This is a genomic window from Streptomyces sp. CA-111067, assembly GCF_050956065.1.
GTDB lineage: Bacteria > Actinomycetota > Actinomycetes > Streptomycetales > Streptomycetaceae > Actinacidiphila.
Genome location: NZ_CP192103.1, coordinates 5,717,669 through 5,773,725 on the forward strand (window position 1 = coordinate 5,717,669; position 56,057 = coordinate 5,773,725).

A 56,057-nucleotide genomic window follows, 5' to 3' on the forward strand; every position below is an offset into this window, starting at 1 on the left:
CTCGTCGCCGGCGGCGAGCAGCGCGGCGACGGTCGGATACGGCCGGTGCGCGGCCATCCGGCGGGCCCAGCGGTGGCTCCCGCAGCAGGCGCGCAGCGCGTCCTCGGCAGCCGACGAGGCGGCCTGGTTGAGCAGATGCAGCCCCTCGGGCGGGGCGTCGCTGGACAGCGGCGGGCTCCTGAAGGCGCGGGCGGCGGGACGGCGGGTCCGGTGGGACGGCGGATCAGCTGACCAGGGGGATCAGCGATCGTCGGGGACGGCGGATCATCAGCGGTGCTGTCACTTTAGAGGCCGGGAATCAGGATCCGGTTGCCCGCTGCGCGAAGATCACCCGTACGGGAGGTTTGAAGCGCGCCCTTGACGAACGGCGGGCCCGGGAACGGGCGTTTCCCGCCGGGCGTGTCGCGGCGGGGGAGTGACGACGGCCGGGGGCCGCCTCCCCCCACAGGAGCGTCCCCGGCCGCCGACTTGTACGGCGTATCCCAACTCAAAAGTGTCACCGCTCCCAATGAGGCAGGATTGGCCGTGTGTTCGACGGGGTGGGGGCAGACGTGGATCTGGAGAACGCGGTCAGCGCGGCACAACGGGGTGACGAGCGGGCCTTCCGGGACGTGTACCGGGCGGTGCAGCCGCAGCTGCTGAACTACGTCCGCAGCCTGGTCGGCCCGGTCGACGCGGAGGACGTCGCCTCCGAGGCGTGGCTGCAGATATCCCGCGACCTGCCCAACTACCGCGGCGGCAGCGGCTCGATCCGCGGCTGGGCGGCCAGGATCGCCCGCAACCGGGCGCTCGACCACATCAGGGCGCGCAGCCGAAGGCCGGTGTCGGGGGCGGGAGTCGACGAGCTGGTCCAGCTCCCCGACCGGGCCGACACCGCGGGCGAGGCGCTCGACGCGGTCGCCACCGACCGGGCACTGGCCGCGATAGCGGCGCTGCCGCGCGAGCAGGCGGAGGCGGTGCTGCTGCGAGTGGTGATGGGCCTGGACTCCACGAGCGCGGCGCGGGTGCTGGGGAAGCGCGCCGGTTCTGTGCGGATGGCCACCCACCGCGGACTGCGCCGGCTGGCCGAACTGCTGGAACTGGAGGAGGCGGCGGCCCAGGACGCGGGCGGGGGAATGGGCGGCCGGTCCGGTGGGGATGCTGACGGGGATGTTGACGCGGTGGCACCTGGTGATGGGAGGGTGCGGCACGCCGATGTGACGTTTTCCGCGGCCGAGGCGCTGTGAGGAAGTGACATGACCGACAACCGACGCCCCGCCCCCGGGACGCCCCGGAACCCGCTCCGGATCCCCGCCCCGCCCGCGGCCGACTGGCTCGACGAGCACACGGCGGAACTGCTGCTGACCCTCACCGCCGCCACCCACCGCCCCTGGCGCCCCCTGCCCCCCGCCGGCCCCCCGACGAACGCGGAGACCGGCGCCGTGACGCGCTCGGCCTTGCCACCCGGCAGCCGGCCGCCCGCGAAGGCGGGCACGGGGGCGGACGAGACCGGGCCGGTTGCGCGGCCCCGCGGTGCGGTTGGTCCCAGCGCGTGGCCCGGCGACGAGTCCGGGTCCCGTGACGGTGCCGGGTCCGGGGCTGGGTCCCGCGACGCGGCTGGGCTCGCGGCCTGGTCCGGCGGCGCGGCCGACTCCGGGGCTGATGCCCGCGGTGCGGTTGGGCCCGGTGCCTGGGCATCCGACGGTGCCGGGTTCGCGGGCTGGGCTCGCGACGCGGGCGGCTTCGGTACCCGGCCCCGTGACGAGGCCGGGGCGGATGTCGTGCCTGTGCTTGCGCCCGGGGCCACGGTGGGGGCCGTGTTGCGGCTCGCGGCGTTGCTTGCCGCTGCTCGGGAAGGGCGTCGGCCGTTGGATCCGGGGCGGGAGGAGGCCGCGCTTGCTGCGTTTCGGGTGGCGGTTGCCGCGCCTCGGCGGGGGCGGGTGCCGCGGTGGCTGCGGCGGGTGCGGGCGGACGGGGCCGCGGTGCGGCCCGGGCGGGTCGCGGCGGTCGCGGCCGCGGTGTCCGTGCTCGCCATGGGCGGGGTCGCGATGGCGATGGCCACCACCGGGCGGCTGCTCCCGCCGGGGCAGGGCGCCGGCGGCGGACCGGTGAACCGGCCGCCCGCCGCCGTCTCCTCCGGCAAGGCCACCTCGGCGCCGCCGCGCCGGCCGGCGACCCCGGCACCTCCGGCGGCCGGCCCGCTGCCGTCGGCCCCGTACCGCGACGGCTGCCGGGCGCAGTCGCGTACCCCGTACTGCGTCCGCGCCTCCCGCGAGGCCACCCCGCACGCCGGGCAGCGGCAGCGGCACCCCGGATCGTGGCCGTACCGGGCGACCGGCCGCCCCAACCCGCCGGGCGCGCCAGGACCGACGGGCCCGACCGGCCCGGGCCGGCTTACCCCGGTCGGCCCCCCGGGCCAGACCGGCCGGTCCGCGCACGCCGGGCCGCGGCCCGGCCGCGCCCCGCACGCGTCCCACCCGCCCGCCGCGAGCAACGGCCAGGCGTCGCACGGCCGTTGGTCGGATGACAGCTCGGGTGACACTTACGCCCGGTGAGCCGCTTAACGAAGTGGGCCGACTGGTCATCGGCCCCTGTGGACTCCGGTTCTCCCCGTATCGGGGTCCGCGCGCAGAGCGCGGCCGGGCGTCATCCCCCTGCCCGGCCGCGCTCGTCACGTCCCACCGGGCGACGGCCGTCTCCGGAACGTCCTGGACGGGCGCGGGAAGGACACCGCAGCCGCAGGCCGCCCGGCCGCCGACGGGACCGTGTGCGGGGTGAGCCGACTGCCGGAGGCGGCGCACCCGCGCGACTCGCGCACGGAACGCCCCCCGCGGAAGGGCGGCCCCGCGCGGAAGCGCCACCCGCGCGGAAGCGCGCCCCGCGGCACCGCCCCGCGCGCAGCGGCCCTCACCAGTAGACGACGACCTTGTCGCCGACCTTGACCTGGTCGAACAGCGCGGCAAGCGCCGCCTTGTCGCGGACGTTGACGCAGCCGTGCGAGGCGCCCGCGTAGCCGCGGGCGGCGAAGTCGGACGAGTAGTGGACGGCCTCGCCGCCGCTGAAGAACATCGCGTAGGGCATCGGCGAGTTGTAGAGCGTCGAGACCCAGTCACGGTGCTTGGACTGCACGTGGAACAGGCCCTCGCGGGTCGGCGTGTACTGCGCGCCGAACCGGACGTCCATCGTCGCCTTCACCTTGCCGTCCACCACCCACGACAGCGTGCGGCTGGTCTTGCTGATGCACATCGCGTGGCCGGTCAGGCAGCGCGGGTCCAGCTTGCCGGCCGGCTGCGCCGTCGCCACCGGGTAGAGCTCCTTGTGGGTGGGCTGGTGGGTCGCCGAGCGGACCTTGGCCCAGGTGGCCGCGCTGACGCTGCCGGTCTCGGCGAGCCCGTGCCGCTCCTGGAAGTCGCTCACCGCGTGCTGCGTCACCGTGCCGTAGTAGCCGGTGGGGCTCTGCCCGAACAGGTGCAACTGGCCCAGCCGGGCCTGGAGTTCGCGGACCTGCGCGCTGGTGTTGCCGAGCGTCATCACGGCCGGGGCGGCCGGCGGCCTGGTGGTCGGGGCCGCGGTCGTCGGCGGCGTGGTGGGCCGCGCGCTGGTGGTCGGCGGGGTGGTGGCGGGCGCGGCCGGGGTGGTCGGCGCGGTGCTGCCGGGAGTGGTCGCCGGCGCGGTCGTCGCCGGAGCCGTCGTGCCGGAACTGCCGGTGCCGCTCGTGCTGCCCGTGCCGGACGGCGTGCCGCCGCTGTCCGCCTTGTCCTGCTGCGGCCCGCACCCGCTCAGCACGGCGACGCCCAGCGCCGCCACGACGGCCGCCGCCGTCACAGCCATCGGAGATCTCCCGCGTCCTGCTCTTCCGCCTCGCATTGCCGTCCCCCGTCAGTCGTCCCTGCCAGGACCCGGTGCGGGTCCCTGTCCACCCCAAGACACTGATTCCCGCCCGCGCGGTTGCGCGAACCCCGGCTCACACTCGGCAACACTGTGAGGAACGTCCCAGCCCGCCGGGCTGCACCGCACGCACGGCCGCCGCTACAGTCCGTGGCGGAACAGGGATGGCCAACGGAGACCACCACCAGCACAGCGGAGGCGTGAAGCATGACGCGCGAGTCGGAATCCGGTCTGCCGATCGAGCCGGTCTACGGGCCCGCGGCGCTGGACGGCTGGGACCCGGCGGCCGAGCTGGGCGAGCCCGGCGCGTTCCCGTACACGCGCGGGGTGTACCCGTCGATGTACACCGGCCGGCCCTGGACGATGCGGCAGTACGCCGGGTTCGGCACCGCGACCGAGTCCAACGCCCGCTACCAGCAGCTCATCGCCAACGGCACGATGGGCCTGTCCGTGGCGTTCGACCTGCCCACCCAGATGGGCCACGACTCCGACGCGGCGATCTCCGGCGGCGAGGTCGGCAAGGTCGGGGTGGCGATCGACTCGATCGAGGACATGCGGGTGCTGTTCGGCGGCATCCCGCTGGACAAGGTCTCCACCTCGATGACGATCAACGCGCCCGCCGCGCTGCTGCTGCTGCTCTACCAACTCGTCGGCGAGGAGCAGGGCGTGCCCGCCGACCAGCTCACCGGCACCATCCAGAACGACGTGCTGAAGGAGTACATCGCCCGCGGTACGTACATCTTCCCGCCGCAGCCGAGCCTGCGGCTGATCGCGGACATCTTCGCGTACTGCCGCACCGAGATCCCGAAGTGGAACACCATCTCGATCTCCGGCTACCACATGGCCGAGGCCGGGGCCTCGCCCGCGCAGGAGATCGCCTTCACGCTGGCCGACGGCATCGAGTACGTACGCACCGCGCTGGCCGCCGGGATGGACGTGGACGACTTCGCGCCGCGGCTGTCGTTCTTCTTCGTGTCGCGCACCACGATCCTGGAGGAGGTCGCCAAGTTCCGTGCCGCGCGCCGGATCTGGGCCCGGGTGATGCGGGAGGAGTTCGGCGCGAAGAACCCCAAGTCGCTGATGCTGCGCTTCCACACCCAGACCGCCGGGGTCCAACTCACCGCGCAGCAGCCCGAGGTGAACCTCGTACGGGTCGCCGTGCAGGGCCTCGCCGCGGTGCTCGGCGGCACGCAGTCGCTGCACACCAACTCCTTCGACGAGGCCATCGCGCTGCCCACCGACAAGTCGGCCCGGCTGGCGCTGCGCACCCAGCAGGTGCTGGCCTACGAGACCGATGTCACCGCCACCGTCGACCCGTTCGCCGGCAGCTACGTGGTGGAGAAGATGACCGACGACGTCGAGGCGGCGGCGCTCGACCTGATGGCGAAGGTCGAGGACCTGGGCGGCGCGGTCGCGGCGATCGAGCACGGCTTCCAGAAGTCGGAGATCGAGCGGAACGCGTACCGGATCGCGCTGGAGACCGACGCGGGGGAGCGGGTGGTGGTCGGCGTCAACCGCTACAAGCTCGACGAGGAGGAGCCGTACGAGCCGCTGCGGGTCGACCCGGCGATCGAGGCGCAGCAGGCGCGGCGCTTGGCCGAGCTGCGGGCCCGCCGCGACCAGGGCGCGGTCGACCAGGCGCTCGCGGAGCTGCGGAAGGCGGCGCAGGGCACGGACAACGTGCTGTACCCGATGAAGGACGCGCTGCGCGCGAGCGCCACGATCGGCGAGGTCTGCAACGCGCTGCGGGAGATCTGGGGGACCTACGTCCCCACCGACGCCTTCTGAACCGCGGACGTGCGCCAGGTCACATGCAGGGTCGCACGCCGGGTTACGGGCCAGGTCACATCAGGTGCAGCTGGACGATCAGCATCGCCACCACCACAGTGAGCGTCCAGCCGAGTACGTGCTCCAGCAGCTGCTTGCGGTCCCTGGGGCCGCCGGTCCCGGTACGGGGGGCGGCCTCGGTGCGGTGCGCGGCGGTGTCGCTCACGGTGTCGTCCTCACGTGACGGAAGGCTGAACGGTCGGCCCCCCGGCCCGACCCACGATGCGGCAGCGCTCCCGCCCCCGTAAAGGGGCAAACCACCCAAGGTGAGCGATGTCACCCCCCTTTTTTTCGGCTCCTCGCCTCGGCCGCTTTAAGCCACTGCCGACGTTCCTCTTCGACGGTCGCTCGTTCCTCGCTCCCTGCTCATCGTCTCTTTCAGCAGCGGCGCGGCCTTCGCCTCGAAGCCGGATCAGAGTGCGGGCACGGTGCGCGTCGCGTACGTGAGGACCTGCTCGCCCAGCAGGCCCTGCAACGTGTCGAGCAGGTCGAGCGCGGCCTGCGCGATCGACTCCGGGCGCTCGCCGGCCCGGGAGCGTTCGAGCACCTCGCGGAACAGCTGCTCCTGCGCCCAGCCGAGCTGCGCCGCCACCAGCCGGGGCAGCCGGTCGCCGGGGGCCGCGCCGGTCTCGGCGGCGAGGGTGGCCGCCAGCGCGTCCACCATCTCGCGGCCTATGGAGTCCAGCCGCACCGCGAGCGTCGGCTCGGCGCGGACCATCTCCAGGAACCGGCCGAAGCCCTCGGTCAGCCCGGTCATCCGGTCGCCGTGCCCCAACTCGCCGCGCAGCGCCCCCAGTACGGCCGCCGCCGCGGATTCGCCGGGCAGCCGGTCGCGGACCATCTCCACCATCCGCTGCGCGGACGCCTCTTGCGGGTAGAAGACCAGGTCTTCCTTCGAAGGGAAGTACGTGTAAACGGTGTTGACCGACACCTCGGCGGTGCGGGCCACTTCGGCGATCGTCACCCGGGCGAAGCCCCGGTCCAGGAAGAGGCCGGTGGCGACCTCCGCGATGTGCCGCCGGGCCTGGCGTCTCTTCTCGTCCCGCAGGCCGACGGCAAGGATCTCCTCCGCGCGGGTGGGCACGCGCAGCCGGCTGTGGGTGATGTCGCTCACGCGCCCATCGTAGGGCAACGCGATGCCCCGGCCGATTTCGGCCGGGGCATCGCCAGGACTCACCAGGAGCCGGTCGCGGCCGGCCTCAGACCCGTACCGGGACCCGGGACAGCAGCCGCTTCAGCCGTGGCGCGAACGGCTTCTCGATCAGCCGGTTCATCAGCCAGGCGAGTACCAGCATCATCAGCACCGTCACCACGAACACCCCGCCCGCGGGCAGGCTGGTGTGGTGGTGCAGCTTGTCGATCGCGACCCAGCCCAGGTGCTCGTGCACCAGGTAGAAGGGGTACGTGAGGGCGCCCGCGGTCGTCAGCCAGCCCCAGTTGATCCGGCTGATCCACGGCACCAGGGTCACCGCGGCGACCGCGATGAAGCCCAGCGCCACGATCGCGATCACGATGGTCGGCGAACGGTGGTGGAAGACGTGCATCTTGGCCGGCGCGACCAGGTCCTGCACCGCGTACCGCTGGCCGAGCAGGAAGCCGACCAGCACCACGCCCCAGGACATGGCGTCGTGGCCGAAGCGGTAGACCAGGTACAGGCCCATGCCGCCGACGAAGAACGGCGCGTAGTTGGGCATCAGCACCAGTTCCAGGAACGCCTGCTTGGAGGAGCCGGCGTAGAGCGCGCCGGCCGTCCACAGCGCGCAGAACACCAGCACCCGCTGCTTGGTCGCGCCCGGCCACACCACGAACAGCGCGAACAGCAGGTAGAACCGCATCTCGGCCCACAGCGTCCAGCACACCCCGAGCACCCGGTCGGCGCCGGCCGGCATCTGCAGCATGGTGAAGTTGGTGACGAAGTCGGTCTGCGAGACGGTCTTGTAGCCGGCGGCCGCGAAGACCGCGGTCACCAGGATGATCGCCGCCCAGTACGCGGGGTAGAGCCGGGTCACCCGGGAGATCGTGAAGTCCTTCAGCGAGCGGCCCCAGCCGCTCAGCGAGATCACGAAGCCGCTGATGATGAAGAAGATCTGCACGCCCAGCGGACCGTAGGAGAACGGCCCGGCCAGGTCGGGGAAGATGTGCTTCGGCGTCTGCCCCCAGGCGTGGGTGATGTCCCCGTCACGGCCGGCGTAGTGGTACATGCAGACCATCAGCGCGGCGATCAGCCGCAGGCCGTCCAGCGCCCGCAGCCGGCGGCGCGGCTGGCCGCTGCTCGGGGCCGGCGGCGGGGTGACCGCCTCGGGCAGCGGCATGGAGCCGGCGTTGTCCTGCGCCGTCGGCATGACCGGTGCTGCGGCGGCGGAACCATCCGGCCCACCCGGCGACTCGCCGATGGGCGCGGGGAGATGCAGACTCATCCCAGTGCGGCTTTCTTGAAGGCGCGGGCGCGACGGGCAACCCGGCGGACGGTTCGGTTGCGCGGTACGAACGCCAGCTTGGCGGGGATGGCACCCGGCAGTCCGAGTGAGGTGAGCCGGCGGCGCTTGAAGTAGGGCCAGGTCTTCGGGCTCAGCTCGTGGGTCAGCCAGGCCACGGTCTCCTCGCGGAGCTCAGGGTAGACCTTGGCCTGCATGCAGTACCCCACCGCGTGCAGCAGCGGGGTGAGTTCGGCCGTCACCCGCTGCGGCGACGGCGGCTGCCAGTCGCGTACCGCGGCGCCGTCGGCGAGGTCGGGGAGCAGCGCGTGCACGATGGTCACCGGCACCCGGTTGCTGTTCTGGTACGGCGAGAGCCGCTCCAGCAGCAGGCCGGTGCCGGCCCGGGCGACCGGGATGCCGTACAGCGCGGAGGCGGTGAGCAGCGCGGTGGAGAAGCAGCCGGCCACCAGCGCGGGCCGGGCCTTCTGGTAGATCACCTCGGCGAGCACCGGAGTGTTCAGTACGGTCAGCCGCACGCCGAGCCGCCGCGCCTCGGCCTGGAGGGGTTCGGTCCAGTAGGCCGGGGCGGTCGGGTGCGGCTTGAAGATCAGTTCCTTGTGGCCGAGGGCGGCGGCGCCGCGTACCAGCGACAGGTGCAGCTCCTCCTCCTCGGCGGCGGTGAGGATGCCGAGCGCCGACAGGTACTGGCCGAGCAGCAGCGCGGCGCCCTGCGGCAGGTCGGCAACGCTGTCACCCGCGGCGTCGGCGGACGCGTCGGCCAGTTCCGCCAGGACCTTGGTGAACTCCTCGGTCGGCACCACCTCCGACGGCACGCCGTACTCGGTGAGCAGCAGCGGGACCAGACCGGAGACCAGGTCCAGGTGCAGCAGCCGGTCGATCCTGGTGTCCACCAGGGTGCCCAGCTTGTTGCGGGTGGGGCCGTAGGACATCAGGCCGTCGGCGTAGACGGTGATCGGCGCTCCGGTGAACATCGCCGCGATGGCGAGGGCCGGTTCGACCTGGATGGATTCGAGCACCAGCTCCACCCGGTCGTCGCCGAGGCCCCACAGCAGCCGCAGGTAGCGCTCCCAGATCGGCACCTCGTCGGCCCGCGGCGCCCAGCCGCTGGGGTGCAGCGGGCTGATCGTCTCGTTCCACGACACCATGTCGTCGAAGCGCGAACGCAGCGCGGAGAAGCCGGGGGCCTCGTCCAGCGGCGGGGTGATCTCCGGGACCGCGGCGTTGTTGCTGACCACCAGGATCCGGCGGTCGGCGTGCGGGAAGGAGCCGGCGTCCACGGCGGCGGCCAGCGTCGCGGCGCCGTACAGCGTGGACGCGACGAAGAGTTGGGTGCGCGCCATCAGGCGACCGCCGTTCCGTCGTTGTCGGTCGCGTCGTCGAGATCGTCGTCGATGCCTGACTCGGCGACCGCGCGGGCGCTGCCCGGCAGCGGCGGCGCGGCGGCGACGACGGGTGCCGGGGCGGCCTCGGTGCCGTCGGCGCGGGCCGGCATCCGCCAGCGCAGCCGGCGGATCCGGGCGCTGCGCTCCAAGTCCATGGTGTCCAGGGCCTCGTTGAGGACGTCCTGCGGCAGCTGGCGCAGCGCGGTGGCGCTCATCGACTTCAGCCGGCGGGCCACCGCGGGCTCGAACCGGTCGATGTTCTTCAGGTGGTGGGCGATGATCGCGCAGTAGGTGCGGACCGCCTTGGGCAGGTAGCGGTCGGCCTCGCGGTCGGTCTTGACCCCGGCGATGACCTCGTCGAAGGCGCGGATGAAGTCCAGTTGGCGGACGTCGCCGATCTGGGTGAGCGAGGTGGCCACCCCGCGCCGGTAGAAGATGCCCATCAGTCCGACGACGGCGAAGGACGACGCCTCGCGGTGCAGCCGCCAGATCCACGGCCGGTCCTCGGCGGTGCGCAGCCCGTGGGTGAAGTGCAGTACCCCGGAGTCCACCAGCCGGCGGTGGTAGACCCCGGCCCAGGCGTACGGGTAGTCCACCGAGGTGGACCGGTCGGCCGGGACGATCGCGTCACGCGGGTTCAGCGGCACCCCGCGGCGGCCGTGCGGCACCCGGATGATGTTGCGGGTCCGCCCGGTGCACTGGACGTGGTCGACCCGGACGAAGTCGGTGTCCAACTCCTCGATGGCGGACACCAGACGGGGCAGGTAGCCCGGCTCGTACCAGTCGTCGCCGTCGAGGAACGTGAGGTATCTGCCGCGAGCTGCGTCGATGCCCGTGTTGCGGGCGGTCGCCAGTCCGCCGTTCTGCTCGTGCCGGACGATGCGCGCTCCGGGCAGCGAGTCGAGACCCTGCTCCAGGAGGCGCGGAGTCTGATCGGTGGACGAGTCGTCCACCAACACGAACTCGAAGTCCGACCGGGCGTTGGTGCGGAGGCTGTGCAGAGTGTCGGGTACGAACTGCTGCACATTGAAAAACGGCACGATAACGGAGAGCTTGACCACTTGCCGTACCTTAGGGGGCCGTCCGTCCTTTCGCCATGCGCTCAGCTTACAACTGGGTAAACGAGCCAGGAAGAAGGACGTCTTCGCGCCTCTCCTGTGACAAGAAACACAGCCGTAACGGATCTTGAAGGATGGTCGTTTTGGGCGGCATACAACCAAGTGGCGGCATTTTGTTTACCCCAGGTTGGCCTGAAGTTAGTACGGCTCACCCGGCGGCTTTCTATCGTCTACACCGTGCCAAAACGTAAGCCCGGCCCCTTGCGGGTCACAGTGATCGCCGACTCGGACACCCGGTGGAAGTGGGGCGCGCTGACCGCGCGCCGGATCGACCCGGACTGCCGGCTCGACGCCCGCCTGCTGCGCGGCCGGGCCACCCCCACTCCGCGCCAGCTGGCCGAACTCGGTATCCCCGCCGACTCCATGGAGGAGGCCACCGCCGCGGAGATCCTCTCCTCGGTCAACACCGACACCTGCGACGTGGTGGTCGTCTCCTGCGTCGGCGGCACCGTGCAGGCGATGCTGCACGGGCTGTCCAGGGCCTGGGAGCACGACGCCGAGCGCCCGGTGGTCGTCACCGGCTACGTCGGGGTGGTCTACGAGAAGCTGGCCGACGGCCTGCTGCTGCGGGCCGGCGCCGACGTCGTGCTGGCCAACAGCGGTGACGACGCCCGCCGGTTCGCGGAGGTGTTCTCCGGCGTCGGGCACCCGACCGGCAGCATCGTGGAGACGGCGCTGCCCTTCCTCGGCGGCGACCCGTACCAGCCGGACGACCAGCGGCCGTTCACCGTCACCTTCGCCGTGCAGCCGTCGGTGCCCGAGAGCCGCAAGGACCGGCTGCACGTGCTGCGCAGGACCGTCGACCACGCCCGCCGGCACCCCGAGCGCGAGGTGCTGGTCAAGCTGCGAAGCAAGCCCGGCGAGCACACCACGCACATCGAGGAGAACCCGTACCAGAAGCTGGTCGCCTCGCTCGATCCGCCGGACAACGTCAAGCTCGTCTACGGCAACATGGCCGAGGTGCTCGACCGCACCGACCTGCTGGTCACGGTCAGCTCCACGGCGGCGCTCGAATCGCTGCACCGCGGCATCCCGACCGCGATCCTCACCGACATGGGCATCCGCGAGGCGCTGGGCAACCACCACTTCCTCGGCTCCGGCTGCTACGCGTCCTGGGACGAACTGGACGACGGGCACCTGCCGATGGCCGATCCGGACTGGACCGCCTCGCACGGCGTGGCCGGCAGCGAGCCCTACGCGGCGCTGCGGGCCCGGGTCCGGGAACTGCTCGACCGCACCGAGCTGCCCGCGCTCGCGCCCTATTACACTGTTCGAACCGCCCCCGGATATCTGCCCGGAGTCCTGGCCCGCCACGGTCTCGACCCCAAGGGGGAACCGATCGGCGGCTTCGCTCCCCGCGAACCCGGCCCGGTCCGGAAGGCGGTTCGCGACCTCGTACGGAACTCCGCCCGCACCGCATACCGCCAGGGCGTCCAGCGTGTAGCCCCCGCCATCAGGCGCTGGGGCCAGCTGTGACATCAGGGCCGGCTGCTCCGGCGGAAGACAAGGCACCGCCAAAGCCGCCGGTGCCCGCACTGACAGGAGCCACCACATGACCGAGACGGCCGCAAGAGCCGCCGCCACCGAGACCCAGCCACGCGTGCTCGCCGTCATCCCGGCGCGCGGCGGTTCCAAGGGCGTGCCCGGCAAGAACCTGGCGCCGGTCGGCGGGGTGCCGCTGGTCGCCAGGGCGGTACGGGCCTGCGAGGGCGCCCGCCGGGTGACCGCGGTCGTGGTCTCCACCGACGACCCGTCGATCGCCGAGGTCGCCAGGTCGGCCGGCGCCGAAGTGGTGCTGCGCCCGGTCGCGATCGCCGGCGACACCGCGACCAGCGAGGCCGCGGTGCTGCACGCGATGGACGCGCACGAGGCGATGACCGGCGAGAGCGCCGAGGTGGTGCTGCTGGTGCAGTGCACCAGCCCGTTCATCACCAGCGAGGAGATCGACGGCGTGGTCGCCGCGATCACCGAGGACGGCGCCGACACCGCGCACACCGTCACCCCGTTCCACGGCTTCGTCTGGCGCGCCGACGCCACCGCCGCGGGCGGCGGTTACGGCGTGAATCATGACAAGTCCACCCGGCCGCGCCGCCAGGACCGGCCGCAGGACCTGCTGGAGACCGGCGCCGCCTACGGCTTCCGCGCCGACGGCTTCCGGGCCGCCATGCACCGGTTCTTCGGCCGCACCGCGCTGGTGCACACCGACCCCGCGCGGGTGCTGGAGATCGACGAGCCCGCCGATCTGCACCGGGCCCGCGCGCTGGCGCCGCTGCTGGACGCGGCCGCCGCCACCCCCACCCGCGACGACATCGACGCGGTGGTACTCGACTTCGACGGCACCCAGACCGACGACCGGGTGCAGATCGACTCCGACGGACACGAGTTCGTCACCGTGCACCGCGGTGACGGACTCGGCATCGCGGCACTGCGCCGTGCCGGACTCCCCGTCCTCATCCTGTCCACCGAGACCAACACGGTCGTTGCCGCACGAGCCCGTAAGCTTCAGGTTCCCGTGCTGCACGGCATCGACCGCAAGGACCTCGCGCTCAAGCAGTGGTGCGAGGAGAACGGCATCGCGCCGGAGCGGGTGCTCTACGCGGGCAACGACGTCAACGACCTGCCGTGCTTCGGCCTGGTCGGCTGGCCCGTCGCCGTTGCCGGAGCTCATGACGTCGTACGGGCCGCCGCCCGTGCGGTCACCACGTCCCACGGCGGCCACGGGGCGATCCGCGAGATCGCCGCCTGGCTGCTCGGTCCCACGCTCGCCCGTTGAGCACTCCCCCCGAATCAGTCCCGAACCATTAAGGAACACCCCCGTGACGACTTCTCTCCCCGCCAACCTCCGTCCCGTCGGCTCCCGGCACATCGGTAACGGACAGCCCGTCTACGTCACCGGCGAGATCGGCATCAACCACAACGGCGAGCTGGAGAACGCGTTCGCTCTGATCGACGCGGCCGTGGCCGCGGGCTGCGACGCGGTCAAGTTCCAGAAGCGCACCCCGGAGATCTGCACCCCGCGCGACCAGTGGGACATCGAGCGCGACACCCCCTGGGGCCGGATGACGTACATCGACTACCGGCACCGCGTGGAGTTCGACGAGGACGGCTACCGCGCCATCGACGAGTACTGCCGCAAGCGCGGCATCGACTGGTTCGCCTCCCCGTGGGACGTCCCGTCGGTGGAGTTCCTGGAGAAGTTCAACGTCCCGGTGTACAAGGTCGCCTCGGCCAGCCTCACCGACGACGAGCTGCTGCAGGCGCTGCGCGCCACCGGCCGCACCGTGGTGCTGTCCACCGGCATGTCGACCATGAAGCAGATCCGGCACGCGGTCGAGGTGCTCGGCAGCGACAACATCGTGATGTGCCACGCCACTTCGACCTACCCGGCGAAGAACGAAGAGCTCAACCTGCGGATGATCAACACCCTGCAGTCCGAGTTCCCGAACGTGCCGATCGGCTACTCCGGCCACGAGGTCGGCCTGCAGACCACGCTCGCCGCGGTCGCGCTCGGCGCCGTCTTCGTGGAGCGGCACATCACCCTCGACCGCGCGATGTGGGGCTCCGACCAGGCCGCGTCCGTGGAGTCGCAGGGCCTGGAGCGCCTGGTGCGCGACATCCGGATCATCGAGGCCGCGCTCGGCGACGGCGTCAAGAAGGTCTACGACGGCGAGCTCGGCCCGATGAAGAAGCTCCGCCGGGTGCCCGGTGTGATCGCCGAGGCCGAGGCCGCCGAGGCGGCGCAGGCCGGTTCCGAAGCCGCGTCGGTCTGACACCGGCGGGCGGCGGAGATCAACCGGGCATGACGAGGACAGGGAAGAGGGGAACCGGAGTGACCGGTAAGCCCGCGCTCGTGACAGGTCCGCACCCCGTTTCGGGGAAGGGCACCGTCGCGCTCGTCGAGTCACCCGTCCAGCTCCTCAACGTCCTGGAGTGGGCGCATGTGCGCCCGCCGGAGATTCCCGCCGCCCGTGACAACCACGGCGGTACGGACGACGGTTCCACCACCGGGGCGGCCCAGCCGCTCACGGTGGTGGTGCTGTCGCCGACCGACCCCACCAGCCGCGGCCAGCTCCGCCGGATGGCCGAACTCGCCCGCGACGAGGGCGTGCTGATCCGCTGGTGCGACGCGCGCGAGCGGCGCGGCGGCCTGCTGCGCACCGCCGTCTCGCTGGCGCCGCTGCTGGTGCGGGTACGGCACCTGGTGATCGGCGACCCGTTCTCCCGGTTCGTGCAGGTGCTGCTGCCGCTGTGCCGGGCCAAGGAGCTCACGGTGGTGGACGACGGCACCGCCACCATGGAGTTCACCGAGATCCTGACCCGCGGCGGCCGGCTGGTGCGCTGGCACCGCAGCGGGCGCCGCCGGACCCCGGCGGACGCGGCCTTCGGGCTGTTCGCGTCGGCCGCCCGCCGCCGGCTCACCCCGCACAGGCGCCGCCGGATCGAGCTGTTCAGCGCGATGCCGGCCACCCCGCCGGCCGGGATGGCGCTGCGCACCAACCGGTTCGCCTGGACCCGCAGCCGGTTCGGGCCGCCCACCGTGCTGGCCGGCACCGACCTGATCGGCACCTCGCTGGTGGAGACCGGCGTGGTCGACCCCGACCGCTACCTGACCGTGGTCAGCGAGCTGGCCAGGCAGCACGGCGCCACCCGGTACTTCGCGCACCGCAGGGAGGCCGAGGCCAAGCTGCACCTGCTGGCCACCACGACCGGCCTGGAGATCGTCCGCCCCGACCTGCCGCTCGAACTCGTCGCCCGTCGCGGCCCGACCGGCAAGACCGTGCTGTCCTTCCCCTCCACGGTGGTGCACACCCTGCCGCTGGCGCTGGCCGGCACCGGGATCGGCATCGTGGTGGTGGACATCGACCCGCAGTGGCTGACCGCCGCGGCCAGCCCGCGCGCGCACACCTTCCTCACCGGCATCACCGACACTGCCCGCGACCTGCACGGACTGTCCACTCCGGAGGCGGAGTCGCCGAGTCCGGCCTGACGGCCGCCCAGTTGTCAGGACCGCGCGCCGAACCGAGCGCGCGGTCCCGTTCGTTCCCCGGCTACGCGGCCGTCACCGGGTGATCATGTTCATGGGGTTGGGTGCGGGGATGGCGGGCAGTTTAAGCGGACCGGCGCGAGTGGCCGTCGTCACGAGCGGTGCTCTGGACGGCGACTCCCGCGCGCTCCGGGTGGCCGTCGCCGCCGGACGGGCCGGCTACCAGGTGACGTTGATCGGCCGGCCGCCGGCCGAGGTGGTGCTGCCCGGCGTGGACATCCACCCGGTGAGCGTGCCCGACGTGCTCGGCGGACACCGGCTCAGGAGGCCCCGTCCGGGCCTGAGATGGCCGCTCGCCTACCGCAGCGCCACCGCCCATGACCACCGCACCGTGCAACTGGCCGCCCGGCGCGCGCTGCTGGTCACCCGCGGCGCCGAACTCGCCCTGGTGCACCGCCCGTTGCCGCTGCGCGCGCTGGCCCGCTGCGGCTACGCGCTGGCCTGGGCCCGGCACGGGACCAGGACCGGCTGGACCCGGGCGCGGGCCGCGCAGTACCAGGCCGCGGTCCGCCGCCGGCGCAGCCCCGGCGGCCGGATCGACAACCTCAGCACGGCACTTGCCCGGCTGCTGCTCGGCCGCCGCGCCTGGCGCCGGCTCGACCCCGGGCTGCTGGACGAGGAGGTGGTCTACGGCCCGGTGCTCGACGCGGTCAGGCCGCACCTCATCCACGCCCTGGGCCACCGGGCGCTCGGCGTGGCGATCAGGGCGGCGCTGCGCGCCGAGGGCGACGGCCACCGGATCGAGGTGGTGTGGGACGCGCCGCCGCGCACCCCGGCGGGTTCCCGCCGGGAGGCGGTGGCCGCCGAGGCGCACGAGCGGACCTTCGCCCGCGAGGCCGACGGCGTCGTCACCGTCGGCAAGCGGCTGGCCAGGGAGCTGCGGGCCAGGCACCGGCTGGCCGCGACCCCGGCGGTGGTGCGCAACGCGCCGCCGCTGACCGACCCGGCGGGCCCCGCGCACCCCGACGGGGTACGGGCCCGCTGCCGGCTGGCCGCCGACGTGCCGCTGCTGGTGCACACCGGGCCGGTCACCGCCGACCGCGGCCCGGCCACCGTGATCGAGGCGCTGCCCAAGCTCTACGACCTGCACGCGGCCTTCGTGGTGCCCGACCCGGCCGATCCGCGGGTGGCCGAACTGCGGCAGCGGGCCGCGGAGTTGGGCGTGCAGGGCAGGCTGCACGTGCTGGGGTACGTACCGGTCGGCGAGATCCCGGCGTTCCTGGCTTCGGCCGACATCGGGGTGCTGCCGGTGCACCAACTGCCGCACCACCAGACCGTGCTGGCCACCCGTTACTTCGAATTCGCGCACGCCAGGCTGCCGGTGGTGGTCAGCGACGTGCGGGCGATGGCCGCGGCCACCCTGGAGCTCGGCAACGGCGAGGTGTTCAGGGCCGCCGACACCGCCGACTTCGTCCGCGCGGTCGGCGCGGTGCTCACCAACCCGCGGCGCTACCGCAAGGCTTACGACCGGGTGGAGGTGCTGCGCGAGCGGTCCTGGGAGAAGGAGTCGCTGCCGCTGCTCGACCTGTACGCGCGGCTCCTCGGCCCGCGCCCGGCCGTGATCCTCGCGGGCCCCTCGGACGCGGCGGCCGCTGCCTCGCCGCAGACGGCTCGTTGAACCGTACAACCACCTGAATCGCACAGCCGTCCGCCACCTGCCCAAAAGGGCAGACTTACCCGTACAGCCCCGGGGGTATGCGCCGATCGGGCGACATCTTGTTGCCTCATCGCACCTTATTTTTTCGATCACGCCGGAGGAGCCGGTCATGGGGCCTACCCTGACTGAGGTGAACGACTCACCCGCAGCGCCGTCCGGCACGCTGCCCCCCTCGCTGTCCGTGGAACTGCGCGCCGAGCTGACCGCCTTCCGCCGCGATCTGCACCGCCACCCGGAGACGGCCCGCAAGGAGTTCCGCACCACCGAGCAGGTCAAGGCCCGCCTGGAACAGGCCGGCCTCACCCCCCGGGTGCTGCCCGGCGGCACCGGCCTGGTCTGCGACATCGGCGCCGACGACCCGGCCCGCGGCCGGCTGGCGCTGCGCGCCGACCTGGACGCGCTGCCGGTGCCCGACACCAAGACCGTGGAGTACCGCTCCACCGTGCCCGGCACCGCGCACGCCTGCGGCCACGACGTGCACACCACCGTCGTGCTCGGCACCGGCCTGGTGCTGGCGGAGCTCGACCGGGCCGGCCGGCTGCCGCGCCCGGTGCGGCTGCTCTTCCAGGCCGCCGAGGAGGTCATGCCCGGCGGCGCGCTCGACGCGATCAAGGCCGGGGTGCTGGACGGGGTGGAACGTATCCTCGCCGTGCACTGCGACCCCAAGGTCGAGGTCGGCAGGATCGGGCTCCGGCAGGGCCCGATCACCTCGGCCGCCGACCGGCTGCTGCTCACCCTGGACGGCCCCGGCGGCCACAGCGCCCGCCCGCACCTGACCACCGACCTGGTGATGGCCACCGCCAAGCTGGCCTCGGAACTGCCGCTGGTGCTGACCCGGCGGGCCGACCCGCGCTCCGGGCTGAGCCTGGTGTGGGGCAGGATCCAGTCGGGCCACGCGGCCAACGTGATCCCGCAGCACGCCGAACTGGAGGGCACCGTCCGCTGCCTGGACCTGGCGTCCTGGCACGACGCCCCCGACCTGGTGCACGAGGTGATCGACCAGGTCGCCGCGATGTACCGGGCCAAGTGTGAGATCACCTACCAGCGCGGGGTGCCGCCGGTGGTCAACGAGGCCGTCTCCGTCGAGCTGCTGCGGGACGCGATGGCCGGCTGCTTCGGGCTGCACGCGGTGGAGGACACCGAACAGAGCCTGGGCGGCGAGGACTTCTCCTGGTACCTGGAGAAGGTCCCCGGTGCGCTCGCCCGGCTCGGCGTCCGTCCGGAGGGCGACACCGCCAAGCGGGATCTGCACCAGGGCGACTTCGACGTGGACGAGGGCGCGATCGGGGTCGGCGTGGAGCTCTTCACGGCGGCTGTGCTGCTGTCCTGACACCCGGTGAACCCCCGGCTACGGGGGTTTCACCTGGCGGAAATGCGTCGATCCGATAACAGGTCTTCATTCGGTCTTTACCTGACATCTACGCGCGTTAAGCTCCGGGCTTAGCCAGCGCCGGTCGGGGCGCTCCAAGTTGAAGGGGACCCTCTTGCGCCGGGTATCCAAGATCGCTGCCGCGGGCGTGGTGTCCGCGGCTCTCGCGCTGACCGCGACCGCGTGCGGCAGCAGCAGTTCCTCCGGCGGCGGCAAGGACAAGGGCATCGGCATGGCCTTTGACGTCGGCGGCCGTGGTGACCACTCCTTCAACGACTCCGCCGCCCGCGGCATGGACAAGGCGAAGACCGAGTTCAAGATCGGCTCCAAGGAGCAGACCGCCGCCAACGGCGAGACCGAGTCCGACCGTGAGACCCGGCTCGACCAGCTCGCCGGCGCCGGCTACAACCCGGTCGTCGCCGTCGGCTACACCTACGGCGACGCCGTCACCAAGATAGCCAAGAAGTACCCGAAGACCACCTTCGGCATCGTCGACTCCGTGGTGGCCGCGCCCAACGTGGACAGCATGACGTTCGCCACCGAGCAGAGCTCGTACCTCGCCGGTGTCGCGGCGGCGCTGAAGACCAAGACCAACAAGGTCGGCTTCATCGGCGGTGTGCACAACACCCTGATCGGCACCTTCCAGGCCGGCTTCGACCAGGGCGTGAAGGCGACCAACCCGTCCATCCAGGTCACCGACCAGTATCTGTACGACACCGACCCGCGCGGCTTCAACGACCCGGCGGCCGCCACCGGCAAGGCCAAGGGCATGCTGGACAAGGGCGTCGACGTGATCTACACCGCCGCCGGCCTGTCCGGTGACGGCTCGATCCAGACCGTCGGCGGCAAGCCCGGCACCTGGGCGATCGGTGTGGACTCCGACCAGCACGAGGACCCGGCGCTCGCCAAGTACAAGAACCAGATCCTCACCTCGGCCGTGAAGAACGTCGACGTCGCCGTCTACGACCTGATCAAGTCCGTCCACGACGGCAAGGCCAAGACCGGCACCAACGCCTACAACCTGGCCAACAACGGTGTCTCGCTGGCCACCTCGGGCGGCTTCCTGACCGACATCCAGGCCAAGATCGACGAGGCCAAGCAGAAGATCGTCTCGGGTTCGATCAAGGTCAGCTCCACTCCGTGACCCGTGCCGCGCGCCGGGTCGGCCCGGCGCGCGGACGCAGGTGACATCCAGGCTCGGCGGGGGAACGCTTCGGCAGCCCCGCCGGGCCTTCATCACTGTGCGGATCGGAGTGTGCGGATCGTGTCGCGGCGTCTGTGGATTGTCCGGCACTACGCGCGTAGCGACCGGTTCTCGCGATACGTTCACCCCCACCGCCCGAGGCTTTCCCCTTCAGGAGAGTGCGCCATCAACGCGTCCACGAGTCCACCCGCCACGCCGCCCGCCGATGCCTCCGGCGCGCCGCCCGCCGTCGAACTGCGCGGTATCACCAAGCGGTTCCCCGGCGTCGTCGCCAACCACGACATCGACATCACCGTGCGCAGCGGCACCGTGCACGCCCTGGTGGGCGAGAACGGCGCCGGCAAGTCCACCCTGATGAAGATCCTCTACGGCATGCAGCACCCCGACGAGGGCACCATCGCGGTGGCCGGCAAGGTCGTCTCGCTCGGCGACCCCGGGGACGCCATCGCACTCGGCATCGGCATGGTGCACCAGCACTTCATGCTCGCCGACAACCTCACCGTGCTGGAGAACGTCGTCCTGGGCAGCGAGAAGCTGTACGGGATCGGCAACCGCGCGCGGGCGAGGATCACCGAGATATCCGACGCCTACGGGCTCGGCATCCGGCTCGGCGCGCTCGTGGAGGACCTCGGCGTCGCCGACCGGCAGCGGGTGGAGATCCTCAAGGTCCTCTACCGCGGCGCCCGGATCCTGATCCTGGACGAGCCGACGGCCGTCCTGGTCCCGCAGGAGGTCGAGGCGCTGTTCGAGAACCTGCGGGAGCTGAAGTCCGAGGGCATCACCGTCATCTTCATCTCGCACAAGCTCGGCGAGGTGCTGTCGGTGGCCGACGAGATCACCGTGATCAGGCGCGGCACCACCGTGGGCAGCGCCGACCCCAAGCACACCACCACCAAGCAGCTCGCCGAGCTGATGGTCGGCAGCGAACTGCCCTCGCCCGAGACCCGCGAGTCCACCGTCACCGACGAGCCGATGCTCACCGTGCACGGCCTGCGGCTGGCCGAGACCGACCCCGACGGGGTCGAGCGGATCGTGCTCGACGACATCGGCTTCACCATCCACAAAGGTGAGGTGCTCGGCATCGCCGGCGTCGAGGGCAACGGCCAGGCCGAACTCGTCGAGGCCATCATGGGCATGCGGATACCCGACGGCGGCGCCCTGGAGCTGGACGGCGACGACATCACGCAGGCGCCGACCCGCAAGCGCCGCGAGGACGGGATCGGCTACATCCCCGAGGACCGGCACCGGCACGGGCTGCTGCTGGAAGCCCCGCTGTGGGAGAACCGGATCCTCGGCCACGTCACCGAGCGCCCCAACAGCAAGGGCTTCCTGATCGACGCCGGCGCCGCCCGCCGCGACACCGAGCGGATCGTCGCCGAGTACGACGTGCGCACCCCCGGCATCGAGGTCACCGCGGCCTCGCTGTCCGGCGGCAACCAGCAGAAGCTGATCGTCGGCCGCGAGATGAGCCACCTGCCCAAGCTGCTGATCGCCGCGCACCCCACCCGCGGGGTGGACGTCGGCGCGCAGGCGCAGATCTGGGACCAGATCCGCGCCGCCCGCCGCGAGGGCCTGGCCGTGCTGCTGATCTCCGCCGACCTGGACGAGCTGATCGGTCTGTCGGACACGCTGCGGGTGATGTACCGCGGCCGGCTGGTCGCGGACGCCGACCCGGCCACCATCACCCCTGAGGAACTCGGCTCGGCCATGACCGGCGCCGCCAGCGGCCATCTGGAACACGGACCGGCGAGCGCGGGGGAGAAGGACGCATGAGGAAGTTCGACAAGGACCGGGCGATCCTGGGCGTCGCCGCCCCCGTGCTGGCCGTCGTCGGTGCGCTGGTGGTCACCGCCCTGGTGCTGCTGGCCACCGGCAAGGAGCCGTTCCACGCCTTCAACGTGATGGTGGACTACGGCAGCAAGAGCGACAGCCAGGTCTACATCCTCAACAAGGCGACCACGTACTACCTCGCGGGCCTCGCGGTGGCGGTCGGCTTCCGGATGAACCTGTTCAACATCGGTGTGGACGGCCAGTACCGGCTGGCGGCCTTCTTCGCCGCCGCGGTCGGCGGCGCGCTGTCGCTGCCCGGCGTCATCCAGATCCCGATCATCATCCTCACCTCGATGGTGGTCGGCGCGGCCTGGGCGGCCATCGCCGGTGTGCTGAAGGTGACCCGCGGGGTCAGCGAGGTGATCTCCACGATCATGCTGAACTCGCTGGCCGGCATCGTGATCGGCTACTTCCTGCGGGACGGCAAGCTCGGCCACACCGACAAGGACGCCAACATGGTGTCCACCACCCCGCTGCCGTCCTCCAGCCACCTGTTCAACTTCCACCCGGCGAACACCGACCCGATCGTCGGCTTCATCGTCTTCGCCGTGCTGGCCGGCGTCATCTACTGGTTCGTGCTGTCCCGCACCCGGTTCGGCTTCGACCTGCGGGCGGTCGGCCGCTCGGAGTCCGCCGCCGAGGCCAGCGGCGTCAGCGTCAAGAAGATGGTCGTCACCAGCATGCTGATCTCCGGCGCCATGGCCGGCCTGGTCGGCATGCCCACCCTGCTCAACCAGTCCTACGAGTACGGCACCGACTTCCCGACCGGCATCGGCTTCACCGGCATCGCGGTCGCCCTGCTCGGCCGCAACAACCCGATCGGCATCGGGGTCGGCGCGGTGCTCTGGGCGTTCCTCGAACGCGCCTCCAGCGGCCTGGAGTTCGAGGGCTACGACCAGGAGATCGTCGGCGTGATCCAGGGCGTCATCGTGCTGGCCGTCGTCATCGCCTACGAACTCGTCCGCCGCTACGGCCTCACCCGGCAGCAGCGGCAGGTCGGCGCGGAACTCGCCGCGGCGGCCGGACCGCCGCCACCCGGCGGCCCTGGCGGCTCCGACGGCCGTGACGGCAACGACGACAAGCAGGAGGTGACGGCATGACTGCCACCCAGACCCAGACCCCGCCGCCGGCCGCACCCAAGCTGGCCGGCGGCCGGGCCGGGCGCATCCGGCTCAGCTTCCCGGTGATCCTGCTGATCGTCGCCGCGGCCCTGATCGTGATCTCCGCGGTCCGCGCCATCACCGGCGCCGAGGACGTCACCTCGTCCGGGCAGATAGCCGGCGCGCTGGCCGGCGCCGTGCCGATCGGCCTCGCGGGCCTGGCCGGCCTGTGGTCGGAGCGGGCCGGCGTGGTCAACATCGGCCTTGAGGGCATGATGATCCTCGGCACGTTCTTCGGCGCGTGGGCCGGCTGGCAGACCAACCCGTGGCTCGGCGTGCTGGCCGGCGTGCTCGGCGGCGCGGCCGGCGGCCTGGTGCACGCGATCGTCACCGTCACCTTCGGCGTGGACCACATCATCGCCGGTGTCGCCATGAACATCCTTGCCACCGGCGTCACCGCCTACCTCGCCAAGCGCTGGTTCAACGTCGGCGAGGCCGCGCAGAAGGGCGGCAGCCCCAAGCAGTCGCCACCGATGGGCGACATCAAGAACTTCACCGTGCCCGGGCTCTCGCACTGGCTGGCCACCCTGGAGAAGCACCACTGGTTCCTGGTCTCCGACCTGGCCGGTGTGATCGGCGGCCTGGTCACCAGCATCTCCGCGCTCACCCTGCTCGCCGTGGTGCTGTTCGTCGCGACCTTCTTCGTGCTGTGGCGCAGCGCGTTCGGCCTGCGGCTGCGGTCCTGCGGAGAGAACCCCGTTGCCGCCGAGTCGTTGGGTGTCAACGTGTACCTCTACAAATACCTCGCGGTGATCATCTCCGGCGGCCTGGCCGGCCTCGGCGGTGTCTTCCTCGCCATCGGCACCCACTTCTACCTGGCGGGACAGACCGGCGGACGCGGCTACATCGGCCTGGCCGCGATGATCTTCGGCAACTGGCGGCCCGGCGGACTCGCCATGGGCGCCGGCCTGTTCGGCTACGCGGACAGCCTGCAACTGCGCAACGGCGCGCCGTCCGTGCACGCCCTGCTGCTGCTTCTCGCGCTGCTGCTGCTGGCGATGGGCGCCTGGAAGTTCTACCGCGGCGCCCGGATCGGCGCGGCCGTCTCGACCGGCTTCGCCGTCCTGCTCGCGCTCTGGTACGCGTTCACCGACTCGGTGCCGGACCAGGTCGTGCAGGCCACGCCGTACGTCGCCACGCTGCTGGTGATGGGGCTGTCCGCGCAGCGGCTGCGGATGCCGAAGGCGGACGGGATGCCGTACCGGAAGGGTGAGGGCGGGTGAGCGGGGTGCCTTCCGCTGTGGGCGTGTTGTCCGCCGACGTGGACTGGGAAGCGCTGCGGACCGCCGCCAAGGAGGTCATGGAACGGGCCTACGCCCCGTACTCCGGCTTCCCGGTCGGCGCGGCGGCGCTGGTACGGGACGCGGCCGGCTCCGGTGCACTGCGGACGGTCGTCGGCTGCAACGTGGAGAACGCGGCCTACGGGGTCGCGCTCTGCGCCGAATGCGGCCTGGTCTCCGCGCTGCACGCCACCGGCGGCGGCCGGCTCGTCGCCTTCACCTGCTGCGACCGCGACGGCGCCCGGCTGATGCCGTGCGGCCGGTGCCGGCAGCTGCTGTGGGAGAACGGCGGCCCCGACCTGCTGGTGGACACCGGGCGGGGAGTGCGGCCGATGTCGGAGATCCTGCCGGACGCCTTCGGGGCGGAGGACCTGGACCGCTAGGTCCGGGCGCCGCTGATGTTTGCTGATCACCATCGCTGATGCTGGGGAAATCCATGGACGTCATTTCCGTCATCCGTACCAAGCGCGACCGGGGCCGGCTCAGCGATGAGCAGATCGACTGGGTGATCGACGCGTACACCCGCGGCGCGGTCGCCGACGAGCAGATGTCGGCGCTCGCCATGGCCATCCTGCTCAACGGCATGGACCGGGCCGAGATCGCCCGCTGGACCGCCGCGATGATCGCCTCCGGCGAGCGGATGGACTTCTCCGGCCTGTCCCGGCCGACCGCCGACAAGCACTCCACCGGCGGCGTCGGCGACAAGATCACCCTGCCGCTCGCCCCGGTGGTCGCCGCGTGCGGCGCGGCAGTCCCGCAGCTGTCCGGCCGCGGCCTCGGCCACACCGGCGGCACCCTGGACAAACTGGAGTCCATCCCCGGCTGGCGCGCCTCGCTCAGCAACGACGAGATGCTCGCCGTGCTCGGCGACGCGGGCGCGGTGGTCTGCGCGGCGGGCGACGGGCTCGCGCCGGCCGACAAGAAGCTCTACGCGCTGCGGGACGTCACGGCGACGGTCGAGTCGATCCCGCTGATCGCCTCCTCGATCATGTCGAAGAAGATCGCCGAGGGCACGGGATCGCTCGTGCTCGACGTGAAGGTGGGCTCCGGGGCGTTCATGAAGTCCCTGGAGGACGCGCGGGAGTTGGCCGCCACGATGGTCGGCCTCGGCGGGGACCACGGCGTCCGGACGGTCGCGCTCCTCACCGACATGTCCGTCCCGCTCGGCCTGACGGCCGGCAACGCGCTCGAAGTCCGCGAGTCGGTGGAGGTACTGGCCGGCGGCGGCCCGGCCGACGTCATCGAGCTGACGCTCGCGCTCGCGCGGGAGATGCTCGACGCGGCGGGCCTGCCGGACGCGGACCCGGCGAAGGCGCTCGCGGACGGCTCCGCGATGGACGTGTGGCGGCGGATGATCCGGGCGCAGGGCGGCGACCCCGCGGCTTCGCTTCCCGTGGCACGGGAGCGGCACGTTGTGGCTGCGCCGGCTTCCGGGGTGTTGACGTCGCTGGACGCGTACGGGGTGGGGGTCGCGGCGTGGCGGCTCGGCGCCGGGCGGGCGCGCAAGGAGGACGCGGTGCAGGCGGGGGCGGGGGTTGAGCTGCACGCGAAGCCTGGGGACGCGGTGGCGGCGGGGGAGCCGTTGCTGACGCTGCACACGGACGAGGCGTCGCTTTTCCCTTACGCGGAGGAGGCGTTGGCGGGGGCGTTCACGATCGCCCCGCCGGGCACGGCGTTTGCGGCGAAGCCGCTTCTGTTGGACCGCATCGCGTAGGCGGCCCGGCGCGGTGGCCCGGCCGCCGGGTGGGGAGGCGGTGGTTCGCTCCCGGTGCACCCGGGAGGTGGTGCCGTTCGTTTTCCCGGCTGGGCGCCGTGCCTGCCGGTGTTTCCCACCGCCCCGCCCGTGCAGGTGCGTCCTTGGGTGCACGTCTTGTGGTGGGTGGGGTCGGTGCCGGTCCGGGGCACGTCCTCGGATTCCCTCCGCGCGGGCTTGTTTTTCGGGTGCACCGCCGTTTGTCGGAAATCCTGCGGGCGCACCCCGGCCCGTCCCCTCCCGGGCCGGACGGCGGCTTCACGGCCGCTGGGGGTGATCGGCGCGTCAGGTGGGTGGTCGCTGAACTTCGCCGGCGGCGACTCAGTCGCTGCTCGTCCGGATCTGCGCCCCGTGCTCGTTGCGCTCGTACGTGCGCCGGACGTTCTTCTCGATCTTGCGAGTGACCTCCGCGTCGAGGTCCAGTCCGCAGCCTAGTGGGAATCGCGGGCCGTCTGCCGATGGGCGAGATCACCACCCACCCGCCGGTCTGCCTGCCCTGCGCCCACCACTCGCGGACGCGGTGATGTCGAGAAGGCGTGTGCGGCTCCGTCCCCGGAGTGAAGCGGTCAGAATGGGCCGCACCGGCACGAGGAGAAAGACCCCATGGCCAAGTACCTGCTCCTGAAGCACTACCGCGGCGCGCCCGACGCGGTCAACAACGTCCCCATGGCGCAGTGGACGCCCGACGAGATCTCCGCGCATGTGGCGTACATGAACGACTTCGCCGGGCGGCTGGAGGAGACCGGGGAGTTCGTCGAGAGCCAGGCGCTGTCGCCTGAGGGGATGTTCGTCCGGTATGACGGGGAGGGGCGGCCGCCGGTCACCGACGGGCCGTTCGCCGAGACGAAGGACGTGATCGCCGGCTGGATGGTGATCGACGTGGACAGCCGCGAGCGGGCCGTGGAGCTGGCGGGGGAGCTGTCGGCCGCGCCCGGGGCGGGCGGGAAGCCGATTCACGAGTGGCTGGAGTTGCGGCCGTTCCTGGGCACGTGCCACACCGACACGGAGTGAACGAGGTTCTGCTGCGCAGTCTGACTCCGGCCGTGCTGGGCGTCCTCGTCCGCCGCGGAGCGGATTTCGCGGCGGCCGAGGATGCCGTCCAGGAGGCGCTGGTCGAGGCGGTCCGGGTGTGGCCGGGGGAGGAGCCGCGGGATCCGAAGGCGTGGCTCGTCACCGTGGCCTGGCGGCGGTTCCTGGACGCGGCCAGGGCGGACACGTCCAGGCGGCGGCGGGAGGAGCGGGTGGAGGAGGAGCCGCCGCCGGGGGAGGCTCCCGCGATCGACGACACGCTGCAGCTGTACTTCCTGTGCGCGCACCCGTCGTTGACGCCGTCGTCGGCGGTCGCGCTGACGTTGCGGGCGGTCGGCGGGCTGACGACGAAGCAGATCGCCCGCGCCTACCTGGTGCCCGAGACGACGATGGGCCAGCGGATCAGCCGCGCCAAGCGGACGGTCTCCGACGTGCGGTTCGACCAGCCCGGGGACGTCGCGACCGTGCTGCGGGTGCTCTACCTGGTCTTCAACGAGGGCTACTCCGGCGACGTCGACCTCGCCGCCGAGGCGATCAGGCTCACCCGGCAGCTCGCGGCCGCGATCGACCACCCCGAGGTGGCCGGCCTGCTGGCCCTGATGCTGCTCCACCACGCCCGGCGCGCCGCCAGGACGACGTCCGACGGCAGCCTGGTGACGCTCGCCGAGCAGGACCGCGGCCGGTGGGACACCACGCTGATCGCCGAGGGCGTGCGGATCCTCCAGACGGCGCTGTCCCGCGACCGCCTCGGCGAGTTCCAGGCCCAGGCGGCCATCGCGGCCCTGCACGCGGACGCGCCGGCCGCCGAGGAGACCGACTGGGTGCAGATCGTCGAGTGGTACGACGAGCTGACCCAGCTGACCGACAACCCCCTGGTCCGCCTCAACCGCGCGGTGGCCGTCGCCGAGGCCGACGGCCCCCAGGCCGGCCTGGCCGCCCTGTCAGCCCTGGACGGCTCCCTCCCCCGCTACACCGCGGTCGCCGCCTACCTCCAGGAACGCGCCGGCGACCTGACCACGGCCGCCCGCCTCTACGCCGAGGCCGCCCAGAAAGCCCCCGACCTCCCCGAACACGTCCACCTCACCCGCCAGGCCGCCCGCCTCAACACCCGTTCCCGCGGCTAGAACCCGTCCGGCCGGCCAACGTCGTCGTGCCCTCGCTACGAGGAGCGAAGTATGGGCTCGATCTCCGCGAGGCTTGCCTGCAGCAGGCGGGCTCCCCGGGCAACACGATCGTCGGCGTCGCCCGACATCTCCTCGCAGAGTCGCAGCGCCTCGTCCAGATCGTCCGAGAAGACGCTGAAGACATCGACGGTCGCGGTGTGGATCCAATCGGCGTGGTTGTCGTCGGCGACGGCCAGCGCGGACGCGACGGTCGTCAGTCCGGCCTTGTCCTTTCGCCGGAGCAATGCCTCGGCGGTTTGCCGCGTGACGAAGGTGTCGTCCGGATCCAGCACGAGCTTCAGTAGCAGCTCGGCGGCCTCCTGCATCTCGGCGAACGCTGCCAGGCCATGACCGGCATCCGCCCGGTCACCCCAGTCGTCGCTTCGCCCGAGATCGCCCAGCGCGATGACGACCGCCCGCCGCAAGCCTTCGTCCACGAATTCGCCCGCCCCCAAGATCCCGGTCAAATTACCACCGAGGCGCCCCACCAGTGATCGACCGGGCCCCCGGCCCCTCAGGCCGTCGTCAGGGACGTCAGGGCTCGGTTCATCGCGGCGGTGAACTCTTCCGGTGCCAGTGGCAGGCGGGATTTGACGTCGCGGCTCCACTGGTCGGCGAGGACCTCGGCGGCGGCCGCCTCGACGCCGTCGAGGGCCGCGTCGGCCAGGGCCGGCGGGGCGATCTTGGCCACGGGCCAGCCCGCGGCCATGTCGGTGTCGGCCAGGCCGAGGTGGACCGCTGTCACGAGGGTGCCCTGTTCGGCGAGCTCCAGGCGGACGCCGTTGGTCATGGCCCACGCGGCGGCCTTGGTCAGGTGGTAGGCGCCCGCGCCCCTGGCGCCGAACCACGACATGGCGGAGAGGACGTTCACGATCGCGCCGCCGCCGCTCCCGGCGAGCGCCGGCGCGAACGCGCGGATCATCTCCAGGTGGCCGAACATGTTGGTCTCCAGCTCGTGCCGCACCGCGTCCAGCGAGCCGGTCACCAGGTCGGTGCCCGTCTGGATCCCCGCGTTGTTGACGAGCAGCGAGACGTCCGGGGCGGCCTCGGCGGCGGCCCGCACGGATGCGGGGTCGGCGATGTCGAGGGGCAGCACCTCGACGCCGGGCAGGTCCACGCTCTCGGGTCGGCGGGCCGTCGCGTAAACCTTGCGGGCGCCCCGTTCGAGCAGGCGCTGGGCGAAGGCGCGGCCCAGGCCGCGGTTGGCCCCGGTGACCAGGGCGACTGAATCGTTGATGTCCATGCCCGGTACGCTAAAACCTGACGCTGACGTCAGAGGCAAGTGCTGGTCGGCAGGACCGGGGTGAGAACCGGGGTGAGAGGAGTCACCATGACCGTCACGGAGGCCGCACCCGAGCGGCTGGTCCGCATCGGCGAGGTGGCGCGGGGCGCCGGTGTCTCGGTGCGGGCCGTGCGCTACTACGAGCAGCAGGGACTGCTCAGCGCGGAGCGCAGCCCGTCCGGCCAGCGCCTCTACCGGCAGGACGCCGTCACTCTGGTGCGCTTCTTCCAGCAGATGTTCGCCGCCGGCCTGACCAGCCGGAGGATCACCGAACTCCTTCCGTGCTGGGACTCCGGGCACACCGACGCCGGGCAACGAGCCATGCTGCGCGCCGAGCGCGACCGCATCCAGGCCAAGGTCGACGACCTCCAGGCCGCCCTGGACCGGCTCGACGAGGTCATCGCGATCACGGACACGCACCCGTAGATGCGGCCGGTCCGGACGGGCGCAGCAGCGATCCACGGCGGGCAACCGGGCCGGGGCCGGGGGGAGACGGGGGTGTGTGATGATCCCCGTATGGCATCCATACGACCGTGGCCGGTCGCCCTCACCACCGCTGCTCTTCTCGCCGTTGCCGGGTGCTCGTCCGGCGGCAGCGGCGGCGGCCACGCGACGGCCACCCCCGGCGCGTCCACACCGTCCGCGACGGCCTCGGGGAATGCGGGGGACGCGGGGGACGGCGGGTCCGGGAAGGCGACTCCGGGCGGTGGCACCGCCAAGCAGACTCTGCCCGGGACGGTGCCGACGGGCTCCACCGCCCCGCAGCCCAAGTCCCCGGTCAAGCCGGGCGACTCGCTCAAGAACGGCGGCTCCGGCGGGACCCCGCCGCGCTACGGCGGGCCCGCCGCGGACAGTGCCCTCACCGAGGACAACAGCCCGTGCCCGAACTCCGGTTACCGCCTCACCGGCGTGGGGGACGCGGCGGCCGGCCTGCGGGTCGTCACCGTCTACCTGACGAACTGCGGCAGCAAGTCGCTGACCCTGGAAGGCTACCCGTCCGTCCGCCTCCAGGACGAGGACCACAACCGGATCGCGAAGGTGGCCGTCCACCACGGAGTCGACGTCACGACGGCCGTGGACGACCCGGCGCCCCGGAAGATCACCGTGGCTCCCGGCTCCCGGGCGCTGACCACCCTGGTGTGGCGGAACCTCGTCACGGACGGCACGGTCGAGGCGACCACCGGCACGTACGTGGAGATGAGTCCGGCCGCGGGCCGGCCGCCGCAGTTGGTGCAGGAGACCGTGGACCTCGGCACCACCGGCAAGCTCGACGTGACGGCCTGGCGCCTGCCCTGACCGCACCGGACCGGCCCGGTTCGCCGTCGGCCGTCGTCAGCCCAGGTTTGCCGACCCGGCCGGCCACCGGGCCGCCGTCAGCCCGCCGCCGCCTTCACCACCGCGTCGATCCGGTCCCGCACCTCCCGCAGCCCGGCCAGGTTGTCCGCCACCTGCTGCCGCTGTATCGATGACTCCACCTCGAACCAGACCGCGACCAGACCGGTCTTCGCCTTGCAGTCCACGTCGGCGACCGCCGCGGCGATCGCCGCCTTGCCGGCCGGCCGCCCGTCCGAATCCGGGGCGAGCCGGGAGGCGTTCAGCGGGTTGTCGATGGTGTAGCCGTCGGCCTTCATGCACCCCGACCATGCGGTGATCGCCGCCCGCACCCGTGGCTCGGCCTGGGACCTGTCGAGGCTCGCCGCGTCCAGCCGGCCCGGCAGACCGGTGTCGATCCGGTCGGCGCCGATCGCGCCGTTCGCCTCGGTGGCACACCCGCCGGCCGGCACCGCCCTGCCGTGGTAGGCGGCCACCTTGGCCGCGCCGGGACGCGTCGAGACCTGACCGGTGAGCACGGCCTCGGCCGCGGCCGACAGCTTCGGCTGCTGCGGCGGCGTCCGGTTCTCGTCGCCCAGGTCGTAGCCGAGCTTCGCGGCCTGGGCGCGGTCCATCAGGCCGTACCGGCGTCCCATGTTGGAGTCGTCGTTGTTGGGCGGCGGATCCCAACCGGGGGGCGCCGGTGTGTAGTTGATGCCGTAGCGGGCCATGCAGCGGGTCTCCAGCCGGTCGACGGCCTGCTCGATGGCCACCGAGTCCGGGTACGTCTCCATGTATGCCTCAAGCGGCAGCACCATGCCCTTGGACAGCCCGGTGGTGGGGACCTTCGCCGGCCACCCGGCCCGGCCGGCGGCCGGACCGTCCGTTCCGGGTGCCGCACCCGGGCCGCCGGCCCCGGACGTGGTGGAGTCCGGGGCCGACGAGGAACACCCGGCGAGCAGGGTGGCCGACAGTGCCAGCGCGGCGATGGCGCTCAGGCGCCGGCGCCTGCCGCCGGCGGGCACGGAGTGGCTGAGTGGCACGGTGGCCCTTTCTTCTCGCGGGGCGGCCGTCACGCCTCAGGCGATGTGCTGGGACGCGTTGTTGTTCTTGAGCGTGGAGTCGAGGTTGACGTCGTGCGAGCAGGTGTTCTTCGTGAACGTCTGCGAATGCCCCAGGTATTTTGAATTGAAGTAGACCCGGTAGTTGTCGAGGGCGCCGCAGGTGCCCACCGCGGCAGCGTTGTTCTTCACGGCCTGGCCGGAACCGTTCCCGAAGTTCTTCTGGAAGATGTAGTGCCAGTGGTAGTTGTTCCCCTCGGAGACCGAGGTGTCGTAGTCGTAGTTGCTGACATTTCCGTTGAAGGTCGCCGTGCTTCCCGACGCGTCCGGGTAGCCGGGAATGATCGAGTTGTAGAAGAGCGTCAGCCCGTTTATCGACCCGTTGGAACAGCCGCTCGGGTGTACCGCGCAGTTGTCGGAGACGTCGATCGTGATGGTGGCCATCGGCTTGATGTCAGCCGCGTTGGCGGGGGCGCTGGACAGGAGCGCCGCCCCGGCGGCGCCGGCCGCTGCGACGAACACTCCGGTTCGTGAAAGACAAGTGCGGACAGGCATGTAGGTGACTCCCTTTTCGGCAGGGCACGAACCTTGGTGTTCGTGATTTTCGAGAACCTGGCCAAATCTGCCCCAGATCCTCACGGCGGCAATACGGCATGATAGGCACGGGTGAGTTTTCCGGGGAATCATGAACTTTGAAGTTCGTATGAACCTCAGAATTGACGAACCTCCATGTTCCTTGTTCTCGGCTCGCCGATGGCGGGCCCATATGTGCACAGACAGGGGGAATCAGTGCCGAAATCTCGGCTGAGAAAGACCTCCGGCGTTCTTGCCGTCCTCGCGGTGGGCGCGGCCGTGCTCCAGGCCCCGTCCGCGTGGGCGGCGGCCCGGACCTCGGACGCACCGGCCAAGCAGACGCAGGCGCCGGCCACGGCGAACGCGTCCGGGGCCGCCGGCCCCGGAGCATCCGTGCCGGCCGCCCATCGCGACGCCCTGCTGGGGACGGGCTGGCAGAAGTCCGCCGACCGCGCGGTCACCACCGACGGCGACGCGACCGGCTTCCACGTCATGACCGCCACCAAGGCCAGCGGGTACCAGTGGAAGACCGCCGCCACCCTGTCGGAACCGGGGGTGGACACCGACCAGTGGATCGGGCAGTTGTGCGTCACCGGCTCCGGCGACCGGGCCGTCGTCGTCTACGCCCCGCGCCAACTGGTCAACGACACCGTCGCGTTCGAGCGCGGCGCGCTGGCCGCCGTGGTGGACCTGCGGACCGGCGCGGTCACCAAGCTGCCGCAGCAGGTCTCGATCGCCTACCACGACCCGGGGTGCGGCACCGGCGAGACGGCGGTGCTCTCCCGGCTGGAGACCGACGGCGCCACCCCGGTGACCAGGCTGTTCACCGTGGACGCCGCCAAGGGCACGATGACGGCGGCCACCAGCACGCCCGGCCAGGTCACCGCCGCGGTGCCCGACGGCTCGGGCATCGCCGCCGCCAAGGGCAACAAGGTGGTCTCGGTCGGCGCCAAGGGCGCGGTCAAGGTGCTCGCCGCGGCGACCGCCTCACCCGCGCGGCTGTCGGTCGACGCCCAGGGCGGCATCGGCTGGGAGGTCACCAGCGGTGACACCACCGAGTTCCACCGGACGGTGAACGGGCACGACACCGTGCTCGGACACACCGCGGCCGGCCGGGCGCAGCTGCACGACCAGGGCGGCCGGGTCTACGTCGTCGGGCCGGACGCGGCGAAGGCGGCGGCCACGCTGCCGGCCGGCTGGCAGCGGCTCGCGGTGCCCACCGCGGACGCCGACATCTCCACCCGCGGCGAGCTCGCCGTCACCAGCGCCACCAACAAGAAGGAGGCCGCCGGGGCGAACACCGCCGTGCACCAGGCGGACGTCGCCGACCCGGTGGACATCCAGTCCCGCAGCATGACGGTCCCGGCGACGGCGCGGCAGCAGCCGCGGGTGGACTTCCACCTCCTGCCGCAGGCGCTGCGCCCGGCCGACGGCAGCAAGGCCAGCCCGGCGCTGTACGTGCCCGCCGCCGCGACGCCAGGCGCCGTCAAGAAGGCCACCGCCAAGACCGCCGGGACCGCGAAGACCGCCGGGACCGCCAAGACCGCCGGGGCCGCGAAGTCCGGTTCGTCCGGTACGGCGGCGAGCCCCGCGGCGGACCCGGACCCGTCCACCACCACCTGGGACCCGGACCGCGCCTGCGCGGTGCCGCGCAACGACCCGACGGTGCAGACCCTGCAGCCGACTCCGGCCATGGCGGAGTGGGCCGTCGACCTCGCGGTCAAGGGCAGCCTCACCGTCAACCGCCCCGCCAACTGGAACGGCGACGGGCTGCCCGCGTACACCCCGCAGGGCCTGTTCCCGTCACACGCGCTGACCGGCGGCGGGCAGGTGCCGGCGCAGGTGCTGCTCGGCGTGCTCGCGCAGGAGTCCAACATGTGGCAGGCGTCCAACCACGCGGTGGACGGCCAGGCCGGCAACTTCGAACAGGGCGGCTTCTACGGCCCGATCGGCAGTACGACGGTCAACTGGGCCGCTGCCGACTGCGGTTACGGCATGGCGCAGGTCACCACCGGCATGGCGAAGATCATCGGTCCCGGGATCTACAACTCCACCCAGCAGAAGGCCATCGCGATCGACTACGCGGCGAACGCCGCCGCCGGCCTGGAGATCCTCCAGGACAAGTGGAACCAGCTGGCCGCCGCCGGCATGAAGGTCAACGACGGCAACCCGAAGTACCTGGAGAACTGGTGGTTCGCCCTGTGGGCGTACAACTCCGGTTATCACGACCAGGGTTCCGACCCCACCGGCGCGTACGGCCTCGGCTGGGCCAACAACCCGGTCAACCCTGACTACCCCGCCGACCGTTCGCACTTCCTGCAGAACACCTACGACGACGCCAAGACCCCCAACCACTGGTCGTACCCCGAGCGGGTGATGGGCTGGGCCTCGCACGCCCTGCTGCGCTACGACTACGTGAACAAGGCGTACATCAACTCCTACCGCACCGCCAACTACCCGACCGGCTACGGCGACAGCGCCGAGCCGCCGCACGACGTCTTCTGCACGGTGGCCGGCGACCAGTGCGACACCACCAAGCCGCACCAGCCCGGCCAGTACCCGACCGAGCCGGCTGGCGCCTGCCAGCGGGACGACCTCGAATGCTGGTGGCACACCTCGGCCTCCTGGGCCGAGTGCTCGCTGATGTGCGGCACCGAGAACATCCACTACGCGCCCGGCACCGCCGAGCCCACCCCGCCGTCGATCTACCCACCGCACTGCTACACCGCCAATCAGCTGCCCGCGGGGACGGTGATCGTCGACGACGTGCCGACCAGCGTGCTCGGCCCCAACTCCTGCGGGCTGTACGACTATCAAACCCATGGAGCGCTGACCTTCACGTTCGGCTCGTCCACCGGCACCACCACCACCTACCCGAGCAAGATCGACTTCCACCAGATCGGCGCCGGCCTCGGCGGCCACACCTGGTTCGCGCACACCCGTCCCTCCTGGGACACCTCCGACAAGATCACCGGCACCTGGACGCCGACGGCGATGAGCGGCTACGTCCGGATCTTCGTCCACCTGCCGGGCGCGGGCGCGCAGACCCAGCAGGCGCACTACACCGTCCACACCAGCGACGGCGACCAGAGCCGTTACATCCCCACCAACACCAGCGGCAACCTGTGGGTGAACCTCGGGGTCTTCCACTCCACGACCACCCCCACCCTGTCGCTGGACAACATCTCCTCGGACGGCACCGGCGACGACGACATCGCCTGGGACGCGGCGGCCTTCCAGCCGATGTCGGCAAAGCCGGCCAACTACGTGGTGACGATGGGCGATTCGTACACCTCCGGCGAGGGAGCCGGCGCCTACGAGGGCCAGAGCGACAACAACTACGGCAACTCCAACTGGGACGCCTGCCACCGCAGCGCCAACTCCTGGTCCCGCAAGACCAAGCTGCCCGGACAGTCCTCCACCATCGGCGCCCTCGCGGACGCCGACAGCAACGCGCTGGACTACCACTCCATCGCCTGCTCAGGGGCCTACGCGTACAAGGGGATGGCCCTCGGTGACCCCGGCACGTGGGGCTACGACGGCCAGTTCCACGAGAAGTCGCAGCTGGACTCCGGCTTCGTCAACAACGACACCACCCTGGTACTGCTGACGGCAGGGGGCAACGACGCGAGCTTCTCCGACACGATCAAGTCGTGTTCCGTGGCGCCCGGTACCAGTTGCCCGTCGGAGGCGACTATGGAGACGAACGTGACCACGGGCGTCGGCCATGTGAAATCGCTGCTGGGGCAGATCCACAGCAAGGCGCCGCACGCCAAGATCGTGCTGATGAGCTACCCGGAGATCTTCTCCCCGAACGCGGGCAGTTGTCTGGACGTGATCCCGTCCGGCACTCAGGTGACGCTCAACGAGGTCGCGGTCTACATGCAGAACGCGGAGAGCGACATGGTCATCGGCTTGCAGAACGCCACGAAGCCGGTGCCGGTCACCTTCCTCCCGGTGGACGACGCGTTCTCCGGCAAACGTGTCTGCGGCAACCCGGAGGACATCAACAACGTCGTCACCGGACAGCGGAGCCCCGGCGACTTCGACTGTAGCCTGCAAGGCGCTCCCACCTACTGCATCAGCCGGGAGAGCTACCACCCCAAGAGCGCCGGCACCCAGCTCTACGCCGACGTGCTGACCGCCGCGCTGCCGTCCATCCTCTGACCGGCCCCGCCCGTCCGTCCGCCGCCGGCCCCTGGCCGGCCTGAACACCGGGGTTGATCATGGCCACCGCCGAAGCGCCCAGCGAGAAGATCGCCAAGGGCTGCTTCGTCGTGGCGGTGGCCGTGATCGCCCTGTTCTTTCTCGCGCGGTGCGCGATCGGGCATCACACCGGGCAGCGCGACGACCGCGAGAGGGACCGGGCGCACGCCCGATCCGTGGCGCTGGCCCGTACGTTCGCCGCGGACCTGGCCGCGGCGAAGGGCCCGACGCCGGCCGCGCGGGCCGCGACGGCGGCCGGGCACCACAAGGAGATCGCCGTCCGGGCGGTCGACGGCCAGGCCGTCACCATCGAGATCGGCATGCAGTACGGCAACTCGCTCGACGGCGGCGACCTCAGCACGTGCTTCCGGGTGCTGCCGCCTGCCGCCGACCCGGCCGAGGTGACCTGCCCCAAGTAGTGCGGGGCGAGGGCCCGTTCAGCGGCGCAGCGAGCGTCCGAACCCCGCTGCCAGCGGCATCCGCAGGCCCAGCGGCGGCGGCGCCGCCAGCGCGTCCTGCACCGGGCGCGCGTAGGGGCGGTCGAGCAGCGAGCCCAGGACGAAGTCCGCGGTGAGGGCGAAGACTTCGGCGCGGTGCTGGTGCAGCCCGTGCCCGTCGGTGTGCACCTCGAACCGGCACACCTCGCGGTTGACCTTCTTGGCCCGCTCGGCGAGATCGTAGGACAGCTCGGGGTCGGTGGTCTCGTCGTCCGTGCCGTGCACGACCATCACCCGGCGGCCGATCAGCTGCTTCACCGGCTCCGGTTCCGGCCCGGGCGGCAGCCAGGGCGCCAGCGCGACCACCGAGCAGACCGCCGGGTGGGCCGCCGCGTGCAGCGCGGCGCGGGCGCCCATGTCGAGGCCGACCAGGCAGACCGGCACGTCGCCGTACCGCCGTACCGCCTCGCCGACCGCCCACTCCGCGTCCTCCGCCGGGTGCGCGTGGCCGCCGTTCCAGCCGCGGAAGCGGTAGTGCACCACATGCGCGGCCACCCCGTCCGCCGCGCCCTCGCGCACCAGGTGGCGGGCCAGCGGCCACATCACGGCCGCGGCCATCGGGGAGCGCCGCCGGGTGCTCAGCGCGTCGCCGCCGGGGAGCGCGAGGACGACGGCGCGCACGGTGGCGGCCGGGCCGTCGTCCCGGTCGCGCTGCCGCGGCACCGGTACCAGCCCAGGAGCCACCGGACGTCCCAGCCGGGCACCACGTGCTGGTAAAGCCTGCGAAGCCATGGCGCAACGATGGCAGACGCAGGGGTGTGCGCTGTATGGCCGTGCGGAAAAATTTTGCTCGTTCCCGTTGATCTACGCGCGTAGGGACTATCGTTCGAGCATGCAGAACGCCAATCCGAGCATTCCGAACCAGGACCAGATCCGCCGCGCCCCCAAGGTGCTGCTGCACGACCACCTCGACGGCGGGCTGCGCCCCGGCACCATCGTGGACATCGCGCGCGCCACCGGCTACGACGGGCTGCCCGAGACCGACCCCGCCAAGCTCGGCGAGTGGTTCAGGGCCGCGGCCGACTCCGGTTCGCTGGAACGCTATCTGGAGACCTTCGCGCACACCTGCGCCGTGATGCAGACGGAGGAAGCGCTGACCAGGGTGGCCGCCGAGTGCGCCGAGGACCTGGCCGCCGACGGCGTCGTCTACGCCGAGATCCGCTACGCGCCCGAGCAGCACCTGGAGGGCGGGCTGACCCTGGAGCAGGTGGTCGAGGCCGTCAACGAGGGCTTCCGGCAGGGGGAACGGCGGGCCAGGGAGGACGGGAACCGGATCAGGGTCGGCGCGCTGCTCACCGCGATGCGGCACGCGGCCCGCTCCCAGGAGATCGCCGAACTCGCCAACCGCTACCGGGACCTGGGCGTGGTCGGCTTCGACATCGCCGGCGCGGAGGCCGGCTACCCGCCCACCCGGCACCTGGACGCCTTCGAGTACCTCCAGCGGGAGAACAACCACTTCACCATCCACGCCGGTGAGGCCTTCGGGCTGCCGTCGATCTGGCAGGCGCTCCAGTGGTGCGGGGCCGACCGGCTCGGGCACGGGGTGCGGATCATCGACGACATCCAGACGGACGAGGACGGCGGCTCGGTCAAGCTCGGGCGGCTGGCGGCGTACGTACGGGACAAGCGGGTGCCGCTGGAGATGTGCCCGACGTCCAACCTCCAGACCGGGGCGGCCACGTCGTACCGGGAGCACCCGATCGGGCTGCTGCGGCGGCTGCACTTCCGGGTCACGGTGAACACCGACAACCGGCTGATGTCCGGGACCAGCATGAGCGCGGAGTTCGAGCACCTGGTCGAGGCGTTCGACTACACGCTGGACGACATGCAGTGGTTCACCGTCAACGCGATGAAGTCCGCGTTCATCCCTTTCGATGAACGTCTCGCCATGATCAACGAAGTGATCAAGCCGGGGTACGCGGAGCTGAAGGCCGAGTGGCTCTTCGAGCGGACGGCCGCCGCACCGCCTGTGGCCAGCGGTTCCGCGGCGGACGGGGGCTGAGCGGCGGGCCGGCCGCGGCGGGCCGGCGGGCGAGGACACGGGTGCGGCGGGCCGCTTGCACGGTCGGTGATGAACTGATTACGTTCCGAAGTCATGCAGACCCGAACCAAGAAGACACTCGCGACCACCGCACTCGGCCTGGCCTTCGCCGCGGCCGCGGCCGGCACGGCCTCGGCCGCCGAGTCGGCGCTTCCGCTGCCGGCGCTCGGCCCTGCCACCGCCAACACGATGATCGGGGGGCTGCCGGTGGGCACGGCGGGCAAGCTGCTGCCCGGCACGACGGACAGCGCTCAGGGTGCGCAGCAGGCGCTCAGCAACGGGACGTCGGCGCTGCCCGCCGGAGCCGGCAAGCTGCTGCCGTCCGGCAACGAGGTCGGCCCGGTCAACAGCCTCCTGGGCGGCCTCCCCGTAGGCGGCTGACCCGCCTGCGAAGCCCCACCCGCCCCACCGGGCCGCGCCCCCTCCTCCCCGGGGACGCGGCCCGGCCGCGTGACGGCATCGAGCTTGCCCGCCCCCGGCCCGCCCCCGTTTACGGGCCCGCTCCAACTGGTCGCGCGGTTCCTCCCCCAGCTAACGCTGGGAGGTGCCCCCAGCGCCCCTGTTGAGGCCGGGGGTATGTCGCGTCCCTGCGGCGCCCGCCGCTGATGAGGTGCATCCCCGCGCCCCCGGGTGGCGTCCGGACGCCTATCCGACGTCGGGCTCGCTGCGGAGCCCGTTGAAGACCGTCGCGATGAGGCGATGCCCCTGGGCTGCTCCGTCCTCGTTGTCTGCCACGCGCCACAGGAAACTCATCAGCATGATGACGTCGGCCGGCTGGTGGCCCCGAGCGACGGTGCCCTCGGCAATGCAGGCGTCGAGCAACGTGGCCACCGCCTCTGACGTCGGTCCCCAGGCCGCCGCCACCGCCTCCTGCGCCGCCGCGGAGTGGAGGGCGTCGCCCAGCCCGTGCTTGACGCGGATGTAGGCCGACAACGTCTCGAACCACTCGATGAAGGCCGCCCTCGCGGACGTATGGCGGCCGAGGGCCTCGTCGACAGTGGCGGTCAGGCGATCGATGTCGTGCTGGTACGCGGCGAGGATGAGGTCTTCCCGGGTGGGGAAGTGCCGGTACAGCGTGCCGATTCCCACGTCGGCCGCCTTGGCGACATCGCTCAGTGGCACGAGCGGATTCTGTGCGAACAGCTCGTGGGCCGCCTCGATGATCGCCACGCGATTGCGCGCGGCCGCCTTGCGCTGCGTGCCGTAGGTGGCAGGGGTGTCGCTGCTCATGCCTCGATGATGCCCCCGTTTGACTCGCGGAGGATGCTCCGCTAGTTTCTCCACCATGCGGAGGATGCTCCGCATGATCGGACGTCACGAAGGAACCGACCTCATGCAGTACGTCAAGCTCGGCACGACCGGCCTGGATGTCTCGCCCATCGCCATCGGCGCCATGACCTACGGCGAGCCCGATCGCGGCCATCCCGTCTGGTCCAAGGGCGAGGAGGAGGCCCGCCCGCTCATCCAGCACGCGCTGGAGGCCGGCATCAACTTCTTCGACACCGCGAACATGTACTCCAACGGGTCCAGCGAGGAGATCCTCGGCCGGGCGCTCAAGGACTTCGCGGACCGCGACGCCGTGGTGATCGCGACCAAGCTGCGCCACCCGATGCGGCTCGGCCCGAACGGCCAGGGCCTCTCCCGCAAGGCGATCATGACCGAGGTCGACCACTCGCTCCGCCGGCTCGGCACCGACTACGTCGACCTGTACCAGATCCACCGCAACGACCACTCGACCCCGTGGGAGGAAACGCTCGAAGCGCTCCACGACCTCGTGAAGGCCGGCAAGGTGCGCTACCTCGGCGCATCCTCGATGCACGCGTGGGAGTTCGCCAAGGCGCTCAGGCTCCAGGAGACCAACGGCTGGACGCGATTCGTGTCCATGCAGGACCACTACAACCTGCTCGCCCGCGAGGAGGAGCGCGAGATGATCCCGCTCGCCCTCGACAACGGCGTCGGCACGATCATCTGGAGCCCGCTGGCCCGCGGCCGGCTCGCGCGCGCCTGGGAGGTAGCGAGGTCGACCACCCGCTCCGCCACCGACGGCGCCTACGCCGACACGCTCTACTCCCCGGCCGAGGAGGCATCCAACAGGGCGATCATCGATGCCGTCGGGCAGGTCGCCGACGCCCACGGCGTCAGCCGCGCCCAGATCTCGCTGGCCTGGCTGCGCCACCAGCCGGTCGTCACCGCCCCGCTCGTCGGCGCCGGGTCGACTCAGCAGATCGACGAGGCCGTGGCCTCGCTCGACGTCGAGCTGACCGACGACGAGGTGCGCGCGCTCGAAGCGCCCTACACACCCCGCGCCGACTGGCAGGGCGTCTCCGACGAAGCCGAGATGGAAGCCGTCCGCCGGCGCGTCCCCGGTATGGCCCTCTGACCGTCACCTGCTACGGCCGCTTCAGGACGGTTCCTGGTGCGCGTGCGCCCTCCGTCACGGCAGGGGGACCACCCGGGGTGGGTCGTCGCGTTGGGAGAGTGCGGGTCTCGGCGTCGGGACCGGAGCCGGGGCCGGGGCGGGAGCCGGGGCCGGGGTGGGGGATTGCTCGCGGGAGCGGAGGTAGCGGCGGGCGGCCGGGACTATCAGGAGGTGGGCCAGGGCTACGCCTGCCGTGTTCAGGAGCAGCGCGTCCACGTCGAAGAGCTGGCCGGGGACCATGGTCTGGGTGAACTCGACGGAGATCGAGACCATCAGCCCGGCGAAAACGGTCCGTACGAACGACGTCACCCCCGCCGTCCGCACCCGCCCGCCGGCCATCGGCAGCAGCACCCCGAGCGGTGCGAGCAGCCCGAGCCCCTCGGCGATCCGCCGCACCGCGTCGACCGGCCCGGCCGCCAGATCCGCCCTGATCGTGTCGAACGGCCGCAGGTTCGGCGCGGGCACCCACGCCACGGAGTGCGGTCGCAGCAGCAGCCAGCAGACAAACGCCAGATACGCGGCGGTGAGCAGCAGCCCGGCCGCGCGCACCCTGTACATGGAGCCTTCGTGCTGCACGATGTCGAAGACGCGCCCTGGCTACCGGCCGGTTCCCGCCACCGGATGTGACGCGGATCGCGATCCCCCGCGGACGTTTACCGGGCCGCCCCGGGTGGTAATCGCGCCCGCCAAACCCGTGCAAACCGTCAGTGCAGCGGCGCCCCCGCCGTGTCCGCCGCGTCCGACCGGGACCGCAGATCCTGCGTGCAGGTGTAGCCGCGCAGCGTGTCGTGCGGGCCGTTGCCGCCGAGGATCACCGTGTCGCCGGGCGCCGCGTTGTTGGCCACCAGCGTGCAGACGATCTGCGCGAGCGCGAACGACGGCAGGTCGGCGGGCTTCTCGTTGAGCCGCAGCGCGCCGGCCGGGTCGCCGCGCCGCTGTCCCTCGACGACCAGGCTGCCCGGCACCTCCGTGACGAATCGGGCCCGCGACTCGGCGGCCGGCAGCGGACGCTGCAACTGCGCCATCAGCTCGGCGACGAGTTCCAGCCGGTCCACCGGCCCGGGCCGCAGCGGCACGTTCCGCGGCACCGGCGCGGCCTGCATGCTGCACACCAGGTAGATCTTGAGTACGGCGGTGTCCGGTCGCAGGTCGCCGGTCGCCTCGGGCAGCGCGCACGACGCACGGGACGGGGCCGGCCCGGCGTCCACCGGCACGGTGGTGGTGCGGATGCCGCAGCCGGCCAGCGCGAGCGCGAGCGCGAGCGCCAGCAGCGGTACGGCGGCGGGCAGCATCCGGGCGCGGGCAGGCGCGTTCGACGGCCCCGTCGGCCTGGTCCGTCTCATCGGCCCTCACCGGGGACGTCGTCGGCGGGGTCCTCGCGCGGCCGGATCGGCAGCCGCAGCGTGAAGACGGCGCCGCCGCCGGGCGCGTTGGCCGCGGTGATGTCGCCGCCGTGGATGTGCGCGTTCTCCATCGCGATGGACAGGCCCAGGCCGCTGCCCTCGGAGCGGGCCCGGGAGGCGTCCGCCTTGTAGAACCGGTCGAAGACGTGCGGCAGCACGTCCTCGGGGATGCCGGGGCCGTGGTCGGCGACCTCGATCACCACCTCGCCGTCCTCCTGGCCGCCCTCGGTGCGCAGCGAGACCCGCACCGGGGAGCCGCCGTGCTTGAGCGCGTTGCCGATCAGGTTCGCCATGATCACATCGAGCCGGCGCGGGTCGAGGGTGGCGAGCAGCCCGCGCGGCGCGTCCAGCTCCACCGAGTCCAGCCAGGCCCGGGCGTCCATGCAGGCCATCACCATGTCGGCGACATCGACCTCGTCCACCCGCAGCTTCGCGGTCCCGGCGTCGAACCGGGTGACCTCCATCAGCGTCTCCACCAGTTCGTTCAGCCGTCGTGTCTCGCTGACCACCAGCCGTACCGCCGGTGCGATCATCGGGTCGAGCGACTCGGCCTCGTCCTCCAGCACGTCGGTGACCGCGGTGATCGCGGTCAGCGGCGTGCGCAGCTCGTGCGACATGTCCGCCACGAAGCGGCGGCTGGCCGCCTCCCGGTTGCTCAGCTCCGCCACCCGGGTCTCCAGCGACTCCGCCGCGTTGTTGAACGTCCGTGACATCTCGGCCAGTTCGTCGGTGCCCGACACCTTCAGCCGGGTGTCGAGGTGCCCCTCGCCCAGCCGCTGCGCGGCCTCGCCGAGCCGCCGCACCGGCCGCAGCACCGTCGCGCCGGCCGCCTGCGCGAGCAGCGCGGAGCCGACCAGCGCGAGCAGCGTGGCGATGCCGAGCGACCAGCCCAGCGAGTTGAGGTCCTTGCGCTCGGCGTCCAGCGACTTGAGCATGTAGCCGGTCGGCCCGGACCCGTTGATCCGCGCGCCCGCCACCAGGTAGGGGCGGCCCTGCAACGAGATCCGCTCCCAGTGCAGGTGGTACTGCTTGTCGGTGCTGTGCGGGGTGTTGACCGCGTGCTGCAACGACAGCGGCACGTCGGCCATCGTGAACAGGCGGCTGTCGGACGTGGCCGCGCACTGCTCGCTGTCCTGCGTGGTGTCGATCAGCACCACCTGGTACGTGTCGGGGCCGCCGATCCTGGTCGCCGCGGAGTCCAGCGAGTCGCAGGTCGGCGAGACCGGCAGCGAGGCCGCGTCGCGCTGCATCGAGTCGCGGAAGTCGGCGAGCGCGCTGTTCTGCGCGCGGGTCAGCACCGCGTCCCGGTTCAGCCAGTAGGCGATTCCGGACACCGACACGGCGGCGGTCAGCGCCACCGCGGCGAACACCGCGACCAGCCGCAGCCGCAGGCTCGTCCAGCGCAGCATCCCGGACGCCCAGCCGCCCAGGCCCCGGCGGGCGGGGGGAGCGGCCTGGTCTGCCGCGGGCCCGGCGTCCACCGTGGAGCCGGCACTCACTGAGGCGTGTCCAGGCGGTAGCCGACCCCGCGGACGGTACGGATCAGGGTCGGCGACGACGGCACGTCCTCGATCTTGGCCCGCAGCCGCTGCACGCACGCGTCCACCAGCCGGGAGTCGCCGAGGTAGTCGTGCTCCCAGACCAGCCGCAGCAGCTGCTGCCTGGACAGCGCCTGCCCCGGCCGCCGGCTCAGTTCCAGCAGCAGCCGCAGCTCGGTCGGCGTGAGCTGCAGATCCTCACCGTCCTTGGTGACCGTCATCGCGTTCCGGTCGATCACGATCGCGCCGAAGGCGGCCGAGTCGGTGCTGTCCCGCTCGCCGCGGCGCAGCACCGCCCTGATCCGGGCGTCCAGCACCCGGGGCTGCACCGGTTTGATCACATAGTCGTCGGCGCCCGACTCCAGGCCGACCACCACGTCGATGTCGTCGCTGCGGGCGGTCAGCAGGATGATCGGCAGCTGGTCGGTGCGCCGGATCCGGCGGCACACCTCGAAACCGTCGATCCCGGGCAGCATCACGTCCAGAACGATCAGGTCAGGGCGCTGCTCCTTGAGCAGCTTGAGGCCGTCCTCGCCGGTCGCCGCCGCCACCACACGGTGGCCCTGGCGGGACAGGCCGAGTTCGAGACCCGTACGAATGGCGTCGTCATCCTCGATAAGCAACAGGAAAGGCACGCCGGTCATTGTTGCCTACCCCGGGGGGCCTGATGAAGTGCGGTAACGTCCCCGGCTCTGTTGCGGGCCTGTGACACTCGGCGGACAGCGCCATGAAACTGGCCCGGCAGGCTGGTGCCCACAGCGAGAGGGACCGCTGACCGGACGAACTCCTACCGGTTGCGACGCCGAAGACCACGCTGAAGGTTCCATCGACGGGGGCGCGAGATGAACGCACTGCACAGCACCACCACCGCCGTTGCGCACACGCCGCGGCACACCGTCACCCGTGCCACCGAGATGTCCGGCGTCGCGAGCGCACGGGGGTACGTTCGCGGCGCCGGACGCGGCAACGGCGCGGGGGGCGCCGCCGTGCACCCGACGAACCTGGCGACGGTGCCGCGGCAGCGGCCGGCGTACATAGCGCCGGTGGGGCCGGTGCAGCCGGCGGCGGCTCTGGCGCCGGTGAAGCCGGTCGCCCCGGTCACTCCGGTCACTCCGGTCACTCCGGTCACTCCGGTCGCCCCGGTTCGGTCCGCGGTTCCGTCCGCGGAGGGGACGCCGGCCGGTTCGCCCGCCGGCGCCGCGGACGCCGAGGCGGCCTTCACCGCGTACGTCCAGGAGCGCCGCGCCTCGCTCTACGCGACCGCGTACCACCTGACCGGCGACCGCTACGCGGCCGAGGACCTGCTGCAGAGCGCGCTGTTCTCCACCTACCGTGCCTGGGACCGGATCAGCGACAAGGCGGCCGTCGGCGGCTACCTGCGGCGCACCATGACCAACCTGCACATCAGCGCCTGGCGCCGCCGCAAGCTCAACGAGTACCCGACCGAGGAGCTGCCCGAGACCGTCGGTGACACCGACGAGATGGGCGGCACCGAACTGCGCGCCGTCCTGTGGCAGGCCCTGGCCCGGCTGCCCGAGCAGCAGCGCACGATGCTGGTACTCCGCTACTACGAGGGCCGCACCGACCCGGAGATCGCCGACATCCTCGGCATCAGCGTCGGCACGGTGAAGAGCAGCATCTGGCGCTCGCTGCGCCGCATGCGCGACGACGAGGCACTGAGCTTCGGGCGCGACGAGGAGTCCGCGTTCGGCGAGCTGGTCGCCTGACGGACGGGTCGCGGCCCGGCGGGCCGCGCCACACAACGCCGGACGGGGGCCGGTCGGGGGGAGCACGGGGGATCCGGGGGGATCGGGGGGAACGGGGGATCGGGGGGAACGCACGGGGGATGGGGGAGACGGGGCCGGACGGTGAGGGGGAAGCCGTTCGGCCTCGCCGCATGTCCGGGCCCCGGCCCCGTTGTGCTGCGTATGGACGTCTCGCACGGACCTTTCGTACGGACGTCTCGTGTGGTCAGTGGGTGCCGGTACGGACCGGCCTCCCGCGCAGCACCGCGACCAGCCCGGCGGCGGACACCAGCGCCCAGACGCCTTCCAGCAGCAGGAACCCCCACTGCTGCTCCAGCACGGCCTCGACCGACAGCACGGCGGACCCGACGACGTTCAGCACCAGGTACGTGCGCGACTTCGGTCCCAGCCGGCCCCGCTGGACGGCCGCGAAAGCGGCGAGCACCAGCAGCGAACCGATGACCTGCACGGACTGACCCACGACAACTCCTCCTCAGCAGGAGCGTCGTCTTGGCAGACCGGGTACGGCGCACATCTCGTCCGGGGCCGGGGCATCACGCACACGGCCTGTGATCGACGGTAGCACGCCCGGTTTGTCGGTTGTGTGCCGATCGCGTCCCGGCGGGGGCCGGGTCTGAACGGGATCAGGCCCGGACGGGCATCAGGCCCGGACCGGCATCATGCCTCGACGGGGACGGCGGCGTCGGCCGGTTCGGTGCAGGCGGTGATCCGGGCGGCGGCCTCGGGGCCGGCGCAGGGATGGCAGCCCAGGGCGCTCTGCCGGGCGACGATCGCGCGTTCGGCGCGCATCAGGTGCCAGCCGCGGCGGATCAGGAAGCCGACCGACTTGCGGCCTTCGCGCAGGTCGCGGAGCAGCCGGCGGCGGGCGGTGGTGCTCGGGCGGCCGCGCAGGCACAGGGCGTCGGCGAGCAGGCCGAGCTCGCGGCAGCCGGCGACGATCTCGGCGGCGAAGATGCCCTCGGCGACGAACACCGGGGCGCCGCCGAGGTCCAGCCGGGCGACGCCGGTCGCGGCGCTGGCGGCGATGTCGTAGACGGGCAGGTCGGCGGCGCCCTCCGCGCACAGCGCGGCGACGGCGGCGACGGCCGCGGCGGAGTTCCAGGAGGCGGGGGAGTCCCAGTCGGTGCCGCCGCCGGCCAGCGCGGGCAGCGACGGGTCGTCGCCGTCCTTGTAGAAGTCGTCGAGGGCGAGCACCGGCAGCCCGGTACGGGCGGCGAGCGAGGACTTGCCGGACCCGGAGGGGCCGGACAGCAGGATCACGCGGGCACGGCGGGATGAACTCACGGAAGACGATTCTCCCGCATCCGCGCACGCGGGACGACCCGTGGGACGGGTCTTGGTGTGACAACTACGGTGAGCGGTCGTTGTAGTACGGAGAGACACGATGGGCGACGGGTTCGCATCTCCGCCGACCCCCGGCCCGCAACAGCAACGACCCCGACCGATGTACACCCCGACCAGAAGGACCAGGTGTGGCCATGCCCTCGCTCCGTTCCGCGCTCGTCCTGACCCTGACCGCCGCGGCGGCCACCGCCGTCCCGGCCGGCGCGGCGATGGCAGCGCCCGCCCCGCTCCCCACCCAGGCGGTGACGGACGCGCTGCCGACCGGCTCGGTAACCGGCGCCCTGCCCACCCAGATGGTGACCGGCACCCTCACCGGCGCCACGGCGGCGGGCATCGCCCCCGTCACCCACCTGACCCTCGACCCCCTCTCCAACACGGGCGTCGACCCCCTGGACAACGCGATCGGCGGCCAGATCGCCGACTTCAAGCCCCTCTCGACCTCAGCCGCCACCGACCCGGTGACCCACGGCGCCTCCCTCTCCACCCTCCCGCTCGTGGGCCCGGCGACGGGTCTGCTCCCGGGCTGAGAGCCGGGCGCTCGGCCGGCGCCCCGAAGGGGGCGCGGGTCAGGGGGCCGGGCGGCGGTTGTAGCTGTCCAGGGTGGCCTTGTTGGTCGAGGCGTCCTGGAAGACCAGTTCCCACGGGCCGGTGTTGACGTCCATCTGGGTGCCGAAGCCGACCCATTTGCCGGTCAGCCGGCGTCCGGTGGGTTCGGCGAGGAGCTGGATGGCGCCGTGGTAGCGGGCGCCCCGGTAATGGCCGTCCTCTGCCGTTTGTTCGACCCAGGTTCCGGTGATGACGTTGCCGTCCACAGTCGGGTCCATGGTCAGCGGTGAGTCCGAGGAGCCGGGCAGGCTGCGTACGGTCAGCCGGTTGGCGTGCTGCAGGACCACCGCGTAGTGCAGGCCGGTGAACATCTGTCGGCACCGCCCGCCGCACCGCGCCGGGCGACAGCGGTGTCGATGGCGTCCAGATACGTGTCCATCGCCGCGTCCTCCACGGGCGACGCGGCGACCGGCGCATCCGTGGCCGCTGTCCCGGCGGCCCGGCTCACCTGATCGATTACCGCGAAGCGGGCCTCAACGCGCTCGATTCGCGCCACCTCTAATCGGTTCTGGCTCATCCGACGAGCGTAAGACCAGGTATGCCTCCCGGAGCGCCCTCTCCGGACTACTGTCGATGTCATGATCTCGGCCGATGACGACCCGGCCACCCGCCGGCTGGCCGGGCTGGCACGTACCGAGAACGTCGGCGCGCTGCGGGACGCGCTGCCCGGCGCGTTGCCGTGGAGCACGTTCCTGTCCGCCGACGACCTGGAGACGTTCCTGAACGAGCTGGTCGCCGCGGCCCGAGACACGGTGGCGCTTGACGATCGCGCGCCGATCGCCGTCCTCCTCACCCAGTGGCGCCACACCGCAGAGGTGTACGCGGACCCGCGCCTGCTTGCCCTCGTAACCGGTGGGACGGAGGGCGAGGAGCCCGGGTGATGTGCGGCAGCGTGATGTGAGGCAGCCCAGGACCGGCCGGGGGTCGGGCCAGGCCGCACCACTCGCGGCGAGCGGCCCCCGTCGGCCTCGCCCGGGCGGCCGTTTCGCGAAAAAAGCGGGGACCCCGGGTGGGCGGGTTGCTACGCGCGTAGATATGGTGGTGTGGTGACCATGCTCTCCGCCGTACCCGCATACGACCCCGCCGCCGCCGGCCGGCTCACCGCCCTCGCGGACGTCACCGCCTCCGACAGCGCCCTGCGCCGCTTCCTGCACGGCCTGCCGGGCGTCGACGCGGTCGGCCTCGAAGCCCGCGCCGCCTCCCTGGGCACCAGGTCGATCAAGACGACCTCCAAGGCGTACGCCATCGACCTCGCGATCTCGATGATCGACCTCACCACGCTCGAAGGCGCGGACACCCCGGGCAAGGTCCGGGCGCTGTGCGCCAAGGGCATGCACCCGGATCCGACCGACCCCCGCACCCCCCGGGTCGCCGCGATCTGCGTGTACTCCGACATGGCCGCCGTCGCCAAGGAGGCCCTCGGCGACTCCGGCATCCACGTCGCCTCCGTGGCCACCGCCTTCCCCTCCGGCCGCGCCGCGCTGAAGGTGAAGCTCGCCGACACCGCGGAAGCGGTCGCCGCCGGCGCCGACGAGATCGACATGGTGATCGACCGGGGCGCGTTCCTGTCCGGCCGCTACCTGGACGTCTTCCAGGAGATCCAGGCGGTCAAGCAGGCGTGCGCCCGCCCGGACGGCACCGTCGCCCACCTCAAGGTGATCTTCGAGAACGGCGAGCTGTCGACGTACGACAACATCCGCCGCTGCTCCTGGCTGGCGATGCTGGCCGGCGCGGACTTCATCAAGACCTCGACCGGCAAGGTCGCTGTCAACGCCACCCCGCCGAACACCCTGCTGATGCTGGAGGCGGTCCGCGACTTCCGCGCCGCCGTCGGCGTCCAGGTCGGCGTGAAGCCGGCCGGCGGCATCCGCACGTCGAAGGACGCGATCAAGTACCTGGTGATGGTCAACGAGACGCTCGGCGACGACTGGCTGTCCCCGGACTGGTTCCGCTTCGGCGCCTCCAGCCTGCTCAACGATCTGCTGATGCAGCGTCAGAAGCTCAGCACCGGCCGGTACTCCGGCCCCGACTACGTGACGGTGGACTGATCACGATGGCAGCTTTCGACTACGCCCCCGCGCCGGAATCCCGCGCGATCGTCGATCTCGCCCCGTCCTACGGGCTGTTCATCGACGGCGAGTTCACCGACGCCGCGGACGGCACCTCGTTCAAGTCGGTCTCGCCGTCGAGCGAGGAGGTGCTCGCGGAGGTCGCGCGGGCCGGCGCCGAGGACGTCGACCGCGCGGTGAAGGCCGCCCGCAGGGCGTTCGGCACCTGGTCCGCGCTGCCCGGCGCGGAGCGCGGCAAGTACCTGTTCCGGATCGCCCGGATCCTGCAGGAGCGGTCCCGCGAGCTGGCCGTCCTGGAGTCGCTGGACAACGGCAAGCCGATCCGCGAGACCCGGGACGTCGATCTCCCGCTGGTGGCCGCGCACTTCTTCTACTACGCCGGCTGGGCCGACAAGCTCTCCTACGCCGGCTACGGGCCCGATCCGCGTCCGCTGGGCGTGGCCGCCCAGGTCATCCCGTGGAACTTCCCGCTGCTGATGCTCAGTTGGAAGATCGCGCCGGCGCTGGCGGCGGGCAACACCGTCGTCCTGAAGCCGGCCGAGACCACCCCGCTGTCCGCGCTGTTCTTCGCCGACGTGTGCCGGCAGGCCGGCCTGCCGCGCGGTGTGGTCAACATCCTGACCGGGTACGGCGACGCGGGCGCCGCGCTGGTGGCGCACGAGGACGTGGACAAGGTCGCGTTCACCGGTTCGACGGAGGTCGGCCGGGCCATCGCCCGAACGGTGGCCGGCACCCGTAAGAAGGTGACGCTCGAACTCGGCGGCAAGGCCGCGAACATCGTCTTCGACGACGCGCCGATCGACCAGGCGGTCGAGGGCATCGTCAACGGCATCTTCTTCAACCAGGGCCATGTCTGCTGCGCGGGCTCGCGGTTGCTGGTGCAGGAGTCGGTGCAGGAGGAGGTGCTCGACGCGCTGAAGCGGCGGATGAGCACGCTGCGGGTCGGTGACCCGCTGGACAAGAACACCGACATCGGGGCGATCAACTCCGCCGAACAGCTCGCCAGGATCAGCGAGTTGGCGGCGGCCGGCGAGGCGGAGGGCGCGCAGCGGTGGGCGCCGGCGTGCGAACTGCCGTCGGCGGGCTACTGGTTCGTGCCGACGCTGTTCACCGGGGTCACCCAGGCGCACCGGATCGCCCGGGAGGAGATCTTCGGCCCGGTGCTCTCGGTGCTGACCTTCCGCACCCCGGCGGAGGCGGTGGAGAAGGCGAACAACACGCCGTACGGGCTGTCGGCGGGGATCTGGACCGAGAAGGGGTCGCGGATCCTGTCGATGGCCAGCAAGCTGCGGGCCGGGGTGGTGTGGGCCAACACGTTCAACAAGTTCGATCCGACCTCGCCGTTCGGCGGCTACAAGGAGTCCGGCTACGGCCGGGAAGGCGGCCGGCACGGCCTGGAGGGGTACCTCGATGTCTGAGACGGCGCGCGAGACGCGGCTGAGCGTTTTCAAGACCTACAAGCTGTACGTCGGGGGGAAGTTCCCGCGCAGCGAGAGCGGCCGGGTGTACGAGGTGACGGACTTCAAGAGCGCGGCGAAGGGTACGAAGGGCGCCAAGGGCGGGCAGGGCGCGGCCGGTTGGCTGGCGAACGCGCCGCTGGCGTCCCGCAAGGACGCGCGGGACGCGGTGGTCGCCGCGCGCAAGGCGGTCGCGGGCTGGTCGGGCGCGACGGCGTACAACCGCGGGCAGGTGCTGTACCGCGTCGCGGAGATGCTGGAGGGGCGGCGCGAGCAGTTCGCCGCCGAAGTGGCCGACGCCGAGGGGCTGTCGAAGGCCAAGGCGGTGGCCGTGGTGGACGCGGCGGTCGACCGTTGGGTCTGGTACGCGGGCTGGACGGACAAGATCGCCCAGGTGGTGGGCGGCGCCAATCCGGTGGCCGGCCCCTACTTCAACCTGTCCACACCGGAGCCGACGGGCGTGGTCGCGGTACTGGCCCCGCAGGAGTCGTCCCTGCTCGGCCTGGTCTCGGTGCTCGCCCCGGTGATCGCCACCGGCAACACGGCAGTGGTCATCGCCTCGGAGCGCGCCCCGCTCCCCGCCCTGTCCTTCGCCGAGGTCCTGGCCACCTCCGACGTCCCCGCGGGCGTGGTGAACATCCTCTCCGGCCGCACAGCCGAACTGGCCACCCCCCTGGCCGCCCACCAGGACGTCAACGCCCTGGACCTGACCGGCGCCACCCCCGAGCTGGCCACCACCCTGGAGGAGGCGGCAGCCGACAACCTCAAACGCGTCCGCCGCCCTGCCCCCACCGAATCCTGGCAGGCCGACCCGGGCACCTCCCGCCTGACGGCGTGGCTGGAGACGAAGACGGTCTGGCACCCCATCGGCGTCTGACCGGCCACCAGCGTTCCGGGTACGGTGCCCAGCAGCCGCACATGAAGGAGACCACGGTGGCCGAGTACCTGACCGTCCTCACCACGACCGACGACGCCGAGAAGGCGAAGGCCCTCGCGAGCAGCGCTGTGGAGGCCAAGGTGGCGGCCTGCGCCCAGATCGACGGGCCGATCACCAGCGTCTACCGGTGGAACGGCGCAGTGCAGACCGACCAGGAATGGCGCGTGCTCTACAAGACGACCGCCGAGCGGTACCCGGAACTGGAGAAGCACATCAAGCAGGTACACGACTACGACACCCCGGAGATCGTCGCCACGCCCATCACCCACGGGAGCGACGCCTACCTGACATGGGTGAGCGAGGAGACCCAGCGGAGCTGACCCGCGTCAGGCGACCAGCGCGGCGCGGATGTGCTCGTCCAACTCCCTTGCCGCGCTGTGCTGCTCGGGCAACAGCGCGGCCAGGGACGCCAGGCGCTCGCGCCCCATGGTCGTGCGGGTCGCTGCGGCAGCCTCCACAAAGCGCCGCCCCACCGCCACGCCCTGGTCCAGGTCTCCGGACAGGATGTAGCCGGTGGCCACATCCGACAGGACCGCGATGGACACCTTCGAGTCATCGTCGCCGAGATGGTCCAGCGCCTCCCCGGCGGCCTGCCCCAGGTCGCGGTGGCGGAGCCGGGCGTACGTGGACACCATCAGCGAATCCAGGCGGGAACGCTGGTAGAAGCGGACCCATGCCTGCTCGGCGTCGGGGTCGGCGTAGTCGAACGCCGTGGTTGCCCGGTCCAGCGCGCGCACGGCGCCCTCCCGGTCGCCGATGGCGGCGGCCTCTTCGGCTTCGCGGGCAGCCAGCCAGGAGCGGGCAGCGGCGTACCCTGCCCCGCGTACGTGTTCCTGGGCGGCGGAGAGCATGTCGCGGGCCTTGTCCGCCGCTACCGCGTACGAGGCGTAGCCCATGGCCAGAGCGACGACCGCCGGGTGTCCGGCCTCCCGGCCCGCCAGCGCCGCCGTCTTGTAGTAGTTCCGTGCGGTGTCCATGTCGCCCAGGTCGTAGGCGGCCCAGCCCGCCAGCGCTGCCGTCTCTCCGGCCGCTACGGTCAGCGCCTGGCGGTAAGGGCCGGACCGGGGGATCAGCGCCGTCAGGGTCTCGAGGTGTCCGCCCAGGCGGTCGGCAAGCAGCCGCGCGGGGAGATGGTGTTCGCTGACGAACATCTCCGCTGTGGCGGCCACCAGTTTGTCCGCTTCCTCGCTGTCCACGCTGGGACCGGCGACCGCGACAGCGAGCCGTCCCCATGGCTCGGCTGCCATCCCGGCGGCCAGGATCGACACTCCGAGGAATTCTCGTCGCTCCACGGGGGAAACCTCCTCCTGGTCATCCAGTAGTACCGATGTTGACACGACCTTGCGGAACCTCCGACTGGCGGCTACCGCCCGCTTGACCTCTTGCACGGGAATCCCGTACCCGATGGCGATCAGGTCGTGCCGATCCGGAACGGGCAGACGCTTTTCCGTCTCCCACCGCTTGATGTTGTCCGGGTCGACGTACCGGCCGCTGACCTTCTCCAAGTGCTCGGCCTGCTCGCGTCTGGTGTGAGCGGCCTTCTCCCGGAGACCACGTAACAGGTGGCCGATGCCGTCCGGGCTCATCATGCGCCGCCCCCAAGCGTCGTGCGTGATCCGGCGTTTTTCATCCTGGCCCCCCAACCTGGCCCCTGCCAGGAAACGCACCCCTTTCCGGCTCTCCCGGCGGGGTCCGTCAGCTCGTTGAACTAGTCATGTGCCCACTCCTTGACACGTGAAGGAGGCGTTCGTGACCACCCTGATTCCCAGCCCGACCCTGCCCGGTCCAACCCTGCCCGAACCTCTGACCAAGCCCAGTGTCCCGGAAGTGTTCGCGTACGCCGGCGAGCAGATCCGTCGGGCCGCCGCCGATCTGTGGCCGGACGTGCCAGTGCGTCTGGCGGAGCATGTACCGAGCGTCACCAGTTACGTGCACCGACTCCAGGTCGGCGATCGGGAGTTATACGCGAAGGTGTCCGTCCTGGGCGTCTCCCTGGTGTCTCTGCTGCTCGGAGCCTGCGGCAGGTGGCCCGACGTGCTCCAGGCACAGCAGGATTACGAGGCGCGGGCAGACGGCCTGCTGGTGCGGGAGGCCGCCCAGCTCCGGCTCCTGGCCGGACTCGGCCGTCCCCGGATGTGCGAACTGGCGGGAGTGCACCGGGGGGTGCTGTTCACCGAGCCGGTGACCGGCCCGTCCCTGGGGGAACTGCTGCTGGTGCGGCCCGGCGACGCGGCGGAACTGCTGGCGTTGCCGCTGGCCGAGCTGCGCCCCCTGCGCCGGCTGGACGTCGTCCGCCGCTTGGAGCCCGCTGGGGTGATCGGGGAACGCAGCATCGCGGGCACGTTCCTGCGCAAGTTCAACGGCTTGACCGGGACGGTGTACCTGGACCGCCTGGGCGCTGAACGGTGCGAACCGGACCAGCGCCAGGCGGTGGTGGAGCTGCTGCGCCCCACCGTCGACCGGCTGCAGAGGCTCCATATGACACTGCCGCCGACCACGCCCACGACGCTGGCGTACGGGGACTTGAAGCCGGAGCACGTGGTGTTCCCGGACGGAGCGGAGGAGCGGCCGGTGCTGCTGGACCCGGGCCTGCTACGGGCAGGGACAACGGCGGATGTCGCCAAGTTGATCAGCCGCACCGTGCTGTTCCTGGCGTCCTGTCAGCCAGGTGCGGCCACGGCCGGGCAGGTCGTCGAAGGGCTCGGGGTGTTAGCGGCGGGGCAGGTGCTGCGGTTGTCCCGCCAGGCGCGGCGGGTGTGGCTGCGGGAGCTGCTGGCGCTGTGGCTGATAGACACCACCAACATCCTGTCCACGTATCTGTCCGCGCCGTCCGCGCTGCCTCTGCCCGCCCAGGGCCTTGCACTGGTGGACCGTGCCGAGGCGGTGGGCACCCTGGTGGATGCCGTGAGCGCCGACCTGGCGACCGGCGCGGACTTGCGCAGTGTGTGGGAGCACGCGCTGGCCCATGCCCAGGCGGTGGCCTCGTGACGCCGTCGGCGCCCCCGGTCGCGGTGGTCGGCGTGGTCGGGGCTGGGGCAGTCGGGCAGGCCACAGCGGGCGCGCTGGTGGCCTCCGGCCTGTGCACCCGTCTGCTGGTGGCATCACGCACACCTGAGCAGGCCGCCGCCCTGGCGGCCGACCTGGACGACATGCGCGCGGCGGTCGGTTCCCCGGTACGTCCGCACGCGGCGCCTCTCGCCGGCCTGGTGGACTGCCAGGCCGTGGTGGTCGCCGTCCGCGTCCGCTTTCCCAATACGAACACCACAGACGTGCGTATGGGCGGTACGCGGGCCAACGCGCCCGTGATCCGCGCTCTTGGTGCCGCCCTGCACGGCTACACCGGCACGGTGCTGATGGTCACGAATCCGGTGGACTTGATGACCCGCCTGTTCGCCGAGTCCTCCGGCTGCCGCCGGGTGTTCGGCA

Annotated in this window: 54 protein-coding genes, 1 pseudogene and 1 riboswitch (2 of these 56 running past the window's edge); of the genes and pseudogenes, 33 read left to right on the forward strand and 22 right to left on the reverse strand. The window is 71.9% G+C overall.

Going from position 1 to position 56,057, the window contains the following annotated elements; genetic code table 11:
- Positions 1-141, reverse strand: partial view of a 2-oxo-4-hydroxy-4-carboxy-5-ureidoimidazoline decarboxylase gene (locus tag ACQPW6_RS25215; RefSeq protein WP_433894651.1) — the 5' portion only. The gene continues 462 nt to the left of window position 1, outside the view; the window shows 141 of its 603 coding nt (coding positions 1-141); its start codon is at positions 139-141; its stop codon lies off the left edge, out of view.
- Positions 142-527: 386 nt separating this feature from the next.
- On the opposite strand from ACQPW6_RS25215, the gene ACQPW6_RS25220 reads away from it, so the two are divergent.
- Positions 528-1,226, forward strand: a complete 699-nt coding sequence (locus ACQPW6_RS25220) for an RNA polymerase sigma factor (protein WP_433891949.1) — start codon at positions 528-530, stop codon at positions 1,224-1,226.
- A gap of 714 nt (positions 1,227-1,940) precedes the next feature.
- Complete coding sequence (locus ACQPW6_RS25225; protein ID WP_433891950.1) at positions 1,941-2,534, forward strand: hypothetical protein; 594 nt, start codon at positions 1,941-1,943, stop codon at positions 2,532-2,534.
- A 352-nt stretch (positions 2,535-2,886) separates the two neighbouring features.
- Here the strand turns inward: ACQPW6_RS25225 and ACQPW6_RS25230 are convergent, their stop codons facing one another.
- Positions 2,887-3,810, reverse strand: coding sequence for a L,D-transpeptidase family protein (locus tag ACQPW6_RS25230; RefSeq protein ID WP_433891951.1), 924 nt, complete (start codon positions 3,808-3,810; stop codon positions 2,887-2,889).
- 264 nt (positions 3,811-4,074) lie between these two features.
- On the opposite strand from ACQPW6_RS25230, the gene ACQPW6_RS25235 reads away from it, so the two are divergent.
- Positions 4,075-5,655 (forward strand): acyl-CoA mutase large subunit family protein, encoded by a 1,581-nt coding sequence (locus ACQPW6_RS25235; RefSeq protein WP_433891952.1) that lies wholly within the window; start codon positions 4,075-4,077, stop codon positions 5,653-5,655.
- A gap of 55 nt (positions 5,656-5,710) precedes the next feature.
- On the opposite strand, the gene ACQPW6_RS25240 is transcribed toward ACQPW6_RS25235, so the two are convergent.
- The 5 genes from ACQPW6_RS25240 to ACQPW6_RS25260 form a co-directional block, all read right to left on the reverse strand.
- Positions 5,711-5,860, reverse strand: coding sequence for an SCO1431 family membrane protein (locus tag ACQPW6_RS25240; protein WP_433891953.1), 150 nt, complete (start codon positions 5,858-5,860; stop codon positions 5,711-5,713).
- A 246-nt stretch (positions 5,861-6,106) separates the two neighbouring features.
- Positions 6,107-6,808 carry a TetR/AcrR family transcriptional regulator gene (locus ACQPW6_RS25245; RefSeq protein ID WP_433891954.1) on the reverse strand — a complete coding sequence of 234 codons (702 nt, stop codon included), beginning with the start codon at positions 6,806-6,808 and terminating at the stop codon, positions 6,107-6,109.
- An 85-nt stretch (positions 6,809-6,893) separates the two neighbouring features.
- The gene (locus ACQPW6_RS25250; protein WP_433891955.1) at positions 6,894-8,111 is read right to left on the reverse strand and encodes an acyltransferase family protein; all 1,218 of its coding nucleotides are present in this window, start codon (positions 8,109-8,111) and stop codon (positions 6,894-6,896) included.
- Positions 8,108-9,472 (reverse strand): polysialyltransferase family glycosyltransferase, encoded by a 1,365-nt coding sequence (locus tag ACQPW6_RS25255; RefSeq protein WP_433891956.1) that lies wholly within the window; start codon positions 9,470-9,472, stop codon positions 8,108-8,110. The genes ACQPW6_RS25250 and ACQPW6_RS25255 overlap by 4 nt, the downstream gene beginning before the upstream one ends.
- Complete coding sequence (locus tag ACQPW6_RS25260) at positions 9,472-10,575, reverse strand: glycosyltransferase family 2 protein (RefSeq protein WP_433891957.1); 1,104 nt, start codon at positions 10,573-10,575, stop codon at positions 9,472-9,474. Before ACQPW6_RS25260 ends, ACQPW6_RS25255 begins: the two co-directional genes overlap by 1 nt.
- Before the next feature lie 234 nt (positions 10,576-10,809).
- Between ACQPW6_RS25260 and ACQPW6_RS25265 the strand changes: the two genes are divergently transcribed.
- The 14 genes from ACQPW6_RS25265 to ACQPW6_RS25330 all read left to right on the forward strand — a co-directional run bounded on the left by ACQPW6_RS25265 (position 10,810) and on the right by ACQPW6_RS25330 (position 28,082).
- On the forward strand, positions 10,810-12,108 hold the full coding sequence (locus ACQPW6_RS25265; protein ID WP_433891958.1) for a DUF6716 putative glycosyltransferase: 1,299 nt from the start codon (positions 10,810-10,812) through the stop codon (positions 12,106-12,108).
- 76 nt (positions 12,109-12,184) lie between these two features.
- Positions 12,185-13,405 (forward strand): cytidylyltransferase domain-containing protein, encoded by a 1,221-nt coding sequence (locus ACQPW6_RS25270; RefSeq protein ID WP_433891959.1) that lies wholly within the window; start codon positions 12,185-12,187, stop codon positions 13,403-13,405.
- A 43-nt stretch (positions 13,406-13,448) separates the two neighbouring features.
- The gene (locus ACQPW6_RS25275; RefSeq protein WP_433891960.1) at positions 13,449-14,402 is read left to right on the forward strand and encodes an N-acetylneuraminate synthase family protein; all 954 of its coding nucleotides are present in this window, start codon (positions 13,449-13,451) and stop codon (positions 14,400-14,402) included.
- A gap of 59 nt (positions 14,403-14,461) precedes the next feature.
- On the forward strand, positions 14,462-15,619 hold the full coding sequence (locus ACQPW6_RS25280) for a hypothetical protein (RefSeq protein WP_433891961.1): 1,158 nt from the start codon (positions 14,462-14,464) through the stop codon (positions 15,617-15,619).
- 139 nt (positions 15,620-15,758) lie between these two features.
- Positions 15,759-17,294 carry a glycosyltransferase gene (locus ACQPW6_RS25285; protein WP_433891962.1) on the forward strand — a complete coding sequence of 512 codons (1,536 nt, stop codon included), beginning with the start codon at positions 15,759-15,761 and terminating at the stop codon, positions 17,292-17,294.
- Between the two features lie 148 nt (positions 17,295-17,442).
- Positions 17,443-18,663 carry an amidohydrolase gene (locus ACQPW6_RS25290; protein ID WP_433891963.1) on the forward strand — a complete coding sequence of 407 codons (1,221 nt, stop codon included), beginning with the start codon at positions 17,443-17,445 and terminating at the stop codon, positions 18,661-18,663.
- A 154-nt stretch (positions 18,664-18,817) separates the two neighbouring features.
- Complete coding sequence (locus ACQPW6_RS25295; RefSeq protein ID WP_433891964.1) at positions 18,818-19,846, forward strand: BMP family lipoprotein; 1,029 nt, start codon at positions 18,818-18,820, stop codon at positions 19,844-19,846.
- A gap of 225 nt (positions 19,847-20,071) precedes the next feature.
- Positions 20,072-21,679 carry an ABC transporter ATP-binding protein gene (locus tag ACQPW6_RS25300; protein WP_433894652.1) on the forward strand — a complete coding sequence of 536 codons (1,608 nt, stop codon included), beginning with the start codon at positions 20,072-20,074 and terminating at the stop codon, positions 21,677-21,679.
- Positions 21,676-22,836 carry an ABC transporter permease gene (locus ACQPW6_RS25305; RefSeq protein WP_433891965.1) on the forward strand — a complete coding sequence of 387 codons (1,161 nt, stop codon included), beginning with the start codon at positions 21,676-21,678 and terminating at the stop codon, positions 22,834-22,836. The genes ACQPW6_RS25300 and ACQPW6_RS25305 overlap by 4 nt, the downstream gene beginning before the upstream one ends.
- Complete coding sequence (locus ACQPW6_RS25310; protein WP_433891966.1) at positions 22,833-24,119, forward strand: ABC transporter permease; 1,287 nt, start codon at positions 22,833-22,835, stop codon at positions 24,117-24,119. Before ACQPW6_RS25305 ends, ACQPW6_RS25310 begins: the two co-directional genes overlap by 4 nt.
- On the forward strand, positions 24,116-24,559 hold the full coding sequence (locus ACQPW6_RS25315) for a cytidine deaminase (RefSeq protein WP_433891967.1): 444 nt from the start codon (positions 24,116-24,118) through the stop codon (positions 24,557-24,559). Before ACQPW6_RS25310 ends, ACQPW6_RS25315 begins: the two co-directional genes overlap by 4 nt.
- A gap of 53 nt (positions 24,560-24,612) precedes the next feature.
- Positions 24,613-25,890 carry a thymidine phosphorylase gene (locus ACQPW6_RS25320; RefSeq protein WP_433891968.1) on the forward strand — a complete coding sequence of 426 codons (1,278 nt, stop codon included), beginning with the start codon at positions 24,613-24,615 and terminating at the stop codon, positions 25,888-25,890.
- Between the two features lie 642 nt (positions 25,891-26,532).
- Positions 26,533-26,940: a YciI family protein gene (locus ACQPW6_RS25325; RefSeq protein WP_433891969.1), complete on the forward strand. Its 408-nt coding sequence runs from the start codon at positions 26,533-26,535 to the stop codon at positions 26,938-26,940.
- On the forward strand, positions 26,937-28,082 hold the full coding sequence (locus tag ACQPW6_RS25330) for an RNA polymerase sigma factor (protein ID WP_433891970.1): 1,146 nt from the start codon (positions 26,937-26,939) through the stop codon (positions 28,080-28,082). The genes ACQPW6_RS25325 and ACQPW6_RS25330 overlap by 4 nt, the downstream gene beginning before the upstream one ends.
- Positions 28,083-28,117: 35 nt before the next feature.
- On the opposite strand, the gene ACQPW6_RS25335 is transcribed toward ACQPW6_RS25330, so the two are convergent.
- Positions 28,118-28,588 (reverse strand): hypothetical protein, encoded by a 471-nt coding sequence (locus ACQPW6_RS25335; protein WP_433891971.1) that lies wholly within the window; start codon positions 28,586-28,588, stop codon positions 28,118-28,120.
- Between the two features lie 47 nt (positions 28,589-28,635).
- A complete protein-coding gene (locus ACQPW6_RS25340; protein ID WP_433891972.1) occupies positions 28,636-29,364 on the reverse strand; it encodes an SDR family oxidoreductase in 729 nt (242 codons plus the stop codon).
- An 87-nt stretch (positions 29,365-29,451) separates the two neighbouring features.
- Between ACQPW6_RS25340 and ACQPW6_RS25345 the strand changes: the two genes are divergently transcribed.
- Positions 29,452-29,829, forward strand: coding sequence for a MerR family transcriptional regulator (locus tag ACQPW6_RS25345; protein WP_433891973.1), 378 nt, complete (start codon positions 29,452-29,454; stop codon positions 29,827-29,829).
- 90 nt (positions 29,830-29,919) lie between these two features.
- Positions 29,920-30,699, forward strand: coding sequence for a DUF4232 domain-containing protein (locus ACQPW6_RS25350; protein WP_433891974.1), 780 nt, complete (start codon positions 29,920-29,922; stop codon positions 30,697-30,699).
- Between the two features lie 77 nt (positions 30,700-30,776).
- Here the strand turns inward: ACQPW6_RS25350 and ACQPW6_RS25355 are convergent, their stop codons facing one another.
- Positions 30,777-31,757, reverse strand: a complete 981-nt coding sequence (locus tag ACQPW6_RS25355) for a hypothetical protein (protein ID WP_433891975.1) — start codon at positions 31,755-31,757, stop codon at positions 30,777-30,779.
- A 36-nt stretch (positions 31,758-31,793) separates the two neighbouring features.
- The gene (locus ACQPW6_RS25360; RefSeq protein WP_433891976.1) at positions 31,794-32,297 is read right to left on the reverse strand and encodes a hypothetical protein; all 504 of its coding nucleotides are present in this window, start codon (positions 32,295-32,297) and stop codon (positions 31,794-31,796) included.
- Between the two features lie 267 nt (positions 32,298-32,564).
- Here ACQPW6_RS25360 and ACQPW6_RS25365 point away from each other — a divergent pair, with 267 nt between their 5' ends.
- Together ACQPW6_RS25365 and ACQPW6_RS25370 are read left to right on the forward strand one after the other, a co-directional pair.
- Positions 32,565-36,515 (forward strand): SGNH/GDSL hydrolase family protein, encoded by a 3,951-nt coding sequence (locus tag ACQPW6_RS25365; protein WP_433891977.1) that lies wholly within the window; start codon positions 32,565-32,567, stop codon positions 36,513-36,515.
- A gap of 59 nt (positions 36,516-36,574) precedes the next feature.
- Positions 36,575-36,973 carry a hypothetical protein gene (locus ACQPW6_RS25370; protein WP_433891978.1) on the forward strand — a complete coding sequence of 133 codons (399 nt, stop codon included), beginning with the start codon at positions 36,575-36,577 and terminating at the stop codon, positions 36,971-36,973.
- An 18-nt stretch (positions 36,974-36,991) separates the two neighbouring features.
- On the opposite strand, the gene ACQPW6_RS25375 is transcribed toward ACQPW6_RS25370, so the two are convergent.
- On the reverse strand, positions 36,992-37,783 hold the full coding sequence (locus ACQPW6_RS25375; protein ID WP_433891979.1) for an alpha/beta hydrolase: 792 nt from the start codon (positions 37,781-37,783) through the stop codon (positions 36,992-36,994).
- Positions 37,784-37,883: 100 nt separating this feature from the next.
- Between ACQPW6_RS25375 and ACQPW6_RS25380 the strand changes: the two genes are divergently transcribed.
- Positions 37,884-39,053, forward strand: a complete 1,170-nt coding sequence (locus ACQPW6_RS25380; RefSeq protein WP_433891980.1) for an adenosine deaminase — start codon at positions 37,884-37,886, stop codon at positions 39,051-39,053.
- A 93-nt stretch (positions 39,054-39,146) separates the two neighbouring features.
- Positions 39,147-39,473, forward strand: a complete 327-nt coding sequence (locus ACQPW6_RS25385; protein WP_433891981.1) for a hypothetical protein — start codon at positions 39,147-39,149, stop codon at positions 39,471-39,473.
- A gap of 264 nt (positions 39,474-39,737) precedes the next feature.
- Here ACQPW6_RS25385 and ACQPW6_RS25390 read toward each other — a convergent pair whose 3' ends face one another.
- Complete coding sequence (locus ACQPW6_RS25390; protein WP_433891982.1) at positions 39,738-40,322, reverse strand: TetR/AcrR family transcriptional regulator; 585 nt, start codon at positions 40,320-40,322, stop codon at positions 39,738-39,740.
- A gap of 103 nt (positions 40,323-40,425) precedes the next feature.
- On the opposite strand from ACQPW6_RS25390, the gene ACQPW6_RS25395 reads away from it, so the two are divergent.
- Positions 40,426-41,472, forward strand: a complete 1,047-nt coding sequence (locus ACQPW6_RS25395) for an aldo/keto reductase (protein ID WP_433894653.1) — start codon at positions 40,426-40,428, stop codon at positions 41,470-41,472.
- A gap of 54 nt (positions 41,473-41,526) precedes the next feature.
- Here ACQPW6_RS25395 and ACQPW6_RS25400 read toward each other — a convergent pair whose 3' ends face one another.
- The 4 genes from ACQPW6_RS25400 to ACQPW6_RS25415 form a co-directional block, all read right to left on the reverse strand.
- Positions 41,527-42,069: a VanZ family protein gene (locus ACQPW6_RS25400; RefSeq protein WP_433891983.1), complete on the reverse strand. Its 543-nt coding sequence runs from the start codon at positions 42,067-42,069 to the stop codon at positions 41,527-41,529.
- Positions 42,070-42,215: 146 nt separating this feature from the next.
- Positions 42,216-42,854 (reverse strand): hypothetical protein, encoded by a 639-nt coding sequence (locus tag ACQPW6_RS25405; RefSeq protein ID WP_433891984.1) that lies wholly within the window; start codon positions 42,852-42,854, stop codon positions 42,216-42,218.
- Positions 42,851-44,512, reverse strand: a complete 1,662-nt coding sequence (locus ACQPW6_RS25410; RefSeq protein ID WP_433891985.1) for an ATP-binding protein — start codon at positions 44,510-44,512, stop codon at positions 42,851-42,853. The genes ACQPW6_RS25405 and ACQPW6_RS25410 overlap by 4 nt, the downstream gene beginning before the upstream one ends.
- Positions 44,410-45,087, reverse strand: a complete 678-nt coding sequence (locus ACQPW6_RS25415; protein WP_433891986.1) for a response regulator — start codon at positions 45,085-45,087, stop codon at positions 44,410-44,412. The genes ACQPW6_RS25410 and ACQPW6_RS25415 overlap by 103 nt, the downstream gene beginning before the upstream one ends.
- 207 nt (positions 45,088-45,294) lie before the next feature.
- On the opposite strand from ACQPW6_RS25415, the gene ACQPW6_RS25420 reads away from it, so the two are divergent.
- Positions 45,295-46,179, forward strand: coding sequence for a SigE family RNA polymerase sigma factor (locus tag ACQPW6_RS25420; protein ID WP_433891987.1), 885 nt, complete (start codon positions 45,295-45,297; stop codon positions 46,177-46,179).
- A gap of 244 nt (positions 46,180-46,423) precedes the next feature.
- Here the strand turns inward: ACQPW6_RS25420 and ACQPW6_RS25425 are convergent, their stop codons facing one another.
- Positions 46,424-46,678: a CBU_0592 family membrane protein gene (locus ACQPW6_RS25425; protein WP_433891988.1), complete on the reverse strand. Its 255-nt coding sequence runs from the start codon at positions 46,676-46,678 to the stop codon at positions 46,424-46,426.
- 18 nt (positions 46,679-46,696) lie between these two features.
- A riboswitch (guanidine-III (ykkC-III) riboswitch) is annotated at positions 46,697-46,755 on the reverse strand.
- Between the two features lie 120 nt (positions 46,756-46,875).
- Positions 46,876-47,502, reverse strand: coding sequence for an ATP-binding protein (locus ACQPW6_RS25430; RefSeq protein WP_433891989.1), 627 nt, complete (start codon positions 47,500-47,502; stop codon positions 46,876-46,878).
- Positions 47,503-47,696: 194 nt separating this feature from the next.
- Between ACQPW6_RS25430 and ACQPW6_RS25435 the strand changes: the two genes are divergently transcribed.
- Positions 47,697-48,089: a hypothetical protein gene (locus ACQPW6_RS25435; protein ID WP_433891990.1), complete on the forward strand. Its 393-nt coding sequence runs from the start codon at positions 47,697-47,699 to the stop codon at positions 48,087-48,089.
- Between the two features lie 39 nt (positions 48,090-48,128).
- Here the strand turns inward: ACQPW6_RS25435 and ACQPW6_RS25440 are convergent.
- Together ACQPW6_RS25440 and ACQPW6_RS25445 are read right to left on the reverse strand one after the other, a co-directional pair.
- Positions 48,129-48,476 (reverse strand): annotated as a pseudogene (locus ACQPW6_RS25440) (XRE family transcriptional regulator); the annotation flags it as partial.
- Positions 48,428-48,685 carry a hypothetical protein gene (locus tag ACQPW6_RS25445; RefSeq protein ID WP_433891991.1) on the reverse strand — a complete coding sequence of 86 codons (258 nt, stop codon included), beginning with the start codon at positions 48,683-48,685 and terminating at the stop codon, positions 48,428-48,430. The gene ACQPW6_RS25445 and the pseudogene ACQPW6_RS25440, both read right to left, overlap by 49 nt.
- 61 nt (positions 48,686-48,746) lie before the next feature.
- Here ACQPW6_RS25445 and ACQPW6_RS25450 point away from each other — a divergent pair, with 61 nt between their 5' ends.
- The 5 genes from ACQPW6_RS25450 (at position 48,747) to cutA (ending at position 52,951) form a co-directional block, all read left to right on the forward strand.
- A complete protein-coding gene (locus ACQPW6_RS25450; protein WP_433891992.1) occupies positions 48,747-49,049 on the forward strand; it encodes a hypothetical protein in 303 nt (100 codons plus the stop codon).
- Positions 49,050-49,220: 171 nt separating this feature from the next.
- The gene (deoC, locus tag ACQPW6_RS25455; protein ID WP_433894654.1) at positions 49,221-50,216 is read left to right on the forward strand and encodes a deoxyribose-phosphate aldolase; all 996 of its coding nucleotides are present in this window, start codon (positions 49,221-49,223) and stop codon (positions 50,214-50,216) included.
- 5 nt (positions 50,217-50,221) lie between these two features.
- Entirely contained in the window at positions 50,222-51,655 is a 1,434-nt protein-coding gene (locus ACQPW6_RS25460) for an aldehyde dehydrogenase family protein (protein WP_433891993.1), read from the forward strand.
- A complete protein-coding gene (locus ACQPW6_RS25465; protein ID WP_433891994.1) occupies positions 51,648-52,571 on the forward strand; it encodes an aldehyde dehydrogenase family protein in 924 nt (307 codons plus the stop codon). The genes ACQPW6_RS25460 and ACQPW6_RS25465 overlap by 8 nt, the downstream gene beginning before the upstream one ends.
- Before the next feature lie 41 nt (positions 52,572-52,612).
- The gene (gene cutA, locus ACQPW6_RS25470; RefSeq protein WP_433891995.1) at positions 52,613-52,951 is read left to right on the forward strand and encodes a divalent-cation tolerance protein CutA; all 339 of its coding nucleotides are present in this window, start codon (positions 52,613-52,615) and stop codon (positions 52,949-52,951) included.
- Between the two features lie 6 nt (positions 52,952-52,957).
- Here cutA and ACQPW6_RS25475 read toward each other — a convergent pair whose 3' ends face one another.
- Positions 52,958-54,220 (reverse strand): transcriptional regulator, encoded by a 1,263-nt coding sequence (locus ACQPW6_RS25475; RefSeq protein WP_433891996.1) that lies wholly within the window; start codon positions 54,218-54,220, stop codon positions 52,958-52,960.
- 160 nt (positions 54,221-54,380) lie between these two features.
- Between ACQPW6_RS25475 and ACQPW6_RS25480 the strand changes: the two genes are divergently transcribed.
- Together ACQPW6_RS25480 and ACQPW6_RS25485 are read left to right on the forward strand one after the other, a co-directional pair.
- A complete protein-coding gene (locus tag ACQPW6_RS25480; protein ID WP_433891997.1) occupies positions 54,381-55,619 on the forward strand; it encodes a phosphotransferase in 1,239 nt (412 codons plus the stop codon).
- Positions 55,616-56,057, forward strand: partial view of a lactate/malate family dehydrogenase gene (locus ACQPW6_RS25485; RefSeq protein ID WP_433891998.1) — the start only. It continues 494 nt past the right edge of the window; 442 of the gene's 936 nt are visible here — the first part of the coding sequence; it begins with the start codon at positions 55,616-55,618; its stop codon lies off the right edge, out of view. Before ACQPW6_RS25480 ends, ACQPW6_RS25485 begins: the two co-directional genes overlap by 4 nt.

Bases quoted from the DNA above. Each gene is read 5' to 3' on its own strand.
- ACQPW6_RS25310 (WP_433891966.1), top strand. From the start codon at position 22,833: ATGACTGCCACCCAGACCCAGACCCCGCCGCCGGCCGCACCCAAGCTG.
- ACQPW6_RS25405 (WP_433891984.1), bottom strand. From the start codon at position 42,854: ATGAGACGGACCAGGCCGACGGGGCCGTCGAACGCGCCTGCCCGCGCC.
- ACQPW6_RS25250 (WP_433891955.1), bottom strand. From the start codon at position 8,111: ATGAGTCTGCATCTCCCCGCGCCCATCGGCGAGTCGCCGGGTGGGCCG.
- ACQPW6_RS25305 (WP_433891965.1), top strand. From the start codon at position 21,676: ATGAGGAAGTTCGACAAGGACCGGGCGATCCTGGGCGTCGCCGCCCCC.
- cutA (WP_433891995.1), top strand. From the start codon at position 52,613: ATGAAGGAGACCACGGTGGCCGAGTACCTGACCGTCCTCACCACGACC.
- ACQPW6_RS25445 (WP_433891991.1), bottom strand. From the start codon at position 48,685: ATGAGCCAGAACCGATTAGAGGTGGCGCGAATCGAGCGCGTTGAGGCC.
- ACQPW6_RS25385 (WP_433891981.1), top strand. From the start codon at position 39,147: ATGCAGACCCGAACCAAGAAGACACTCGCGACCACCGCACTCGGCCTG.
- ACQPW6_RS25320 (WP_433891968.1), top strand. From the start codon at position 24,613: ATGGACGTCATTTCCGTCATCCGTACCAAGCGCGACCGGGGCCGGCTC.
- ACQPW6_RS25270 (WP_433891959.1), top strand. From the start codon at position 12,185: ATGACCGAGACGGCCGCAAGAGCCGCCGCCACCGAGACCCAGCCACGC.
- ACQPW6_RS25345 (WP_433891973.1), top strand. From the start codon at position 29,452: ATGACCGTCACGGAGGCCGCACCCGAGCGGCTGGTCCGCATCGGCGAG.
- ACQPW6_RS25340 (WP_433891972.1), bottom strand. From the start codon at position 29,364: ATGGACATCAACGATTCAGTCGCCCTGGTCACCGGGGCCAACCGCGGC.
- ACQPW6_RS25235 (WP_433891952.1), top strand. From the start codon at position 4,075: ATGACGCGCGAGTCGGAATCCGGTCTGCCGATCGAGCCGGTCTACGGG.
- ACQPW6_RS25475 (WP_433891996.1), bottom strand. From the start codon at position 54,220: ATGATGAGCCCGGACGGCATCGGCCACCTGTTACGTGGTCTCCGGGAG.
- ACQPW6_RS25390 (WP_433891982.1), bottom strand. From the start codon at position 40,322: ATGAGCAGCGACACCCCTGCCACCTACGGCACGCAGCGCAAGGCGGCC.
- deoC (WP_433894654.1), top strand. From the start codon at position 49,221: ATGCTCTCCGCCGTACCCGCATACGACCCCGCCGCCGCCGGCCGGCTC.
- ACQPW6_RS25325 (WP_433891969.1), top strand. From the start codon at position 26,533: ATGGCCAAGTACCTGCTCCTGAAGCACTACCGCGGCGCGCCCGACGCG.
- ACQPW6_RS25395 (WP_433894653.1), top strand. From the start codon at position 40,426: ATGCAGTACGTCAAGCTCGGCACGACCGGCCTGGATGTCTCGCCCATC.
- ACQPW6_RS25460 (WP_433891993.1), top strand. From the start codon at position 50,222: ATGGCAGCTTTCGACTACGCCCCCGCGCCGGAATCCCGCGCGATCGTC.
- ACQPW6_RS25350 (WP_433891974.1), top strand. From the start codon at position 29,920: ATGGCATCCATACGACCGTGGCCGGTCGCCCTCACCACCGCTGCTCTT.
- ACQPW6_RS25230 (WP_433891951.1), bottom strand. From the start codon at position 3,810: ATGGCTGTGACGGCGGCGGCCGTCGTGGCGGCGCTGGGCGTCGCCGTG.
- ACQPW6_RS25420 (WP_433891987.1), top strand. From the start codon at position 45,295: ATGAACGCACTGCACAGCACCACCACCGCCGTTGCGCACACGCCGCGG.
- ACQPW6_RS25450 (WP_433891992.1), top strand. From the start codon at position 48,747: ATGATCTCGGCCGATGACGACCCGGCCACCCGCCGGCTGGCCGGGCTG.
- ACQPW6_RS25400 (WP_433891983.1), bottom strand. From the start codon at position 42,069: ATGTACAGGGTGCGCGCGGCCGGGCTGCTGCTCACCGCCGCGTATCTG.
- ACQPW6_RS25255 (WP_433891956.1), bottom strand. From the start codon at position 9,472: ATGGCGCGCACCCAACTCTTCGTCGCGTCCACGCTGTACGGCGCCGCG.
- ACQPW6_RS25465 (WP_433891994.1), top strand. From the start codon at position 51,648: ATGTCTGAGACGGCGCGCGAGACGCGGCTGAGCGTTTTCAAGACCTAC.
- ACQPW6_RS25290 (WP_433891963.1), top strand. From the start codon at position 17,443: ATGGGGCCTACCCTGACTGAGGTGAACGACTCACCCGCAGCGCCGTCC.
- ACQPW6_RS25380 (WP_433891980.1), top strand. From the start codon at position 37,884: ATGCAGAACGCCAATCCGAGCATTCCGAACCAGGACCAGATCCGCCGC.
- ACQPW6_RS25435 (WP_433891990.1), top strand. From the start codon at position 47,697: ATGCCCTCGCTCCGTTCCGCGCTCGTCCTGACCCTGACCGCCGCGGCG.
- ACQPW6_RS25370 (WP_433891978.1), top strand. From the start codon at position 36,575: ATGGCCACCGCCGAAGCGCCCAGCGAGAAGATCGCCAAGGGCTGCTTC.
- ACQPW6_RS25375 (WP_433891979.1), bottom strand. From the start codon at position 37,783: ATGGCTTCGCAGGCTTTACCAGCACGTGGTGCCCGGCTGGGACGTCCG.